Source organism: Mesorhizobium sp. B1-1-6, assembly GCF_006443035.1.
Taxonomy (GTDB): domain Bacteria; phylum Pseudomonadota; class Alphaproteobacteria; order Rhizobiales; family Rhizobiaceae; genus Mesorhizobium.
On sequence record NZ_VFWR01000004.1, the window covers coordinates 1 to 57,485 of the forward strand.

The 57,485-nt window shown below is 64.1% G+C and carries 51 protein-coding genes, 1 pseudogene and 1 riboswitch (1 of these 53 running past the window's edge); of the genes and pseudogenes, 29 read left to right on the plus strand and 23 right to left on the minus strand.

From position 1 onward, the window contains the following. The 15 genes from FJ979_RS32835 to FJ979_RS09255 all read left to right on the plus strand — a co-directional run. The coding region (locus FJ979_RS32835) for a hypothetical protein (protein ID WP_210241465.1) at positions 1-185 on the plus strand (185 nt) is incomplete at its 5' end. 156 nt (positions 186-341) lie between these two features. Beyond that, positions 342-1,379, plus strand: coding sequence for a cell division protein FtsZ (gene ftsZ / locus FJ979_RS09190; protein ID WP_140497755.1), 1,038 nt, complete (start codon positions 342-344; stop codon positions 1,377-1,379). Positions 1,380-1,738: 359 nt separating this feature from the next. Then, positions 1,739-2,713: a sugar-binding transcriptional regulator gene (locus tag FJ979_RS09195; RefSeq protein ID WP_181165158.1), complete on the plus strand. Its 975-nt coding sequence runs from the start codon at positions 1,739-1,741 to the stop codon at positions 2,711-2,713. Positions 2,714-2,758: 45 nt separating this feature from the next. Further along, positions 2,759-4,204, plus strand: coding sequence for an extracellular solute-binding protein (locus tag FJ979_RS09200; RefSeq protein WP_140559298.1), 1,446 nt, complete (start codon positions 2,759-2,761; stop codon positions 4,202-4,204). Between the two features lie 160 nt (positions 4,205-4,364). Next, entirely contained in the window at positions 4,365-5,288 is a 924-nt protein-coding gene (locus FJ979_RS09205; RefSeq protein WP_013896837.1) for a sugar ABC transporter permease, read from the plus strand. Between the two features lie 12 nt (positions 5,289-5,300). Beyond that, entirely contained in the window at positions 5,301-6,158 is an 858-nt protein-coding gene (locus FJ979_RS09210; RefSeq protein ID WP_140497759.1) for a carbohydrate ABC transporter permease, read from the plus strand. A 4-nt stretch (positions 6,159-6,162) separates the two neighbouring features. Beyond that, a complete protein-coding gene (locus FJ979_RS09215; protein WP_140580652.1) occupies positions 6,163-7,281 on the plus strand; it encodes an ABC transporter ATP-binding protein in 1,119 nt (372 codons plus the stop codon). Then, the gene (locus tag FJ979_RS09220; RefSeq protein ID WP_140580654.1) at positions 7,278-8,402 is read left to right on the plus strand and encodes an ABC transporter ATP-binding protein; all 1,125 of its coding nucleotides are present in this window, start codon (positions 7,278-7,280) and stop codon (positions 8,400-8,402) included. Before FJ979_RS09215 ends, FJ979_RS09220 begins: the two co-directional genes overlap by 4 nt. Then, positions 8,402-9,955: an FGGY-family carbohydrate kinase gene (locus FJ979_RS09225; RefSeq protein ID WP_140580655.1), complete on the plus strand. Its 1,554-nt coding sequence runs from the start codon at positions 8,402-8,404 to the stop codon at positions 9,953-9,955. Before FJ979_RS09220 ends, FJ979_RS09225 begins: the two co-directional genes overlap by 1 nt. Before the next feature lie 10 nt (positions 9,956-9,965). Beyond that, positions 9,966-11,006, plus strand: a complete 1,041-nt coding sequence (locus FJ979_RS09230) for a 2-hydroxyacid dehydrogenase (protein WP_140580656.1) — start codon at positions 9,966-9,968, stop codon at positions 11,004-11,006. Between the two features lie 45 nt (positions 11,007-11,051). Then, complete coding sequence (locus FJ979_RS09235) at positions 11,052-12,569, plus strand: glycerol-3-phosphate dehydrogenase (RefSeq protein ID WP_140497769.1); 1,518 nt, start codon at positions 11,052-11,054, stop codon at positions 12,567-12,569. Positions 12,570-12,617: 48 nt separating this feature from the next. Next, positions 12,618-13,559: a TIM barrel protein gene (locus FJ979_RS09240; RefSeq protein WP_140580657.1), complete on the plus strand. Its 942-nt coding sequence runs from the start codon at positions 12,618-12,620 to the stop codon at positions 13,557-13,559. 227 nt (positions 13,560-13,786) lie between these two features. Then, entirely contained in the window at positions 13,787-14,620 is an 834-nt protein-coding gene (locus FJ979_RS09245; RefSeq protein ID WP_181168569.1) for a transporter substrate-binding domain-containing protein, read from the plus strand. A 2-nt stretch (positions 14,621-14,622) separates the two neighbouring features. After that, positions 14,623-15,984 carry a cation:dicarboxylase symporter family transporter gene (locus FJ979_RS09250; protein ID WP_140580659.1) on the plus strand — a complete coding sequence of 454 codons (1,362 nt, stop codon included), beginning with the start codon at positions 14,623-14,625 and terminating at the stop codon, positions 15,982-15,984. Then, positions 15,981-16,772, plus strand: coding sequence for an amino acid racemase (locus FJ979_RS09255; RefSeq protein ID WP_140580660.1), 792 nt, complete (start codon positions 15,981-15,983; stop codon positions 16,770-16,772). Before FJ979_RS09250 ends, FJ979_RS09255 begins: the two co-directional genes overlap by 4 nt. Positions 16,773-16,793: 21 nt before the next feature. Here FJ979_RS09255 and fba read toward each other — a convergent pair whose 3' ends face one another. Continuing rightward, entirely contained in the window at positions 16,794-17,858 is a 1,065-nt protein-coding gene (gene fba / locus FJ979_RS09260; RefSeq protein ID WP_140559305.1) for a class II fructose-bisphosphate aldolase, read from the minus strand. A gap of 263 nt (positions 17,859-18,121) precedes the next feature. On the opposite strand from fba, the gene FJ979_RS09270 reads away from it, so the two are divergent. The 3 genes from FJ979_RS09270 to FJ979_RS09280 are packed head-to-tail and all read left to right on the plus strand — an operon-like array spanning position 18,122 to position 20,147. After that, positions 18,122-18,892 (plus strand): DeoR/GlpR family DNA-binding transcription regulator, encoded by a 771-nt coding sequence (locus FJ979_RS09270; protein ID WP_140580661.1) that lies wholly within the window; start codon positions 18,122-18,124, stop codon positions 18,890-18,892. 18 nt (positions 18,893-18,910) lie between these two features. Beyond that, positions 18,911-19,669: a triose-phosphate isomerase gene (locus FJ979_RS09275; protein WP_140580663.1), complete on the plus strand. Its 759-nt coding sequence runs from the start codon at positions 18,911-18,913 to the stop codon at positions 19,667-19,669. A gap of 34 nt (positions 19,670-19,703) precedes the next feature. After that, positions 19,704-20,147 (plus strand): RpiB/LacA/LacB family sugar-phosphate isomerase, encoded by a 444-nt coding sequence (locus tag FJ979_RS09280; protein ID WP_140497783.1) that lies wholly within the window; start codon positions 19,704-19,706, stop codon positions 20,145-20,147. On the opposite strand, the gene dhaL is transcribed toward FJ979_RS09280, so the two are convergent. The 4 genes from dhaL to FJ979_RS09300 all read right to left on the minus strand — a co-directional run bounded on the left by dhaL (position 20,144) and on the right by FJ979_RS09300 (position 23,877). Continuing rightward, positions 20,144-20,779, minus strand: coding sequence for a dihydroxyacetone kinase subunit DhaL (gene dhaL, locus FJ979_RS09285; protein WP_181170887.1), 636 nt, complete (start codon positions 20,777-20,779; stop codon positions 20,144-20,146). The two genes, FJ979_RS09280 and dhaL, sit on opposite strands and share 4 nt — an antisense overlap. Positions 20,780-20,789: 10 nt before the next feature. Further along, positions 20,790-21,797 (minus strand): dihydroxyacetone kinase subunit DhaK, encoded by a 1,008-nt coding sequence (locus tag FJ979_RS09290; RefSeq protein WP_140580665.1) that lies wholly within the window; start codon positions 21,795-21,797, stop codon positions 20,790-20,792. 77 nt (positions 21,798-21,874) lie between these two features. Further along, positions 21,875-22,348, minus strand: coding sequence for a 6,7-dimethyl-8-ribityllumazine synthase (locus FJ979_RS09295; RefSeq protein ID WP_140497787.1), 474 nt, complete (start codon positions 22,346-22,348; stop codon positions 21,875-21,877). A gap of 76 nt (positions 22,349-22,424) precedes the next feature. After that, a riboswitch (FMN riboswitch) is annotated at positions 22,425-22,627 on the minus strand. Positions 22,628-22,686: 59 nt separating this feature from the next. Next, entirely contained in the window at positions 22,687-23,877 is a 1,191-nt protein-coding gene (locus tag FJ979_RS09300; RefSeq protein WP_140580667.1) for an MFS transporter, read from the minus strand. Between the two features lie 49 nt (positions 23,878-23,926). On the opposite strand from FJ979_RS09300, the gene FJ979_RS09305 reads away from it, so the two are divergent. Beyond that, entirely contained in the window at positions 23,927-24,466 is a 540-nt protein-coding gene (locus FJ979_RS09305) for an Lrp/AsnC family transcriptional regulator (RefSeq protein ID WP_140497789.1), read from the plus strand. Between the two features lie 146 nt (positions 24,467-24,612). Then, the gene (locus tag FJ979_RS09310; protein ID WP_140580668.1) at positions 24,613-25,431 is read left to right on the plus strand and encodes a class I SAM-dependent methyltransferase; all 819 of its coding nucleotides are present in this window, start codon (positions 24,613-24,615) and stop codon (positions 25,429-25,431) included. Here the strand turns inward: FJ979_RS09310 and FJ979_RS09315 are convergent. Then, positions 25,428-26,750: a four-carbon acid sugar kinase family protein gene (locus FJ979_RS09315; RefSeq protein WP_140580670.1), complete on the minus strand. Its 1,323-nt coding sequence runs from the start codon at positions 26,748-26,750 to the stop codon at positions 25,428-25,430. The genes FJ979_RS09310 and FJ979_RS09315 overlap by 4 nt on opposite strands. Before the next feature lie 8 nt (positions 26,751-26,758). Continuing rightward, positions 26,759-28,009, minus strand: coding sequence for a 3-oxo-isoapionate-4-phosphate decarboxylase OiaX (oiaX, locus tag FJ979_RS09320; RefSeq protein ID WP_140564331.1), 1,251 nt, complete (start codon positions 28,007-28,009; stop codon positions 26,759-26,761). A 282-nt stretch (positions 28,010-28,291) separates the two neighbouring features. On the opposite strand from oiaX, the gene FJ979_RS09325 reads away from it, so the two are divergent. Continuing rightward, positions 28,292-29,005: a transcriptional regulator NanR gene (locus FJ979_RS09325; RefSeq protein WP_140514647.1), complete on the plus strand. Its 714-nt coding sequence runs from the start codon at positions 28,292-28,294 to the stop codon at positions 29,003-29,005. Positions 29,006-29,007: 2 nt separating this feature from the next. Here FJ979_RS09325 and FJ979_RS09330 read toward each other — a convergent pair whose 3' ends face one another. The 10 genes from FJ979_RS09330 to FJ979_RS09375 all read right to left on the minus strand — a co-directional run bounded on the left by FJ979_RS09330 (position 29,008) and on the right by FJ979_RS09375 (position 41,981). Then, complete coding sequence (locus FJ979_RS09330) at positions 29,008-30,846, minus strand: hypothetical protein (RefSeq protein ID WP_140580671.1); 1,839 nt, start codon at positions 30,844-30,846, stop codon at positions 29,008-29,010. Then, positions 30,843-31,877 carry a Gfo/Idh/MocA family oxidoreductase gene (locus tag FJ979_RS09335; protein WP_140580673.1) on the minus strand — a complete coding sequence of 345 codons (1,035 nt, stop codon included), beginning with the start codon at positions 31,875-31,877 and terminating at the stop codon, positions 30,843-30,845. The genes FJ979_RS09330 and FJ979_RS09335 overlap by 4 nt, the downstream gene beginning before the upstream one ends. A gap of 2 nt (positions 31,878-31,879) precedes the next feature. After that, on the minus strand, positions 31,880-32,944 hold the full coding sequence (locus FJ979_RS09340; RefSeq protein ID WP_140580674.1) for an ABC transporter permease: 1,065 nt from the start codon (positions 32,942-32,944) through the stop codon (positions 31,880-31,882). Then, entirely contained in the window at positions 32,944-34,491 is a 1,548-nt protein-coding gene (locus tag FJ979_RS09345; protein WP_140580676.1) for a sugar ABC transporter ATP-binding protein, read from the minus strand. Before FJ979_RS09345 ends, FJ979_RS09340 begins: the two co-directional genes overlap by 1 nt. Then, a complete protein-coding gene (locus FJ979_RS09350; RefSeq protein WP_140580677.1) occupies positions 34,488-35,132 on the minus strand; it encodes a DUF2291 family protein in 645 nt (214 codons plus the stop codon). The genes FJ979_RS09345 and FJ979_RS09350 overlap by 4 nt, the downstream gene beginning before the upstream one ends. 77 nt (positions 35,133-35,209) lie before the next feature. Beyond that, positions 35,210-36,151 (minus strand): D-ribose ABC transporter substrate-binding protein, encoded by a 942-nt coding sequence (locus tag FJ979_RS09355; protein WP_140497809.1) that lies wholly within the window; start codon positions 36,149-36,151, stop codon positions 35,210-35,212. A gap of 274 nt (positions 36,152-36,425) precedes the next feature. Next, positions 36,426-37,253 carry a phosphogluconate dehydrogenase C-terminal domain-containing protein gene (locus FJ979_RS09360; RefSeq protein ID WP_140580679.1) on the minus strand — a complete coding sequence of 276 codons (828 nt, stop codon included), beginning with the start codon at positions 37,251-37,253 and terminating at the stop codon, positions 36,426-36,428. A 104-nt stretch (positions 37,254-37,357) separates the two neighbouring features. Next, a complete protein-coding gene (locus FJ979_RS09365) occupies positions 37,358-38,407 on the minus strand; it encodes an ABC transporter permease (protein ID WP_140497813.1) in 1,050 nt (349 codons plus the stop codon). Then, a complete protein-coding gene (locus FJ979_RS09370; RefSeq protein WP_140514658.1) occupies positions 38,404-40,884 on the minus strand; it encodes an ATP-binding cassette domain-containing protein in 2,481 nt (826 codons plus the stop codon). The genes FJ979_RS09365 and FJ979_RS09370 overlap by 4 nt, the downstream gene beginning before the upstream one ends. Before the next feature lie 74 nt (positions 40,885-40,958). Beyond that, on the minus strand, positions 40,959-41,981 hold the full coding sequence (locus tag FJ979_RS09375; protein WP_140580681.1) for an ABC transporter substrate-binding protein: 1,023 nt from the start codon (positions 41,979-41,981) through the stop codon (positions 40,959-40,961). Positions 41,982-42,341: 360 nt separating this feature from the next. Here FJ979_RS09375 and nanR point away from each other — a divergent pair, with 360 nt between their 5' ends. The 4 genes from nanR (at position 42,342) to FJ979_RS09395 (ending at position 46,175) form a co-directional block, all read left to right on the plus strand. Next, positions 42,342-43,055 (plus strand): transcriptional regulator NanR, encoded by a 714-nt coding sequence (nanR, locus tag FJ979_RS09380; RefSeq protein WP_140497819.1) that lies wholly within the window; start codon positions 42,342-42,344, stop codon positions 43,053-43,055. A gap of 104 nt (positions 43,056-43,159) precedes the next feature. Further along, positions 43,160-44,422: a ribulose-bisphosphate carboxylase large subunit family protein gene (locus tag FJ979_RS09385; protein WP_181168567.1), complete on the plus strand. Its 1,263-nt coding sequence runs from the start codon at positions 43,160-43,162 to the stop codon at positions 44,420-44,422. Positions 44,423-44,468: 46 nt separating this feature from the next. Continuing rightward, positions 44,469-45,314 carry a phosphogluconate dehydrogenase C-terminal domain-containing protein gene (locus FJ979_RS09390; RefSeq protein WP_140580684.1) on the plus strand — a complete coding sequence of 282 codons (846 nt, stop codon included), beginning with the start codon at positions 44,469-44,471 and terminating at the stop codon, positions 45,312-45,314. A gap of 60 nt (positions 45,315-45,374) precedes the next feature. Then, positions 45,375-46,175, plus strand: a complete 801-nt coding sequence (locus tag FJ979_RS09395) for a sugar phosphate isomerase/epimerase (protein ID WP_181168566.1) — start codon at positions 45,375-45,377, stop codon at positions 46,173-46,175. A gap of 37 nt (positions 46,176-46,212) precedes the next feature. On the opposite strand, the gene mtnA is transcribed toward FJ979_RS09395, so the two are convergent. Together mtnA and mtnK are read right to left on the minus strand one after the other, a co-directional pair. Then, complete coding sequence (gene mtnA, locus FJ979_RS09400) at positions 46,213-47,307, minus strand: S-methyl-5-thioribose-1-phosphate isomerase (protein WP_140580687.1); 1,095 nt, start codon at positions 47,305-47,307, stop codon at positions 46,213-46,215. Further along, complete coding sequence (gene mtnK / locus FJ979_RS09405) at positions 47,304-48,575, minus strand: S-methyl-5-thioribose kinase (protein ID WP_140580689.1); 1,272 nt, start codon at positions 48,573-48,575, stop codon at positions 47,304-47,306. Before mtnK ends, mtnA begins: the two co-directional genes overlap by 4 nt. Positions 48,576-48,711: 136 nt before the next feature. Here mtnK and FJ979_RS09410 point away from each other — a divergent pair, with 136 nt between their 5' ends. The 3 genes from FJ979_RS09410 (at position 48,712) to FJ979_RS09420 (ending at position 52,403) form a co-directional block, all read left to right on the plus strand. Next, positions 48,712-50,223, plus strand: a complete 1,512-nt coding sequence (locus FJ979_RS09410) for a sugar ABC transporter ATP-binding protein (RefSeq protein WP_140580690.1) — start codon at positions 48,712-48,714, stop codon at positions 50,221-50,223. Positions 50,224-50,315: 92 nt separating this feature from the next. Further along, positions 50,316-51,311 carry an ABC transporter permease gene (locus tag FJ979_RS09415; protein WP_140580692.1) on the plus strand — a complete coding sequence of 332 codons (996 nt, stop codon included), beginning with the start codon at positions 50,316-50,318 and terminating at the stop codon, positions 51,309-51,311. A gap of 39 nt (positions 51,312-51,350) precedes the next feature. After that, the gene (locus tag FJ979_RS09420; protein ID WP_140580694.1) at positions 51,351-52,403 is read left to right on the plus strand and encodes a substrate-binding domain-containing protein; all 1,053 of its coding nucleotides are present in this window, start codon (positions 51,351-51,353) and stop codon (positions 52,401-52,403) included. 74 nt (positions 52,404-52,477) lie between these two features. Here FJ979_RS09420 and FJ979_RS09425 read toward each other — a convergent pair. From FJ979_RS09425 to FJ979_RS09440, 4 genes and pseudogenes are all read right to left on the minus strand, one after another. Then, positions 52,478-52,745 (minus strand): annotated as a pseudogene (locus FJ979_RS09425) (type II toxin-antitoxin system YafQ family toxin). Between the two features lies 1 nt (position 52,746). After that, positions 52,747-53,004, minus strand: a complete 258-nt coding sequence (locus FJ979_RS09430; RefSeq protein ID WP_140497837.1) for a type II toxin-antitoxin system RelB/DinJ family antitoxin — start codon at positions 53,002-53,004, stop codon at positions 52,747-52,749. Positions 53,005-53,088: 84 nt separating this feature from the next. Then, complete coding sequence (locus tag FJ979_RS09435; RefSeq protein WP_140580942.1) at positions 53,089-55,143, minus strand: bifunctional aldolase/short-chain dehydrogenase; 2,055 nt, start codon at positions 55,141-55,143, stop codon at positions 53,089-53,091. Between the two features lie 79 nt (positions 55,144-55,222). Further along, positions 55,223-56,188: a sugar-binding transcriptional regulator gene (locus FJ979_RS09440; protein WP_140497839.1), complete on the minus strand. Its 966-nt coding sequence runs from the start codon at positions 56,186-56,188 to the stop codon at positions 55,223-55,225. A gap of 193 nt (positions 56,189-56,381) precedes the next feature. Here FJ979_RS09440 and FJ979_RS09445 point away from each other — a divergent pair, with 193 nt between their 5' ends. Then, a protein-coding gene (locus tag FJ979_RS09445) for an acyl-CoA synthetase (protein ID WP_140580695.1) crosses the window boundary here: on the plus strand, positions 56,382-57,485 show its 5' portion. 549 nt of this gene lie beyond the right edge of the window; 1,104 of the gene's 1,653 nt are visible here — the first part of the coding sequence; it begins with the start codon at positions 56,382-56,384; its stop codon lies off the right edge, out of view.

Below are 57,485 nucleotides of genomic sequence, written 5' to 3' on the forward strand. Positions count from 1 at the left end.
TGAACCGCTTCGACGCCAAAACAGAAGCGGACAGATCATGTGCTACCAAACCGGACAACTTGATTAGCTACCGACAGGCTCGGCATCGGGCTTGGCGCGCGCAGGGTGAAGCCGGGATGCCGGCATCACTCTCGGGCATGCGTGGCCGTCGTGGGGATATGAAACGTCCCTATCACAAATCTTGACCTTCCCCGCACTTGCACCTCTGGCCGCTCTCTGGCTTTTTGGGACACCCATCCGAGCGGACTGATTCGTCACGCCGCTCTGCGTCGATTGCCGTTTTGCGGTGTGATCGATCTGGCGGGGCGTGAAGCGCGAGCGACTGGCGAAGGAGAAGACGCATGGCCGAGTTCAAGAAGCCCGAGATCTCCGAGATGAGACCCAAGATCACCGTTGTCGGCGTCGGCGGCGGCGGCGGCAACGCCATCAACAACATGATCGCCGAGCAGCTTCAGGGCACCGAATTCATTGCCGCCAACACAGACGCGCAGGCGCTCACCATGTCCAAGGCGACGCGGCTGATCCAACTCGGCGCGCATGTAACCGAAGGGCTGGGCGCCGGATCGCTTCCCGAGATCGGCCGCGCCGCGGCCGAGGAATCGCTGGACGAGATCATGGACCATCTGGCCGGCACCCACATGTGCTTCGTCACCGCCGGAATGGGCGGCGGCACCGGAACCGGCGCCGCGCCGGTCATCGCCCAGGCGGCGCGCAAGGCAGGCATCCTGACGGTCGGCGTCGTCACCAAGCCGTTCACTTTCGAGGGCAGGCGCCGCATGCAGATGGCCGAAGAGGGCATCGAGCGGCTGCGCGAAAGCGCCGACACCGTGATCGTCATCCCCAACCAGAACCTGTTCCGGATCGCCGACGCCAAGACCACATTCGCCGATGCCTTCGTCATCGCCGACCGGGTGCTCTACGCCGGCGTCAGCTGCATCACCGATCTCATCGTCAAGGAAGGCCTGATCAACCTCGACTTCGCCGACGTCAAATCGGTGATGCGCGGCATGGGCCGCGCCATGATGGGAACCGGCGAGGCGTCAGGCGATAGCCGGGCGATGAAGGCGGCGGAAGCCGCCATCGCCAACCCGCTGCTGGACGAAATGTCGATGAAGGGCGCCAAGGGCGTGCTGGTCTCGATTTCCGGCGGCCGCGACATGACCCTGTTCGAGGTCGACGAGGCCGCCACGAGAATCCGTGAAGAGGTCTATGAAGACGCCGACATCATCGTCGGCGCCATCTTCGACAAGAGCATGGAAGGCCGGTTCAGGGTTTCGGTGGTGGCCACCGGCCTCGACCGCGGGCTCGGCGTGGAAGATGCCGATGCCGGCATGGCGCACGACCATTCCATGCCATTCGCGGCGCGGACGTTGCAATAGGCGCTGCTCGCCGGCGGCCTTGGCCGCTTGCCGGGCACCTCGACGTCGCCGGCGCACCACCAAGTTCAGCGTGGACCTGATCACCCGAAAGCGGCTTGCCGAATGGTGCGATCCGCTCACCGGCGAATGCTGGGCGCCGCCGCTTCACCTGGACGGCGGCGATGGTGATCGGGTTCCTGCGCGAAATATAATCGACACCGCTTTCTTTCGCTGCCGCTGTGACCCTGACCGGTGCCACGCCCGGTGTTCGCTCGTCCATTCTCGTTGAAAATCAGCGTTTGCAGGCGCTTGGCGCTTGACTCCGATGCGTCCATGTGAAAAATTTTGCAGAACCTGAAAAAAATATCAGAGGGCGGAACGTGGTTGGATTTGGAAACGGCCTCTTGCGCGATGATGAAACCGGCATGGCGGCACGCGCCGCCTGGCTTCATTACGCTGGCGGCCTGACCCAGTCCGAGGTTGCCAAGCGCCTCGGGCTGACCAGCCTCAAGGCCCACCGCCTCATCACCAAGGCCAATCAGGAAGGGCTGGTGAAGGTCTATATCGACGGCGAAGTCTCGGAATGCGTCGAGCTCGAGGACGAGCTGTCGCGCCGCTACGGCCTCGATTATTGCGAGGTGGTTCCCGATTTCGATTCCGAGGAATTGCCGCTCAAGGCGCTCGGCATCGCCGGCGCGCAATTCCTCAAGCGTGAGATCGAACGCGGCGAGCAGGCGCTGATCGGCGTCGGCCATGGCCGCACGCTCGCCGCCTGCGTGGAATACCTGCCGCGCAGCTCGACAGACAAGATCCGCTTCGTTTCGCTGCTCGGCGGCTTGACGCGGAAGTTCTCGGCCAACCCGCATGACGTCATTCACCGCCTCGCCGAGCGCACCGGCGCCGAAGCCTATGTGATGCCGGTGCCAATGTTCGCCAACACGGTGGACGACCGCGCGGTGTTGCTGGGACAGAAGGGCATCAGCGAGGTTTTCGATCTCGCAAGATCCGCCGACCTTTTGTTTGCCGGCATCGGCACGGCCGAACGCGAAGCCTCGCTCGTCGCCACCGGCATGATCGAGAAGGGCGAGATGGAGGAGATCCGCCGCAATGGCGGCGTCGGCGAATTGCTCGGCCATTTCTTCGACGATGCCGGCAAAGCGGTGGCGACAACCCTTTCCAATCGGGCGCTGGCGCTGGCGCGCGAGGACATCGCCAGCCGCCGGATCGTCGCGGTCGCCGGCGGCAAGGTCAAGGTTCGAGCCGTCAAAGCGGTGCTGGAGGGCCGCTATCTCAAGGGCCTGATAACTGATGAGCGGACAGCGCGATCGCTCGTGGAGGAGACGCCAGTCGGGTAGCCGGCGTCGGTTCAGTTAAAACTACCCTGTGGAGGAGAAGACCAAATGCATGAGAAAGAGAAAGACCTCATTGACGCTTTCCTGCGCGGACAAGTCGACCGTCGTGGGCTGATCAAGGGCCTGGGTGCGATGGGCCTTGCCGCCGGCACGGCCGGTACGCTGCTCAATTTTGGGCAGACCCGGGCGCTGGCCGCCGACTTCGACTGGAAGGCGCACCAGGGCAAGACCATCAAGCTCCTGCTCAACAAGCATCCCTATGCGGATGCGATGATCGCCAACCTCGAAAACTTCAAGCAGTTGACCGGCATGAATGTCGTCTACGACGTGTTCCCGGAAGACGTCTATTTCGACAAGGTCACGGCCGCGTTGTCGGCGAGCTCGCCCGAATACGATGCCTTCATGACCGGCGCCTATATGACCTGGACCTACGGCCCAGCCGGCTGGATCACCGACCTCAATGAATGGATCAAGGATCCGGCCAAGACCAACCCCAACTATGCCTGGGATGACTTCCTGCCCGGGGTCAAGAACTCCTGCGCCTGGAACGGCAAGCCGGGCGGGGCCCTGGGGTCCGAAGACGCCAAGCAATGGTGCATTCCGTGGGGCTTCGAACAAAACAACATCACCTACAACAAGGGGATGTTCGACAAGGCAGGCGTCAAGGTTCCCGGCAATATGGACGAGATGGTGGCCGCGGCCGCCAAGCTCACCAAGGATGTCGGCGGCGGCGTCTACGGCATTGGCGTGCGCGGGTCGCGCTCCTGGGCGACGATCCATCCGGGTTTCCTTTCGGCCTACGCCAATTTCGACCAGAAGGATCTGAACGTGTCGGCCGACGGCAAATTGTCGGCCGCCATGAACACCGCCCAGTCCAAGGCTTTCCACAAGCAATGGGTGCAGATGATCCAGGAAAGCGGTCCGAAGGACTGGTCGACCTACACCTGGTACCAGGTCGGCGCCGATCTCGGCGCCGGCGCCTCGGCGATGATCTTCGACGCCGACATCCTCGGCTACTTCATGAATGGCGGCGACAACAAGATGGCCGGCAAGCTTGCCTTTGCCGCCTTCAAGGCCAACCCGGAGGCCAAGGCGCCAACGCCGAACATCTGGATCTGGTCGCTGTCGATGTCCAACTTCTCCAAGGACAAGGACGCCACGTGGTACTTCATGCAGTGGGCCTCCGGACCCGAGCATGCTCTGTTCGGCGCCACCAAGATGGATTTCGTCAATCCGGTCCGCCAGTCGGTCTGGAAGGATGAGACGTTCCGCGAGAAGCTGAACAAGAGCTATCCCGGTTATGTCGAGATGTTCGACGCCTCGGCGCCGGGCGCCTCGATCAAGTTCACGGCGCAGCCGCTGTTCTTCGATCTCACCACCGAATGGGCGGCGACGCTGCAAAAGATGGTGGCCAAGGAAGTGCCGGTGGACGAGGGTCTCGATAAGCTGGCCGAAAGCATCAACGGCCAGCTCAAGGAAGCCGGCCTCGGCTAGATGTAATGGAGGACCGGCCAGCCTTGGCAGGCCGGTCCTCACCTGACCTTTTCAAGATTGCGACGCGGGGCCGTAAGGTGGCCGCCAATTCGCCCGACCGGCCGCCTTGCTCCCTTGGGCGGCCGGCAGGGCGGAGCGACAGGGACAACGGAGCAGCACGATGACTGCGGTGGTATCGCAAAGGCCCAAGCCCTCGGGCTTCAGGATCAGCAAGAGAGTGCTGCCCTACGTGCTCAGCCTGCCGGCTCTGCTGGTCTGCATCGGCATCCTGATTCCGTTCCTGACCTCGGTCGTCTATTCCTTCCAGCGCTATCGGCTGAGCCAGCCCTGGGCGCGGCAGTTCAACTGGGGCGACAACTACATCTCCTTCTTCACCGATCCGAAGTTCTGGAACACGCTCAAGATCTCGCTGCTCTATGCCGGCACCACGGTGGTGCTGGAACTGCTTCTCGGCCTCGCCATCGCGCTGCTTTTGCAGAAGCGATCGACCCTGAACAACTTCATCTCGATCATGCTGCTGATGCCGCTGATGACGGCGCCGGCACTGGCCGCGCTGATGTGGAAGCTGATGACCAATCCCGGCTTCGGCGTGCTGAGCTATCTTGCCAGCCTCATCGGCTTACAGGACTTCCGCTGGGCCTCGTCGCCGTCGACGGCTTTGTTCACCGTCGTTCTCGTCGATATCTGGGTCTACACGCCCTTCATCATGATCCTGCTGCTTGCCGGCCTGCGCAGCCTGCCGACGCAGCCCTTCGAGGCCGCGGCCCTCGATGGCGTGCCGAGGAGCTTCGTCTTCTTCCGCATCACGCTGCCGATGCTGACGCCGTATATCCTGACGGCGACTTTGTTCCGCCTGCTCGATTCCATCCAGCAGTTCGACATCATCTACGCCATGACGCAAGGAGGACCGGGCGACACGCTGACCGTCTTCCAGGTCGAGGCCTATCTCAACTTCTTCCAGTCGACCAATGTCGGCCGCTCGGCGGCGCTGATGATCATCCTGTGGGCGATCACCTATTTCCTCTCCAACATCTTCATCAAGAACTGGCTCAGGCTGCGCGAGCGCGCCCGTGGCCAGGCATAGGAGGAGGCAGCCATGGAACACACCTCCTTGCTTGAACGCACCCTGCGCGGCGCGGCACTCACGCTGGTCGTGATCTTCTTCATGTTCCCGATCGTCTGGATCCTGATGATGTCGTTCCAGACCAACGAGACCATCCTGCGCATTCCGCCGCAGCTGGTCTTCGAGCCGACGCTTGCCAACTACACAGCGCTGATCACCGGCAAGCTGACGACCGCCGCCGGCACGCTCGACATCGCCTTCATGCGCAACCTGTGGAATTCGGTGTTCCTGTCGGTGACCTCGGTGGCGGTCTCGCTGCTGCTCGGCGTCCCGGCGGCCTACGCCTTCGCGCGGCACAAGTTCCGCGGCTCGGAGGACATCGCCTTCACGCTGCTGTCGTTCAGGTTCGCGCCGGCCCTGCTGGTGCTGTTGCCGCTCACGCTCTATTTCCAGAAGCTCGGGCTGGCCAACACCTATATCGGGCTGATCTGGGTCTACCAGCTGATCTGCCTGCCGCTGATCCTGTGGATCGTGCGCGGCTATTTCGAGGATATTCCGGCCGACATCGAATATGCCTATCGCATCGGCGGCCATTCCTGGTTTGCCACCTTCCGCAAGATCGCGCTGCCGCTCGCCGGCCCCGGCATCGCCGCTGCCGGCCTGCTTGCCTTCATCTTCGCCTGGAACAATTTCGTCTTCGCGCTGGTGCTGGCCTCGGCCGACAAGCAGCCGGTGACGGTCGGCGCGCTCGCCTTCATCACCTCCTCGGGCATCCAGTACGGCCAGATCTCGGCGGCCATCGTCCTGTCGATCACGCCGACGCTGGCGCTCGCCCTCTATGCACAGCGCTATCTGGTCGAAGGCCTGTCGCTCGGCGCGGTGAAGGGGTAGTTCCATGGCCAGCCTCGAACTCAGAAACCTCGTCAAGCGCTACAAGAGCCAGACCGTGCTCGACAATCTTTCGCTGACCGTCGCTGACGGTGAGACGCTGGTCCTGTTCGGACCCTCCGGCGCCGGCAAGACGGTGCTGCTGCGCCTCGTCGCCGGCGTCATCGACCCCGACGAAGGCAAGATCCTCATCGGCGGCGAGGACATGACCGACGTCGACGCCGAATTCCGTGGCGTCGGCATGGCGTTCCAGAATTTCGCGCTGTTTCCGCATATGAGCGCGTTCGACAACATCGCGACGCCGCTGGAGGCCAAGCGGTCGTCGCAGGGCGCGATCAAGGCCGGCGTCGAGAGCGTCGCCAAGCTGTTGAAGATCGCCCATGTGCTCTCCCACAAGCCGCGCGCTCTTTCCAACGGCCAGAAGCAGCGCACCGCGCTTGCCCGTGCGCTGGTCGGCTCGCCGCCGCTGCTGCTGCTCGACGATCCCTTGCGCAATGTCGACGCCAAGCTGCGTTTTGAGATGCGGCTCGAACTGCCGCGACTGCTTGCCGACCGCGGCGCCACCGTCGTTTACGTCACCCAGGATTATAAGGAAGCCATGGCGCTCGGCGACCGCATCGCGGTCATGTCGCAAGGCGTCGTCAGCCAGCTCGGCACGCCCGAACAGATCTATCGCGAGCCGGCAAATGTCGAGATCGCGCGGCTGTTCGGCGACCCGACCATCAACCTGCTCGACGTCAAGCCGGCGCTTGGCGCCAAGGGAATCCATGTCGCCCTGTCGAATGTGCAGGTCCATCTCGGCGGGGCTCCCGAGACCGCGGTCGGCCGCGACTGCATCATCGGGCTCAGGCCGGAAGCACTGCATTTCGTCGGAGAAAATGAACCCGGCGCCATTCCGGTGACGGTCGAGGCCGAAACCCCGCTCAACGAAAAGATCGTCACGCTGGTGCGCACGTTGCGCGGCCGCGAGATCCTGGTTTCGCGGCCGGCCGGAACACCGGGCCGCAGCGAAGGCAAGGCCCACATTGCCGTCGACGGCAAGAGCGCCCTGTTGTTCGATCGCGCCGGCGGCGAGCGCATCGGCTCGAAGAATGTCGTCAGTTTGCGCAACGGAGAAGCCGCATGAGCGCGAGCGCACTCACCATTTCCGGCGTCGACAAATTCTATGGCCCGATCGACCGGGGCGTCCACGCCGTCAAGAAGCTGACGATGGAGATCGGCAAGGGCGAGATCGTGGCGCTGCTCGGTTCGTCCGGCTGCGGCAAGACTTCGACCTTGCGCATGATCGCCGGCTTCGAGGAGGTGTCGCGCGGCGCGATCGCGGTCGCCGGCCGCCAGGTGCACACGCTGCCGCCGGTCAGGCGCAACGTGGCGATGGCCTTCGAGGGCTATTCGCTCTACCCGCCGCTGACGGTGCGCGAGAACATGGCCTTCGCGCTCAAGGCGGCCCGGCTGCCCAGAAGCGAGGTTGAGGCCAGGGTCGCCAGCATCGCCAAGCTGCTCGAGATCGAGGATATATTGGAGCGTTACCCAAGCTCTATCTCCGGCGGCCAGCAGCAGCGCGCCAGCCTGGGCCGGGCGCTGATCCGCGACGCCGATTTGCACCTGCTCGACGAGCCGATGGGGCAGCTCGAACCGCAGCTTCGCGCCGTGCTGCGCGGCCGCATCAAGCATTTCATCAAGGAGCGCGGCTTGACCGCGATCCTGGTCACCCACGACCAGACCGAGGCCAATGCGCTTGCCGACCGCATCGCGGTGATGGAAGGCGGCGTGCTGCAGCAATTCGATACGCCGGACAGGATCAAGGAGCGTCCGGCGAACCTGTTCACCGGCACCTTCGTCGGCGAGCCGCCGATGAATGTCTTCGAGGCCTATGTTGGAACCGCCGCCGGCCGCATCAATCTCAAGCTGCCCGACGGATTGTCGCTCGACTACGACAAGGACGCCTTCAGCGCTCCCGTCCGCGACCAGCTGCTCAGCCGCGAGCGGGTCGTCATCGGCATCAGGCCTTACGCGGTGCGGCGCTCGAAGGAGGGTGTTCCCGCCAGGGTCTCGGCCAACCAGTGGCTTGGCGACCAGACCCATATCGCGGCCGATTTCGCCGGCGGCTCGCTGGTCCTGGTCGAGCACGACCGCACTCGGCTGGATCTTGGCGCGCCGATCAATGTCAGCATCGACCCGAAGAACCTGCATGTCTTCGACCAGGCGAGCGGCGAGGCCATCTCGCACGGCATGGAGCTCGCCTGATGCGTGATCTCTTGATCGGTATCGACGCCGGTACTTCCGTCATCAAGTCCATCGCCTTCGACACGAAAGGCCGGCAGATCGCCGCCGCGGCAACGCCGAACCATTACGAGACGCTGCCGGGCGGCGGCGCCGAACAGGATCTTGCGCGCACATGGGTGGATGCGGCGGCGACCTTGCGCCAGCTCGCCGAGAAAGTGCCCGATCTCGCCGGCCGGACCATCGCCATCGCGGTGACCGGGCAGGGCGACGGCACCTGGCTGATCGACGGCAAGGGCGAGCCGGTGGCGAAGGGCTGGCTCTGGCTCGACGCGCGCGCCGCCGGCGTCGTCGAGGAGATCCGCGCGCGGCCCGAGGACCGGCTGCGCTTCGAAAAGACCGGCAGCGGGCTCGCCGCCTGCCAGCAGGGCTCACAGTTCGTGTTCATGAAGCGCAACATGCCTGAAATGCTCGACAAGGCGGCGACGGCGTTTCATTGCAAGGACTGGCTCTATTTCAAGCTGACCGGCGAGCGCGCCACCGACCCCTCCGAGGGAACCTTCACCTTTGGCGATTTCCGCACCCGCGACTATAGCGAGGATGTGCTCGAGGTGCTCGGCGTCGCCGACCTCAGGCATTTGCTACCGCCGGTCACAGACGGCACCAGGCACAGCGCCGGTCTGTCGCAGGCGGCGGCCGCCGCCACCGGCATGCTTGCCGGCACGCCGGTCGTGCTCGGCTATGTCGACGTCGTCTGCACCGCGCTTGGCGCCGGCCTGCTCGACCGCGAACGCAAGCCCGGCTGCACAATCATCGGCTCCACCGGCATGCATATGCGGCTGGCCGAGACGCCGGACGACGTGCAGCTCAACGAGGCCGCGACCGGTTATACCATGGCCATGCCGGCGCCCGGCGTGTTCGCGCAGATGCAGTCCAACATGGCGGCGACGCTCAACATCGACTGGGTGCTTGGGCTTGCCTCCGGCATCCTCGCCTCGCAAGGCATCACCCGCAGCAATGGCGAAATGATTGCGCTCGTCGATGCCTGGATCGCGGCCTCGCAGCCCGCCTCACTGCTCTACCAGCCCTATGTGTCGGAGGCCGGCGAGAGGGGGCCGTTCGTCGATGCCAATGCGAGAGCCGGCTTCGTCGGCATTTCCTCGCGCCACGGCTATGCCGACCTGGTGCGCGCTGTCTTCGAGGGATTGGCCTTCGCCGCGCGCGATTGCTACGCCGCCATGGGGCCATTGCCGCGCGAGATCCGGCTGACCGGCGGCGCCGCCCGAAGCCCGGCGCTGCGCAAGATCCTCGGAGCCGCCGTCGGCGCAGACATCCGCACCAGCCAGCGCGAGGAGGCCGGGGCGGCCGGCGCGGCGATGATAGCCGCGGTCTGCGTCGGCCTGTACAAGTCGATGGACGAATGCGTCGCGGAATGGGTGACGCCGCTGCTTGGCGAGGCGGAGCCGAGCGACCGGAACCTCGCCGCGATCTACGACAGGATGACCCCGTCCTACATGTTGGCGCACAAGGCGCTGCGGCCGGTCTGGCGCGCGATGGCTTCAGTGCAGGCAAATTGAGAAGTCGAGTATGCCCAGGAAAATAGCGATCATTGGCGACAACTTCATGCTTCCGGAGGTGTTTCGCGCCAAAATCGAGAAGGTCGCGAGCGGTGACCTCGATGTCAGGACATTGCAGACGGCCTGGCCCGACGAGCCGATGGAATTCGGCGATCCGGCGCTCGGCCTCGACAAGGTCAAGGAGTATTTCGGCCGTCCCGACGAGGTCGTCGAGTTCATCGGCGACGCCGAGATCCTCGTCACCCAGCTCGCGCCGCTGTCGGAAGGCATGATGCGGCGCCTGCCGGCGCTGAAGCTCGTCGCGGTTTCGCGCGGCGGCCCGATCAACATCGACATGGAAGCGGCCCGCACACATGGCATCACTGTCGTCAATGTGCCCGGCCGCAACGCGACCGCCGTGGCCGAATTCACCATCGGCGCGATATTGGCCGAAACACGGCTGATCCGGGTCGGCCACGAAGCGCTGCGCAGGGGCGAATGGCGCGGCGATCTCTACCGCGCCGACCGCACCGGCCGCGAGCTTAGCGAGATGACGGTAGGCGTCGTCGGTTACGGCAATATCGGAACAAAGGTAGTCAGGCTGCTGCGCGCTTTCGGCTGCCACGTTCTGGTCAGCGACCCCTATGTGCAGTTGAGCGCAGAGGACCGCAACGCCGGCGTCGAACTGGTCGCGCTTGACGATCTCCTATCCCGCTCCGACGTGGTCACGCTGCATTCGCGGGTGACGCCGGAGACGCGCGGCCTGATCGGCAAGGACACCATCGCGCGGATGAAACCCGGCGTGATCTTCGTCAACACGGCGCGCGGGCCGCTGGTCGACTATGACGCACTCTATGAGGCGCTTGTTTCAGGCCAGATCGCCAGCGCCATGCTGGAGACGTTCGCGGTCGAGCCTGTGCCGTCGGACTGGCCCTTGCTGCAGCTTCCCAACGTGACGCTGACGCCGCATATCGCCGGCGCCTCGGTGCGCACCGTGACCTATGCGGCCGAGCAGGCCGCCGAGGAAGTGCGCCGCTATATCGCCGGGCTGCCTCCGGTCAATCCGTGCTGAGGCGGCAGCCATGGTGTGTAAATCCGGCAGCGAGATCGTGACGAGATGAGCGGCGGACCCGAAATCGTCGACCTTTTCGTCATCGGCGGCGGCGTCAACGGCGCCGGCATAGCCCGCGATGCGGCAGGCCGCGGCCTCTCCGTCATCCTGTGCGAAAAGGACGATCTGGCGGAAGGCACCAGTTCGCGATCGGGCAAGCTCGTCCATGGCGGCCTGCGCTACCTCGAATATTACGAGTTCCGCCTGGTGCGCGAGGCGCTGATCGAGCGCGAGGTACTCCTGGAATCGGCGCCGCACATCATCTGGCCGATGCGCTTCGTGCTGCCGCACAGTCCTGACGACCGGCCGGCCTGGCTGGTGCGGCTCGGCCTGTTCCTCTACGACCATCTCGGCGGCCGCAAGCGGCTGCCGGCCACCCGCACGCTCGACCTGCGCACCGCGCCCGAGGGCGCGCCGATCAAGGACGAGTTCAAGCGCGGTTTCGAATATTCCGATTGCTGGGTCGACGACGCCCGTCTCGTGCTGATCAATGCGCTGGATGCGCGCGAGCGCGGAGCGAAGATCTTCACCCGAACCGCCTGCACCGCCGCACGCCGGGAAGGCGGCCTCTGGTCGGTGGAGATGCGCGACGGCAAGACCGGCGTGAAAACCACCGTGCGGGCGCGGGCGCTGGTCAATGCCGCCGGCCCTTGGGTCAACGACATCATCAACCGCGTTGCTGGCCAGAACTCGACGCGCAATGTCCGCCTGGTCAAGGGCAGCCATATCGTCGTGCCCAAATTCTGGGAGGGCCGCCAAGCTTACCTCATTCAGAACAGCGACAAGCGGGTGATCTTCATCAATCCTTATCAGGGCGATCTCGCCTTGATCGGCACCACCGACATTCCCTATGACGGCCGACCCGAGGACGTGGCGGCGGATGAGAGCGAGATCGAATACCTGATCAGGGTGGTCAACCGCTATTTCAAGCGCGGCCTCGCGCGCGGCGATGTCGTCTATTCGTTCTCCGGCGTCAGGCCGCTCTATGACGACAATGCCGACAACCCGAGCGCCGTGACCCGCGACTATATTTTCGAACTCGACGCGCCGGATGCTGAGGCGCCGCTGCTGTCCGTCTTCGGCGGCAAGATCACCACCTTCCGCAAGCTCGCCGAGCATGCGCTGGACAGGATCGCTCCGTTCTTCCCCCGGATGGGCAAGCCCTGGACGGCGAAGGCCCATCTGCCTGGCGGCGACATCGCCAATGCCGATTTCGAACAGTTTCTAGGCGATCTCGGGCGGGAGTATCCATGGATGCCTGCATCGCTGCTCAAGCACTACGGCCGGCTCTACGGCACCAGGACACGTCTTCTGGTCGGCGCGGCCCGTTCGCTCGCGGAACTCGGGCGATGCTTCGGCAAGGATTTCTTCGAGCGCGAGGCCAGTTACCTGTTCGAGCAGGAATGGGCTGAGACACCGGCCGACATTCTCGAACGGCGCACCAAGCACGGCCTGCATCTTTCCGCCGAGGAGAGATCGGCTTTCGAACACTGGTGCGCGAGCCGGCTGGCGAGGGCAGGGTGATGGCAATCATCGCCAATGTAGCGCGACAGGGCTGAGAGGATCGCGATCGTGGCATTCACGCTCTCCCTCAACACCAATCCGCTGGTCAACCGCTTTGCCGAGCCTGACGACCTGGTCGATACCATCGCCTACGACATCGGCATCAGGGACATTCAGCTCACGCATGAATTCGTCAATCCGGGCTGGCCAGCGGCGACGATCGTGAAATTCGTCCGCCTGTTTCGTGGCGCACTCTCCCGCACGGGCGTGCGCGTGACCTCGGGCATGACCGGTCCTTACGGCCGGCTCAACCATTTCGGCCATCCAGACGCGGACGTGCGCCGCTACTATGTCGGCTGGTTCAAGACCTTTGCCGACATCTCGGCCGAGCTTGGCGCCGGCGGCATGGGTACCCAATTCGCGATCTTCACCCATCGCGATTATGATGATCCCGCGCGCCGCGCGCGCCTGTTCGACATTGCACTGGAATGCTGGCGCGATGTCGCCGAACACGCCCGCGCGGCCGGGCTTAACTACCTGTTCTGGGAGCCGATGTCGGTCGGCCGCGAGTTCGGCCACACGATCGAGAATTGCAGGCTGCTGCAGAATGCGATCGACGCGGCCGGGATGGCCATTCCGCTGGAGATGATGGTCGACATCGACCATGGCGACGTCACCTCCAGCAACCCGGCCGATATCGATCCCTATGCCTGGGCCGAGATTTTCCCCAGGAAGTCGCCGATCATCCACATCAAGCAATCGTCGATGAACAAGGGTGGCCATTGGCCGTTCACCGCGGCTCACAACAGGGACGGCCGCATCACGCCTGAAAAGCTGCTGGAGACGGTGCGGCGCGGCGGCGGCACCGACAACGAGATCTGCCTCGAACTGTCGTTTCGCGAGCGCGAACCGGTCGACCACCAGGTGGTCGCCATGATCCGCGAATCGGTCGACTACTGGGCGCCCTTTATCGACACGGGCAGGCCTGACCTGCTGCCGAAAAACGGGTAGAGGTCGGAGTGGGGAGCCGATGCCACTCGCGCTGTTGACGTCCAACCGGTTGGCCCGCCAGCGAAGCAACCAGATGACATATTAGATAATGCGAGTATTGCGGCAGCCTGCGCTGCTGATTGCTATAAAAGTACAATGCGAAAGATACTTTTGTTTAACTTCGCCATGCATACTGCGAATTGGTCCGATTTGTTTGTCCGGCTTCCCTCGCGAACTAGAGAATCCGCATGTCGGTTACACGTCGTACGCTGCTCACGGCCGGAAGCGTCGGCTTGCTGGTCGCGCAAGCTCGGGCGGCCAATACTCCAGGACAGCAGGCGGAGATCGCTCCCGTCGTCGGCGACAATGCGCTGCGCATTGCAATGCCGGCCTTTGCCTCCGATCCATTCTTCCCGGCCGATGGATCGGGGAACAGCGGCATAGACATGGAACTGGCCCGCGGCATAGCAGCGGAGCTCGGCGTCGAGCCGGTGTTCGACCGATCCGCCGCAACGTTCGACGGCATGGTGAAACAGCTGACTTCCGGCCAGGCGGACATAGCCATCGGCAAGCTCAGCCGAACCCTTCGCCGTGGCCGCTCAATCCTCTATTCCCGGCCCTATGCCATGCTGCACCAAGGCCTCATCGCCAATCGCCTCAACCTGGCGCGCATCGCGCAAGGCAAACCACCCGAGCAGATCATCCGCGATTTCTCGGGCGATCTCGGCGTGATCGAGGGCTCTTCATTCGCAACCTATGCCGCGACGACCTTCCCGCATGCACAAGTTCATCGTTTTGCAGGCTGGGACATGGTTGTCGATGCGATCCGCGATGGGACGATCGACATGGCGTATCGCGACGATTTCGAGATCAAGAAGCTGATGGTCGACGATCCGTCGATGACGGTCGCCGCGCGCTCGATCACGCTGACCGACAAGGTAGACACGATCGCAATCGGTGTGCGACCGGACAATCCGCATCTCGCGGCGTTTATCGACCTTTACCTCGATCTCGCGCGCGGTCAGCAGGTTCTCAACACTGACGAGATCATCGCGCGCTACCGGTTGGGGAGCAAAGCCTGACGATGGCCGTCACGGAAGCAGCCGGACCCTTGGCTTTCGATTGGCGCCTGGCGGCGAGGCACATATTGCGCTCGCCCGCGACGACGATTGCGATGATCGGGGCGGGAATCCTTTGCGGCCTCTATTATCCAGCATTTGCCCATGCGATCAGCCCGGTGGCGCAGCTCTACCTGAATTTCCTCAAGATGGTCGTCCTGCCCTACCTGGTCTCGTCGGTCATCTTCTCGATCATGTCGATGGTTCAGGATCCCAACTCGGTCCGTTACCTTGGCCGGGTGGGTATGGCGGTGCTGGTCGTGTCGTTCCTGAGCGTATTGGTGAGTGGCACCTACTCGCTTGTCCTTCAGCCGGGCCAGATCGAGAATCCTCAATCGCGCATCGAGCTTGGCGAGTTCATCAATTCGCAGGGCAGTGTATCCACCGATCTCGCATTCCCCTACCAACCACCACCCAATGAGGGATCCGACACCGGGCATTCGATACTGCTCGATCTTGTACCGAACAACGTCTTCAGCGCGCTGGCCTCCGGTCAAACCATCCAGGTCCTGCTGTTCTGCCTGCTTTTCGGGCTCGCGATGGGCAAGATTCCCCAGCCTTCGTCCATGAGCCTGTCTCAGGCGCTGAACGCGGTTTACCGGGCCTGCACGGTCCTTACCAACTGGTTCATCTGGGGATTGCCGTTTGCAACCTTCATCCTGATCGCGGATCAGACCGCGTCGACCGGAACCAAGCCGCTCACGCTGATGGGCGGTTATCTGCTGGTGATGGGTCTTTCCTGCCTCACATTCATCGCCGGCGCATTTGGCGTTATCGCCATCCGCTCTCGGCGAAGCTACTGGGCCACGATCAAGACCTGTCAGCCCCTTCTCATGGTAGCCATCACCACGCGCTCTACCGTCGCCTCGCTTCCGTGGGTCATCAACCTGCTGAGCGAGCGTCTGCGGTTCAGCCTCGTGGTCGTCGAACTGCTCGTGCCGCTGCAGGCGGCATTGCTGCGGACAGGCCCGGCGCTGCTTTACACGTCTGGTGTTCTTTTCATCGCTCAGCTCTACGGCCGTCCGCTGGCAATCCCCGACCTCCTGCTCGTCGGCATCACCTCGGCGCTTCTCGCGCTCACGACCGGCGGCATGGGCAGCCTGCTCATCCTGTCCCAGATGTCGATCGTCTGTGGCTACCTGAAGATTCCCTTCGAGGCGGCGTTCGCCCTGTTCGTCGCGGTCGACGCGGCCGTCGACACGTTCATGACGCTGTCTAGCGTCTGCACCGTTGCGGCGAGCACCGCAATGATCGCGCCCAGCCACAGGGAGACAACGCAGTCTGTCGAAGCGGCGTCGGAACAGCTCGAAGCCGAGCCCGCTCGATGATCGACCATGGCATCAGCCTCCAGCTCGGCGTCATTGGCGGCCTCGGGCCGTTGGCATCGGCTGACTTCTACTTCAAGCTGACCCGAATGACCCAGGCGTTCCGGGACAATGAGCATGTGCCCGCCGTCATCCTCAGCGTGCCACAGCTGCCTGACAGGACCGAGGCGATCCTTGCCGGCCATGACGGTCCGCTGGCGTCTTTGAAAGCCGCGGTCTCGACGCTCAATGCGCTCGGCGTTGCCTGTATCGCAATGCCGTGCAACACCGCCCATCATTGGTATGAGCAGCTGGCGGCGAGCTCGCAGGCGCGGATCATCCATATCGCCGACGCGGTCGTAGCTGAAACCCATCGTAGCCTGGGCCGAGGCAAGGTTACGATCCTCGCCACGCAGGGCACGCTGGTCTCCGGCTTCTATCGGGACAGGATGTCGGCGGCGGGATTTGAGCTCTGCTTTCCCGCTGTCACGGAATTCCAGGGTCGCGTCGATAGAGCGATCGGCCTCGTCAAGGCCGGTTCGATCGCGGAGGCGGCGAGCGAAACCGAGCGCGCGCTTGAAATCGCGCGATCGGCCGGCACCGACACGGCCATTCTCGGCTGCACCGAACTATCGGTGGTGGCCGCCAGCCTCAAGCCTACGAACGGATTGGTCGTCATCGACAGCAATGCAGCCCTGGCGCGAGCCTGTTTGACACGGTTGGGCTTCGCCGCGCAGGACGTTCCGCGACCTCGGCCGGTGTTCTCATCCCGCAAAGAGCTGGAGCGGTTCGGCGGTTCTATCCAACACTGAACCGCTCCGGGAATTGGTCGTTTAGCCGAATTTCGGATCGAGGCTGCCCGCTTTGTAACGCTTGGCCATTTCCGAGACCGGCAGCGGCTTGATCTTCGGCGCGTTGCCGGCGGTGCCGAACTGCTCGAAACGCTCCTTGCACAGCTTCCTCATCGCCGCCATCGCCGGCGTCAGATATTTGCGCGGGTCGAATTCCGAGGGATTTTCCGTCAGCACCTTGCGGATCGCGCCGGTCAGCGCCATGCGGTTGTCGGTGTCGATGTTGATCTTGCGCACGCCATGCTTGATTCCGCGCTGGATCTCTTCCACCGGCACGCCCCAGGTCGGCTTCATCTGCCCGCCATATTTGTTGATGATCTCCTGCAGATCCTCCGGCACCGAGGACGAACCATGCATGACCAAGTGCATGTTCGGCAGGCGGCGGTGGATTTCCTCGATGACGTTCATCGCCAGCACCGCGCCGTCCGGCTTGCGCGAGAATTTATAGGCGCCGTGGCTGGTGCCCATGGCAACCGCCAGCGCGTCGACATGGGTGTCGCGCACGAACTGCTCGGCCTGCACCGGATCGGTGAGCAATTGGTCGTGGCTGATCGCGCCTTCGATGCCGTGGCCGTCCTCCTGCTCGCCGCCGCCGCTCTCCAGCGAGCCCAGCACGCCGATCTCGCCTTCGACCGAAACGCCGCCCCAATGCGCCATATCGACGACGCGCTTGGTGATGCCCGAATTATAGGCGTAGTCGGCCGGCGACTTGCCGTCCTCCTTGAGTGATCCATCCATCATCACCGAGGTGAAACCATGCTGGATCGCGGTGACGCAGGTAGCCTCGTTGTTGCCGTGGTCGAGGTGCATGCAGACCGGGATGTCGGGATGGATCTCGACCAGCGCATCGATCAGCTTGGCCAGCACCACGTCATTGGCATAGGCACGCGCACCGCGGCTTGCCTGCAGGATGACCGGCGACTTGGTCTCCTCCGCAGCCTCCATGATGGCGAGGCCCTGTTCCATGTTGTTCATGTTGAAGGCCGGCACGCCATAGCCGTATTCGGCGGCGTGATCGAGCAATTGTCTCAGTGTGATGCGAGCCAACGAATAGTCTCCCGTATCTGGTTTCTAACCTGTGCTTGCTGGCTGTCCGCGCATCGTCCAGCCCACCGATGCTTCTGGCCGGATTTCCGCGCAACCGCAACCGTCAGACACCGTCCCGGCAGCAATTCTTGTTACAGGGCCGTGATGAAAGCCACGGGAATATCCCAGGAAAATATCTCATTATAACAAAAATCATGATAGTTTCAGGAAGAAATATGTTATCTTGTCGAGGAGCCAGCGCCGGTTGGCGGATAATGGCAGCAATGAAGAGCGATAGCAGACGTCAAGGCATCATGGACTTTCTGATGGACGTCGGCGCGGCGAGCGTCGACGATCTTGCCTCACGCTTTGGCGTCTCCAGGATGACGGTGCATCGTGATCTCGACGACCTTGAGGAGAGCGGTTTCCTGCGCAAGGTGCGTGGCGGCGCTTCGATCCAGCCGAGCGGTCTCTTCGAAAGCGATTTTCGCTACCGGCAGAAGCAGGCGACAGGGGAAAAGCAGCGCCTTGCGGCGGCCGCCGTGGCGATGATCGAACCCGGCCAGACTGTCATCATCGACGACGGCTCGACGGCTGGCGGCATCGCACGGCATCTCGCCGATTTCAGGCCGCTGACGGTGATCTCCAACAATCTGGCCGTCATCCAGGACCTGGCCGGCGCCGGGGGCATCGACCTGATTGCGCTCGGCGGCCAGTATAGCAAGAAGTTCCACGGCTTCTTCGGACTGCTTGCCGAGGCTTCGCTGAGATCGCTGCGCGCGGACGTCGCCTTCCTGTCGTCATCGGCTATCCACGGCGCCTCCGCTTTCCACCAGGACCAGGAGGTGGTGCAGATCAAGCGGCTGATGATGGAAGCAGCGACCCGCAAATACCTTCTGGTCGATCACGGCAAGTTCGGCCGCACGGCGCTGCATTTCCTGACCGAACTCGAGGCGTTCGATGCCGTCTTCACCGGTCGCGCGCCTGAGCCCGGAATGCGCGCCGCACTGGATGCCGCCGGCGTTTCGCTGACGGTGGTCGCCAACAAGGATTGAGGATCAAGGAGCGCAGGCGTGGTTTATTGGGTCGGTACAAGCTGGAAGATGAACAAGACGCTCGCCGAGGCGCTGGATTTCGCCGGGGCATTGGCCGGCTTCGTGCCAGGCTTCGACGAGCGCATCCAGCCTTTCGTCATCCCGCCGTTCACGGCGGTGCGCGAGGTCAAGCAGGCGCTGTCGTCGACGCGGGTCAAGGTCGGTGCCCAGAACATGCACTGGGCCGATGCCGGGGCCTGGACCGGCGAGATCTCGCCGCTGATGCTGAGCGACTGCGGTCTCGACATGGTCGAACTCGGCCACAGCGAACGGCGCGAGCATTTCGGCGAGACCGATCGCACCGTCGGCCTGAAGACGGCGGCCGCCGTCAAGCACGGACTGATACCGCTGATCTGCGTCGGCGAGACGCTGGCGGAGCGCGAAAACGGCAAGGCGGATGCGGTGTTGACCGGCCAGGTCGAGGGTGCGCTGGTGTTCCTCGAAGGCGAGGCGAAGGCGGCAAAAATCCTGTTTGCCTATGAGCCGGTCTGGGCGATCGGCGACAAGGGTATTCCGGCCAGCTCCGCCTATGCCGAAAAACAGCAGGCGCTGATCAAGAAAGTGGCCGGCGGCCTGCTGCCGTCCATCCCGCCGGTGCTCTATGGCGGCAGCGTCAATCCCGGCAACGCGGCCGAGCTGATCGGCCAGCCCAGCATCGATGGCCTCTTTATCGGCCGCTCGGCCTGGCAGGCGGAGGGCTACATCGACATCCTCAGGCGCGCCTCGGCGGCGATCTGAACGAACGAAATCTCATTCAAGAAAGGACACGACCATGAAAATAGCCATTGGAGCCGACAGCGCCGGCAAGCCGTTGCTTGATGTCATCGCCGCGCATCTCGCGACAAAATCCGGCCTCACCGTCAGCGACCTCAGCCAGGCCGGCTTTTATGCCGACCTGTCACAAAAGCTCGCCCAGACGATCATCGACGGCGAGAACGACCGCGGCATCCTGTTCTGCGGCACCGGCATCGGCGTCTCGATCTCGGCCAACAAGGTGCCTGGCATCCGGGCGGCACTCACCCACGACACCTATTCCGCGGAGCGCGCCGCCAAATCCAACAACGCGCAGATCATCACCATGGGCGCCCGCGTCATCGGCCCGGAACTCGCCAAGGCGATCGTCGATACCTGGTTGGCCTCGGAGTTCGACGAGAAGGGACCGTCGGCCGGCAATGTCCAGGCGATCAACAAGCTCGATGAAGCGAAGCAGGCCTAAGCCAGGTTGTCGCGCAAAGCCTCGATGACGGTCACGGCCGAGGCGGCGCCGGGGTCGATATGGCCGAGCGAGCGTTCGCCGAGCCGCGAGGAGCGGCCCTTGACGGCGATCATGTCCTTGGTCGCCTCGGCCCCCAGGCGCGCCGCGTCCACTGCCGCGTCGAGGCTTTCGGCAAGACCTTTTCCCGCCGCATTGCTGGCGCCGGCCGCTTCCGCCGCCGGCAACCAGGCGTCGATCATCGTCTTCTCGCCGATCTCGGCCTTGCCGCGATCGCGGATGCCTTGCGCCATCGCCTGGAACAGCGCGACGACATCCGCATCAGCTAGCGTGGTCTTGCCCTTGACGGCAGCGGCGGCGCGCATGAAGGCGGTGGCATAGAGCGGGCCAGACGACGCACCGACCGCGTTGAGGAACGATTTAGCCGCCATGTTGAGAAGCGCGGTCGGCTCGGTCGCCGTCAGGTCGAGTGGCGCCAGCGCGTCGCGCACCGCGTTGAAGCCGAGCGCCATGGCGATGCCGTGATCGGCGTCGCCGATGACGCCGTCGAGCTGGCAGAGCCGGTCCTTGTCGGCTTCGATCGCCACCGCGATCGCATCGAACATTCTCTTCAGGTCAGCGCTATCGATGCTCACGGGTCACTCCTCAGCCGGCGCGGAACATGGCGCAGTCGCACGGATGGTCGAGCATGGTCTGCAACTCGCCATCGAGATGGAACAGCGTCACCGAGGCGCCGGCCATTTCGAGCGACGTGCAGTAATTGCCGACCCAGGTCGCATGGATGGAAACGCCGATGTCGTCGAGACGCTGCTTGACGCGACGGTTCATGATGTAGAGCTCCATCAACGGTGTCGAGCCCAGCGAATTGACCAGCACCGCAACCTTGTCGCCACGCGAAGGCGCCATCTCGGCAAGGATATTGTCCAGCATCTCGTCGCTGATCTCGTCGGCGGTCCCGAGCTTGCCGCGCGCGATGCCCGGCTCGCCATGGATGCCCATGCCGATCTCCATCTCGTCGGCGCCGATCTCGAAATTCGGCCGCCGGGTCTGCGGCAGCGAGCAGGGCGACAGCGCCACGCCCATGGTGAAGGTATGGTCGTTGGCCTTGCGCGCCATGCGCTCGCATTCGTCGAAGGAGAGCATACGATCACAGGCCGCGCCGGCCGCTTTGAAGACGAAGAAATTGCCGGCGACGCCGCGGCGCTTCTGCCGCTGGTCGCGCGGTGCCGAGGCGACATCGTCGGTGGTCAGCACCGTGCGCACCTCGATATCGTCCATGGCGGCCATTTCGGCCGCCATGTCGAAATTCATCACGTCCCCGGCATAGTTGCCGTACGTGAACAGGACGCCGGCGCCGCCGTTCGCCGCCTTGGCGCATTCAAGGATGGGATCGGGTGGCGGCGAGGCAAAGACATTGCCGATCGCCGCCGCGTCCGCCAGGCCCTTGCCGACAAAACCGAGAAAGGTCGGCTCATGGCCCGAGCCGCCGCCGACGACGAGCCCGACCTTGCCGGGACGCGGTCCGTTGCGGGCGATGATCGAGCGCGGGCTGCCGTCCGCGCTCCTGAGATGGCTGGGATGCGCGGCCAGAATCCCCTCTAGCATCTCGTCGACGGCACGGTTGCCGTCATTGATGATCTTCTTGGTCTGCACCGGCATCCTCCCGAACTCGGCATTTTCCCGAGATACTACAGGCTGTTACCGCGATTTCCACCCCGCTCTCGGCTGTTTCAGGCGGCGATGTGCCTTCGCGCCGCCAGAATCTGGAGGCATGCGCCGGCCGCTTCCTTGCCCTTTACCTGGAAGTGCTCGAGGAAGAAGCGGTGGTGCTCGGAGCTGTCGTGGTAATTGTGCGGCGTCAGTACCGCCGAAAGCACCGGCACGCCGGTCGTCAACTGCACATTCATCATGCCGTCGATGACCGCGCCGGCGACGAATTCGTGCCGGTAGATGCCGCCATTGACGACGAAGGCAGCGCCGAGGATCGCGGCGTAGCGACCCGTCTCGGCCAATGTCTTGGCGTGCAGCGGGATCTCGTAGGCGCCGGGCACGTCGAAGATTTCGACGGCAAAGCGGCCGTCGCCCAGTGCAGCAAGCTCCGCCTCGAAGGCAGCGACACACTGGTCGACGATATCCGCGTGCCAGCGCGCCCTGACAACGGCAACGCGGGTCGTTTCATAGTCTTTGTGGGAATGCTGATTCATGGGTCCATCCTTCCGTTTCGAACCAGAATCAGGACGCACGATACGAAAACCGGCCGCCGGGGCGGTCCGTCTTCCGTTTCGTTCTCTTCCATCCGGACTGTAACCGTCGGCTCCGGAATCACACCGGATCTGCTGACCCTTCCGGTTTTGCCGGAAAGCGCTCGCGGGCTTGGGTCCCGCGCATGACCCCGAAAACCGGACCGGTTTTCGGAAAGAAATCATGCGCAATCAGGAGTCCTTACCGCCGGTGGGGACTTTCACCCCGCCCTGAGAACATTAACGGCTTTGTATGGAAGGGCAGGGGCGCCGCTGTCAACCGCGCGCGGGCTGGTGGCCCATCACGTCCTGTGTGGCTGGCGCGTGCGCCAGGCGGCGGCCGAAGCCGCGACCAGCATCAGCAACGCCGCCACCATTGCCGATGCGGCAAAGCCGAAATCCGAATATAGCGGCCCGAAGCCGGTGGTGCCGACAAAGACCGCCAGATATGTCACCGCGCTGTTCAGGCCCATGATCGTGCCGCGCCGTGACGGATCGAGCGCCGACAGGCGCATCACCAGCACGTTCAATCCGAAATGATTGGCGAGACCCCAGGCCGCCACCATGGCGAGCGTCATGCCATAGCTGTTGCTTGTTGCGGCGATCGCGACATAGACGATGGCGACGAGCAGGTAAGCGAAGGGCATGACGCGGCGAGCCCCCAGACGATCGATGATGCCGTCGAAGAGCGCCGCCGTGCCGAACCCGGCGCCATAGGCGAGTGCGGCCAGGCCGTTGGCGCTGACCGGCTGGCCCAGCCCGCTGTGCAGATGGTCGCCAAGATAGCCATAGACACCGTAGAAGGCGGTCATGAAAGCGCCGCAGGCGATCAGAAGCGGCACGATGCCGGGAATGCCGAGCGCCTCGAGCGGCGCTGGAGCCGGGCCGGCCTTTCTGACATCCGGGAGTGACGATGCGGTAAGGCTGCCAAGCGCCAGCGCCGCCAGCAGCGCCACGGCGGCGAAGACGGCCCGCCAGTGCACGAGATCGGCAAGCACCGCCGACAGCGAAACGCCGGCCACCATGCTGAGCGTCCATCCGGTCAGCACAACGCCGATCGTTCCGCTTTCCCGTCCAGGTGGGGCAATCGCCGCGGAACTGGCATAGATTGCCGGCATGGCGACGCCGGCGGCGATGCCGGTGAGAAGCTGCGCAGCGACCAGCGCCATCACCGTCGGCGCCACCGCGCTTGCGACAAGCGCCAACGTCAGCAACAGCAAGGCCGCCTGAAGCATCCGGCGCGCGCCGACCCGGTCGATGTAGCGTGCCAGGAACAGGGCGCTCGCCGAGGTGCCGAGGCCGAAGGCGGCGGCCGCCATCATAACGACAGGCACGCTGGTCGCGAACGACACGGCCACGGCGGGAGCAATTGGACCCAGCACCAGGGAGTTCGAGCCGATGACGGCGATGCATCCGGTCAAGAGATAGGCCAGTGCCGGGATGGGCGGCCGGGCATTCGCACCCAGGGTTGCTGCTTGATCGCTGTTCGACATATATTCATAATGGCCGTATTTTATTCGGCTACAATCGGGAATTTCCACTATGGACGAAGAAACAAATGGCATTCCGCAGAACAGGCCGGCGCCCCGCGATCTCGACGCGATCGACAGAAAGATATTAGGCGTTCTCGTCGACGACGCCACGGTCAGCTATGCTGAGCTTGGCGATCGTGTCGGCCTCTCGCCGCCCGCCGCGCATGAGCGCGTCAAGCGCCTTCGGCGCAGCGGCGCCATTCGCGGCACGGCTGCCATCATCGACCCCAAGGCGGTCAAGAAGCCGCTGCTGGCATTCGTGCATATCGACACCAAGGGCTGGGGCAAGACGCCGGAGCTGATGGCGGTTTCGCAATATCCGGAGGTCGAGGAGATCCACACGGTTGCGGGCGACACCTGCATGCTGCTGAAGGTCCGCACGGAGGACACGCGGGCGCTCGAAGGCCTGCTGTCGCGCCTCTACGAGACACCCGGCGTCACCTCGACGCGCAGCTACGTGGTGCTGTCGACCTATCTCGAGCGGCCGGTGCAGCCCGGCGTCACGACGCAGTGGCCGGCGCCCAGGCACATGGCCGAGCCCCTGTACTAAGGCCTGATGCCGATAGCGAAGCGGTTTTCGGACGACGTCATGCTCTATCTCTTTGATTTGGAGCTGGACTGGTCGTCTCCGCCGAAAACGGCGCAAAACAAGCAATGATATGCTAATCTCCCGAGCCTCTAGGCAGAGGGCGGGTGATGGCAACGCTGGAAACGGACAAGGTATTCGCTGGCTCCATACCGGAAAACTACGACCGCTATATGGTGCCGTTGATTTTCGAGCCGTTCGCTGCGGATCTTGTAGCGCGAGCAGCGTCCCTGTCGCCCGCCGCGGTTTTGGAGACGGCCGCCGGCACCGGGGTCGTTACCCGAGCATTGGCGCCGAAATTGTCTCCCGGCGCAAGCTATACCGTAACCGACCTCAACCAGCCGATGCTCGACTACGCCGCTTCGCGACAACCTCCCGACGGTCGCATCACATGGCGTCGGGCGGACGCCTTGGCGCTGCCGTTTGAAGATGCGGCCTTCGACCTCGTCTGCTGTCAGTTCGGTGCGATGTTCTTTCCCGACCGGCCATCTGCCTACCGCGAAGCCAGGCGTGTCCTGAGGCCGGGCGGACATTTCCTGTTCAGCGTATGGGATCGCATCGAGGAGAACGTCTTTGCCGATGATGTGACGAATGCTCTCGCAAGGATCTTCCCCGACGATCCGCCGCGCTTTCTGGCACGCACACCCCATGGCTACCACGACAAGGCAGTGATCCGTCACGAGCTGGAGGATGCTGGGTTCTCCGGTGTAATGATCGAGACGAGAGCCGAACAAAGCCGTGCATCCTCGCCGCGCCTTCCCGCCGTCGCTTATTGCCAGGGAACTGTGCTTCGCACCGAAATCGAGGCCCGGGAGGCTGGGAAGCTGCAAGCCGCGACCGACTACGCCGCATCCGCGATTGCAGACAGACATGGCAGCGGCGCGGTGGCCGCCAAAATTCAGGCTCACGTCATCATGGCAACGGCTTAGCTTCCCAGCCGGATCGTCTCGAAATAGGCGTCGGTGCCGACCTGGCCGCCCTTGAGCGCGATTTCGAGTCCATCGATTGCGCCGCCGCCATGGGCGACACAGAGCGGTGATCCCGGCGATTGTGGCAACGGCATGCGCACGGTCAGCGCGTCGATGGCCAATTGTCCGAGCGCGTGACTGGAAGTGTCGCCACCCGCGATCACCGCGCGCTTGAGTTTCTGTTCCACGATCAGCCGGCGCAGGATTGTTCCCAGCGCTCGCCCGAGCGTGTTTCGCGCGCCTTCGATCCGGTCGATCTCGGCGCCACGGTCGGCCTGTGGGCCAAGCGCGGTGTAGAGGATGACGCTGCGGCCCTTGGCCAGGCTCGCCAGCCCGGCCGCGACCGCGCGCTCGATTGCCTCCTTGGCGCCCTCCGTGACCAGTTGCATGGCATCCATCTCGACGCCGTCGAAACCGTGGGCAAGGGCGTGGCGGATCTGCTTTTCGGTGGTCGGCGACACGCTGCCCGAGACCACCGCGAGGCGGTCTACCGGTCCCGGCGGCGCGAACGACGCCTGCCCGGAGGCAATGCCTTTGCCGGCCCATTCGGCAAGCAAGGCATATTCGACGCCCGAGGATCCGACGACGAAGCCATGGCCTTGGTCATGGATGCGCCAGATCTGTTCGCCGACGCGTCTCTGTGTCTGGCGGCTTTCGACATCAAACAGGATGACCGCCCTGTTTTGCACGGCCTGGTCGACCGTTTGCGCGAGATCGTCGGTCTGCAATGCAGCCAGGTCGACAAGGCCGGAGCTGAGACTGGTCTGGCGCGAGAGATGCACGAGCAGGTCTGCTTCGTTCATCGGCGTCACCGGATGCCTGCTCATCACCGGATGCCTGTCGATGCGGAAATACTCGCCGCGGAACGCCGCGAAAAGATTGCCGAAGGCCGTGTAGCGCTTGAGCTGCGGCGCGCCGACGACCATCGGCACGCTACTCTGGCCGAAGATGCGCCGGCCGATCTCGATGGCGCGGCCGATATTGCCGACCGTCGGGCTGGAATCGAAGGTCGAACAGATCTTGTAATGGCAGATCGCCGCTTCGAGGCTCTTCAGCCATTCGAAGGCGGGCGCCAGATTCTGCTCCATCCATTGCGGCGTTTCGCTTCGGCTGGTGCCGGCCAGTCCGACGGCGCGGCAATGGAAAAATCGCGCCAGCAGGCGCTCATCGGGCCGACGCATGAACAGCACCGTCGGCACGCCGCCGAGCTCGAGCGCCTCCATGACATCCGTCGAGCCGGTGAGGTCGTCGCCATAATAGCTCAGGAGCAGGTTCTGCATGGCTTCGCTCAGGCCGCCTTGCCGTCGCTGAATTTCTCGATCGAGCGTGCCAGCTCGGCATGGTCGCGCGCGAATTCGTCGAGGGCAATGCCCTCGACCGCGGCCTGCCACGCTTGCAGCACCGCGCGCACCCCGGCGCCGGGCCCGTCCGGATGGCTGACGATGCCGCCGCCGCAGAGATAGAGGAGATCGACCGTGCGGCCGGTGCGCTCATAGGTCTCGGGCGCCTGGCCGCCCCATTGGCCGGAGCAGGCCACGGGCAGCGCGCAATCGTATGATGAAAACAGCGGCGTGGTCACCGCTTCGAAAGAGCGGATGAAAGAATCGTCCGGCTCCCAGTATTTCGAGCCGATACCGTTGATCTGGAACTGGTCGACGCCGAGCAGCCGCCAGAATTGCTGCCATACCTTGAAATCCATGCCGAGGCCGGGATGGCGGGTGAGAATGTCCCAGCCATTGCGGTGCGCATGCAGCGCCAGCCCGGAGCGCTTCCTGAGGAAAGCCATGCCGCCGAATCCGATGGAGTTGATGTTGACGAGCGCGCAATTGCCGCCGGCTTCCAGCACCAGATCGTGGTTGCGCATCATCTCGTCGGGATCGGCATGCGAGATTCCGAAGGCGTACATTACTTTCTTGCCGGTCTTTTGCTCGTGGTCACGGATCAGCGGCATGATCGCCTTCACCCGCTCAGCGAGCGGCGAATAGGCCGGGCTCATCAGCTTCTCGTCGTCCTTGATGAAATCGACGCCGGCTTCGATCAGTTCGCCCACCATCGCGGCTGTCTCGTGCGGCCTGAGGCCAAGCGCCGGCTTGACGATGGTGCCGATGATGGGACGGCCCTCGACCCCGGTCAGCCTGCGGCTGCCGGCAACGCCGAATTGCGGGCCGGGATGGGCGCCCCGGTATTGTTCCGGCAGCTTCATGTCGATGACCCGGATACCGGACAGGCCCCTGATCGAATAGGTGCCGCTGATGGCGATCGTCATCAACGCCGACAGGTCGGTGCCGATGGCGTCGAACGGGAAGCCGATATCGACATCGGCGCGCCGGAAGGGGCCATTCCCGGATCCGGGAAGCGACGGCTGCTCGGCATCGGGCAGGGGCCTGATCGCCAGCACACGAGCCGCCACACGCGCCTTTAATTCCTCGGTCTCGCCGGGCAGTGGGACGAAGGTGCCGGTCGACTGGTCGCTCGCGATCTTGGCCGCCAGCGCTTCGATGCTGCCAGAGGTTTCGATGCGATAGGTAAGCGTGATCATGGTCTGTCGGCCGCTCGAAAAGGGTTCGAAAAAAGTTTTGTCGCGCAGGAAATCTGGTATAATGAGTACCTAAGTATTGCAAGCAATATCCCGACTTCGGCAAGAGGGCCGGCTTCGGCAATTCCGGGAAATGAGCGGCGTTTTTCGTTCGGAATGCCTGGAACAAACAGCTGGCGCGGCTTGGCGATTGCATGAAATCGCGGGACCGCTCCAGGCGCAGGCATTCCGGTAATCCTGCCTGGAATGCTAAACAGGAACCGGGCCAGGGAGTGATTCGTCACGATGAACCGTTCGGAGCCGATCGTCCGGCGCAAACTTTCCGACGAAGTCTTTGCAAGGCTGAAGCGGCTGATCACCAGCGGCGAGCTGCAGCCGGGCGACGACATGCCGTCCGAACGCGAGTTGATGGAGCGCTTCGAGGTCGGCCGGCCGGCGATCCGCGAGGCCATGCAGGCGCTGAGCAATATGGGACTGGTCGCCATCTCGCATGGCGAGCGCGCCAAGGTGCTGCAACTAACCGCCAAATCGATCATCAAGCAGGTCGACGGCGCGGCCAAGATCATCCTGTCTTCATCCAGGGACACGCTGGAGCACCTGAAGACGGCGCGCATCTTCTTCGAGCGCGGCATGGTCAGGGAAGCCGCGGAAAAGGCGACCGCCGAGGATGTGCAGCGGCTCAGGGCAACGGTGGCCGAGCAGCGCGCCGCGCGCGGTGATTCCGAAGCCTTCATCTCCGCCGACATGAAGTTCCACACCCAGATATCGGCGATATCGGGCAATCCGATCTATGTCGCCGTCAGCGAAGCCACGCTCGGCTGGCTGAAGGAATACCACACCGAGATGCTGATCTGGACCGGCAAGGAACAATACACGCTTACCGAGCATGAGGAGATCATCGACCGCATTGAGCACCGTGATGCCGACGGCGCCGAAAAGGCGATGATCAAGCATCTCGAACGCTCGCGTGCGCTCTATGTGATGAATTCCGATAAGTAGCTCTAGCCAACCCGGACAATGGCGTAGGGCGACATCGTAAGATGGCCCTGACCCAGTGCCGAAACATCAACCGGGACGTCGTTCGCCGTCAGGTTCGCCAGCCAGACGGCAATGTCGCCCGAGGCGGCGCGACCGGCCAGCGCCGCAACACGCGTCTCGTCGCTTGTTTTCGCGGCAACATGCGCGAGCCCAGCCAGTTCGCAAAGCCCTTGGACGGCCCGGAAAATCGGCCGCGGCGATCCCTCGGCGACAGGTTCGCCGGATGCGGCCAGCACGCCGAATGGTCCGGTGATGCTGGACAGTGTCAGCATCTCCAGCCCGGCCGGCGCGACGCGCGCGGCATAGCCAATGGTCCAGGCGGCGGCAAACTGCGCGGCATGGCGGGGATCACGGTTCGCCATGGCAATGCGTTGGCCGGCAAAATTGTCCTTGGTCGCACCGCCATAGGGGTTCTGTCGCATGGCAATGGTCGACGGGCCGATCCGGTAAGGCTTGTCGCCGAAGATCGCCCGGGTCGACCGGGTGATGAAGGGCAGCGCCTCCAGCGATTGCATGACGCTGAGATCGTCGGCGGCGTGAACGATCGGACAGGTGCAGTGCGTGACGAAATCGAGTTGGTCGGCGGGCACGCGCTTACGGTTGAGCTCGGTGAAATAGCTGAATATGCCGCCGCCGAGGCGGATCCCGGGAAAGGCGCGCCGCGCCGCGGCATAGATTTCTTCCAGCGGCGGGCATGCCGGCCAGGCGCTGCCCGGCGGCGTCGACTGGCGGTCGACCGAAGGCGAGACGGCAACCGCATCGAGCCGCAGGCCGACCCGGCGCACCATATCGGCGACATCGGAGAATTCGGCATCGAGGTCGCCCGTGCAGGCCACCACGCATTCGAGCGTGGTCGAGGCGGGATGCGCCGCGGCGAGCCGGGCATGGGCGCGCAGCGCGTCCAGGCCGTGGCCGCGCGTCGGATCGAAGTGGAACAGGAGTTGCTGCGGACCGAGCCTTGCGAGCATCGGCAGTTCGGCCAGCGTTGCCTCTACGTCCTCGGGATAGACGATCACGCCGACATCGGGCAGCCTCGGCCCGGTCTCGCCGAGTTCGATGCGGACCGGTTCGGCACTCGCGGTCGCGGCGGGCATCCCGGCGCCGCCGGTGAGGCGCAGGCTCACCGTCTGGCGCAGCGGTTCGCCGGCCGGCAGCACATAGGGCCACGGCAAGGCCAGCGGCCGCACATAGGTCTTGTAGGAGGCGTCCGACCAGTTGCGCTGGTCCTCCATTTCGAAAGTATCGCCTTCCATCCTGCATTCGGCGCTGACGCCGGGACGCACTGCATGGGTGATGGCACGCAGGTCCTTGAAGGGCTGCCATGGGTCGATCAGATCAGGCAGTTCCGTGTCCACCACCCTGCCATCGGTGTGCTCCACCGTCACCGGGCTGCCGGCGAGGCCGGCGATCGGATGCAGGATGCAGAAGCCGCAGCGGTTGGTCTCGAAATCGCTCTCCGGCAGCGTTGTCACATCGAAGACCAGCCTGCCGTCGGCGGAGCCTTCGATCGTCGCGTGGAAGCGCAGGCTGCTGCCGCCCGGGCCGGTGCAATTCGCCTCATAGCTTACCGAGAAACGGTCGACCTTCTGGTCGATGGTCAGGTCCGTCAGCTCCGGCTCATAAGTGCCCCAGTCGCGGTCGCGTACGATATAGGCGATGGCGCGCAGCACTTCGGTGCCGGCATGCCGGATTGTGCGCAGATTGCCATTGACCAGCTCGGCACTCAGCGCGCCCGCCTGCAGCAGGATCGGTGCCGCTTCGGCCGCCCGTGTGCCGTAAAGATCGAACACGTCGGCCGTCATTGCAGCAAGGCTTCGATCTGCACCGGTTCGCGGCTCGCAGCACCCGCATAGGCGGCCTCGACCAGGGCGAATGTCTTCAGATTGTCGGCGCCCGAGGTCGCCGGCTCCTTGCCGCCGACAAGGCAGTCGACCCAGTGCCGCTGGATGGCCAGCACGCTTTCCTGGATGTTGTGCCATGGCCGCGAGGCCCAGGGCAGGAGCGGCGGCGAGACATCGCTCACTCTGGTTCCGCTCTTGCCGGTGACGGTCAGCCGGTAGCCCTGCGCCAGCCGGATCGTGCCGTCGACGCCGTCGAGCTCGATAAGTGTTTCCGGGAACGGCTCGGTGGCAAGCTTGGTCGCATAGCTGCAATCGACAACCGACGTGGCGCCGCCGGCATGATCCATGAGCATCGTCGCCACATCCTCGCCGGCGATCGCGGGGTTGATGCGTGTGGTCCGCGCGGTCAGGCTCGTGACGTCGCCGAGCAGGAAGCGGGCGATGTCGAGGATGTGGATGCCGAGGTCCTCGATGATGAAGCGTTTTCCGGTCGCCAGATAGGGCTGGCCGGAAAACACGTCATAGCCGGAGCGGAAGGAGATGCGGCCGAAGAACGGCGTGCCGATCTCGCCCTTGTCGAGCAGGGCGCGCACCGCCTGGATCGGCGACTGCCAGCGGAAGTTCTCATGCACCATAAGCGGCACGCCGGCCTTGGCACAGGCCGCGACCATCGCCTTGGCATCGCCAAGCGTCGGCGCGAACGGCTTCTGGCAGATGACGGGAACACCATGCGCGGCCGCCATCTCGACCAGCGGTCGATGGCTGCCGACAGTGGTGGCGATGTCGACGAAGTCGAGCGTCTCGGCGGTGAAAAGTTCCGCCGCATCGGTGTAGCGCCGCGCCACGCCGAACTGGTCGCCGACGATCCGCAACCGCTCCGGATCGCGGTCGCAGATGGCGACGATCGAGGCGCCCTCTATGTCGCGCCAGGCATGCATCTGGTTGACGGCGAAGAAGCCGCAACCGATCAGCGCTCCACGCAACTCCGCCATGCTCAGCCCGCCTTTGCCATCTGCATCAGGGTAACGCGCTGCTGCAGCCGGCGCTGCGCCTGGTCGACGACGACGGCGACGATGATGACGAGGCCCTTGATCACCATCTGCCAGAACGAGCTCACGCCCATCATCACCAGCCCGTCCGAAAGGATGCCGATGACGAAGGCGCCGACGATGGTGCCGCCGATCGTGCCGCGGCCGCCCGACATCGAAGTGCCGCCAAGCACCGCCGCGGCGATGGCGTTGAGCTCAAAGCTCTCGCCCGTCGCCGGATGCGAGGCCATCAGCTCCGACGAGATGATCAGCCCGACGATTGCCGCGCAGAAGCCGGAGAACATGTAGACGAACATCTTGACCATGTTGACGCGCACGCCCGAGATGCGCGCGGCGCGCTCATTGCCGCCGACGGCGAAGATGTGGCGGCCAAGCGGCGTGTAGCGGGCGAGATAGGCCGCCCCCAGCGCCACCACGATCAGGATCCAGATCGAGACCGGCAGGCCGAGCAGCCGGCCGGCACCCAGGAAGCCGAAGCCGGTGGTGCCGAGTTCCGGCTTGCCGACGAGATTGGGGAAAGTGCGGCCGTCGGAGGAAAGCAGCGCGAAGCCGCGCGCCACATAGAGCACGCCGAGCGTGGCGATGAAGGGCGCGACGTTGAGCCTGGTGATCAGCAGCCCGTTGACGGCGCCGATCAGCATGCCGACCGCGAGCGTGATCAAGGCGATCTCGACGACATTGAAATAGATGGTGTAGCCGATCTGCAGGTCGATGCCGTTGAGCACGAGGTAGCCGGCCACCATGCCGCACAGGCCGACGATCGAGCCAACCGAAAGGTCGATGCCGCCGGTGATGATGACGAAGGTCATGCCCATGGCGAGAAAGGCATTGAGCGCCACGTGCTTGGCCATCAGGATCAGATTGGCGGCCGACAGGAAGTTCGGCGCGGCGATCGAGAAGAACACCAGCACAGCGATCAGCGCAATGAAGGTTCTGAGCTTCATCAGCGTCAGCAGCGCCGAGCCGCTGGAGGCGGAGGAAGCGGCCGCCCTGGCCGGAATGTCAGTCATCAGCGTTGCTCCCCATGTGCGGCCGGTCCGTGGCCCAGCGCGGACGCGGCGACGATCGCCGCCTCCGTCGCTTCGGCGCGGTCGAACATGCCGGTCAATCTGCCATTGCTCATCACCGCGATGCGGTCGGACAGCGCCATCACCTCATCGAGGTCCGAGGTGGCGAACAGGATGCCCAGCCCGTCGCGCGAAAGCTTGCGCATGGTGCGGAAGACATCGGCCTTGGCGCCGACATCGATGCCGCGGCTGGGCTCGTCCATCAGAAGCACTTTCGGTCCGGTGAGCAGCGCCTTGCCGATCACCACCTTCTGCTGGTTGCCGCCCGACAGCGACGAGACCTCCTGCGCCGGGTCGGCGACCTTGATTGCGAGTTCCCGCACCATCTGCATCACGGCCTGCCGCTCGGCGCCGCCTCGGATGTGAAACAGGCGCACGAAGCGCGACAGGCTCGCCATCGTCAGGTTGCTGGCGACCGACAGGATCGACACCAGGCCCTCGCGCTGGCGGTCCTCGGGGATCAAGGCCAGCCCTCGCTGGATGCGGCGCGTCGTGTCGCGATCCTTCACCTGCTTTCCGGCGATGAAGATCCTGCCGCTGGCATGGCCGTGACGGCCCATGATGCAGTCGAACAGCTCGCTGCGCCCCGCGCCCATCAGCCCGTATATGCCGAGAATCTCGCCGGCGCGCAGCGACAGCGAGACGTGGTCGACCGCCAGCCCGCCGGTGACGCGTGGCAGGCAGATCTCCTCGGCGCGGAAGATTTCCGCGCCCGGCACATGGCCGTCGGCCTTGGCGAAGTCCTTGGCGTCCGAGCCGATCATCTGCCGCACGATCCACTGCGTATCGACGTTTTTCATCTGCTCCTGGCCGGTGATGCGGCCGTCGCGCAGCACGGTGATGTAGTCGCCGATGCGGATCAGTTCCTCCAGCCGGTGGGAGATGTAGACGATGGCGACGCCGCGCGCCTTGAGGTCGGCGATCACCTTGAACAGGATCTCGACTTCGGCGGCGCTCAGCGCCGAGGTCGGCTCGTCCATGATGAGGATCTTGGCGTCGAGCGAAACCGCCTTGGCGATCTCGACCAGTTGCTGCTGGCCGATGCGCAGATCCTCGACCAGCATGTCGGGCCGGATGCCGGCTTCCAGCCGCTCCAGGAATTCACCGGCCCGGCGCTCCTGTTCCTTGCGGTCGATCTTGCGGAAGCGGTTGGTGATCTCGCGCGTGGCGAAGATATTCTCGGCGACCGAAAGGTTGCCGAACAGGTTCAGCTCCTGGAACACCATGCCGATGCCGCGGTCGACCGCATCTCCCGACGACGAGAAAGAGACCTCTTCGCCTTCGAGCAGGATGCGCCCTACGGTCGGCTGCTCGACGCCGGCGATGATCTTCATCAGCGTCGACTTGCCGGCGCCGTTTTCCCCGACCAGCACGTTGACCGCGCCCTTGCGCACTTCGAAATTCGCCTGCTTGACCGCGACCGTGCCGGCATAGACTTTCGAGACATCCTCCAGCTTGAGGATGACGTCATGGCCATTCGCCTGGCTCATGGCTTCGGCCCGATCTCGGCCTCCGCCGGCGTCACCAGCGGCAGGTCCTGGCCGTCTTCGATCGTATAGGCGCCGAGCACCTTGGCGGTGCGGCCTTCCAGCGCCTCGCGCGGCAGCTTGGCGAGCACCGTCTTGGCGGCATGGGAATTGAAAGCCTTGCCGAACTGCGCGAAGTCGATCTGGTTGGTGAAATCGTTGAACTGGACGAAGTCGAGGCTGTCGCGCAGCGCCGTGCCGCGCATCGCCGGCCCGATCTGAACGCGCGCGTCCGCCTTGCCGTCACCGTCGGCGTCGACATCGATGGTGGCCGCGCGCGACTGCGTGTTTGCCGCGACGATCTTGCCCTCGACGCGCACGGCGAACGTCCATGGCGAATTCGCCTGCTTCTTCGGATTGCCGTATTTGGCGCCGGCCGCGGCCGGATCGGTCTTCGCCAGCGCATGGACCTCGGCGAACGGTCCAGCCTTCTGCTGCAGATAGGGAATGACTTTCGCCGCCCAGATGTCCTCGACTATCTTGTCAGGGTTGAAGGCGGAGGCATTGCCGTCGCCTTGCGCCGATGGCGTTGGAAGGATCTTGCAGGCGCTGAGCGCGATGCCGGCGGTCAGGGCAAGGATCGGCCAACTCGGCTTTTTCTGCATGGCGGTCAAGGGCATCCTGTTGAAAAGGAGCGAGGGACGAACCTCGGTTCGCCCCCCGCTGTTCGCGTTGCGCCGGCTCAGTTCTTGAGCGCGAAGGTTTCCAGCTTGGCGGCATTGTCGCCATTGATGAGCACGCAGTCCATCAGCTGCTTTTCCTTCTCGGGCGACTTCTTGTTCTTGATGAAGTCGTTGGCCTGTTCGACCGCCATCTGCGCCTGTGCGTAGGCAGGCTGCAGCACCGTCGCCTTGATGCCGCCCGAGGTGATGGAATCGCGCACGTCGTTCGATCCGTCGAAGCCAACGACGATGACGTCCTTGCGGCCGGCCGCGGCAAGCGCCGCATAGGCGCCCATCGCCATCGTGTCGTTGCCGGAGATGACGCCCTTGATGTCAGGATTGGCCTGCAGGATCGATTCCATCTTGGAATAGGCCTCGGTCTGGCTCCAATTGGCCGATTGCTGCGCGACCATCTTCAGGTCCGGATAGTCGTCGATGACGTCGTGATAGCCCTTTGAGCGGATGCCGGCATTGGTGTCGGATTCCTTGCCGACCAGCTCCACGAAATTACCCTTCTCGCCCATCAGCTTGACGAATTCCTGCGCACCGAGCTGGGCGCCCTGGTAGTTGTTGGAGACGATCTGAGCCACCGCGACGCCGGTGGCGTTGATCTCGCGGTCGATGAGGAAGGAGGGGACGCCGGCGTCCTTGGCCTTCTGTACGGCGGCGACGGTGGCGTCGGCGCCGGCATTGTCGAGGATGATCGCCTTTGCGCCGCGGCCGATCGCAGTGTCGATCAGCTCGGACTGCTTGTTGGCGTCGTCGTCATGGACCAGCACCAGCGCCTCGTAGCCCAATTCCTTGGCCTTGGCTTCGGCGCCGACGGCTTCCGCCTTGAAGAACGGATTGTCGTGCGATGGGGTGATGATGGCGATGAGATCCGCCGCGTAGGCGGGCATCGCCGTGCCGAGTGCCAGCACGCCTGCGAAGGCAGCAAGCGTCATTCTGCGTGTCAGTTTCATGAAGTCCTCCCGTTGAAACCCATGCCTCGATCGTTTCGAGGCCTCTATCTACGATTGAATTCGTCAGGCAGGGCCGGCAGCGCGCCGCCCGGATTTCAGAGCCGATCGCCGGCTGTCATCCGAACTGCTCCTCGCTCCGCTCCCGCCGTCCTCCACTCGCATCAACTTCAAACTTCCAACGAAGCATGACCGATCCGAGTCCGGGAACAGCTAAAGCTAACTGGTATAATGAGTCAACCACTAATTCAGGTGATCTGTATCTAAGCGGCGGCCCTCAGGTAATCCGCTGGATGCTGGCTGCGATCTCTTCCGGTTCGAAGACCCGCTTCCAGTCGTCGCGCATCAGCACCGGCTTGCCGAATTCGATGGCCTTGTTGCAGGCGTCGGAGAACACGCCTTTGGTTTCGCCGAAGATTACGGCGCCGAGCACATTCATGTGGCCGAGCAGGAAATCGAGGGCCGCCTGCTGGTCGACGCCCCGCGCCACGACCTCGTCGACAGCTTCCTTCATGACCACCAGCAGCGAGGCGCACACGGTCTCAGAAAGGCCGGGCTCGAGCAGCGCCATCTGCTCGACGGAAACGCGGTGCGAGCGCATCACCGGCGCCCAGATAATCTTGGCGATGGCCTCGCCCTTGGCGTAGTCCGCTTCCGGTCCCTGCATCAGTGCGCTGACCATGTGCTGCTTGGCCTTGACGCCGCCGAAATAATCCTTCTTGGCCGCCATGTCGGTTTCGTCGTTGAAGATCGGCGGATGGCAGGGGTGGGTGACGAAGTAGGTCAGGTCGGGACGATCAGGCAAATGGCCCGCAAACGGCGCCGCGGCATCGAGAACGATCACCATCGTGCCCGGCACAAGCTTGCTTTCGATGCGTGCCGCAACCTTGCCGATATGGGTGTCCGGAACCGCCAGGATCACCACCTCGGCGCCTTCCAGCGCCTCGTCGGCACTGACCGTATCGAAGCCCAGCCCGGTCTTCAGCCGCTCGCGCCCGGCCTCGCTGACCTCGACATGGCGGATCGTATAGGGCGAGCCGCGGAAATTGGTCGAAAGGCGATAGCCCATTTTGCCGCCGGCACCGAACAGCGCGATCGTCGTCATCTAGCCTTGCTCCTAAATATTGAACGATGGTCTCGCCAATCGTCACCTTATATACTGGTATGATCACTCTACCATCTTGGCAAGAGAAATCACTCCCTGCTTTGTCACTGCGGCCTGATTGCCGCAGCGCCCGCCTTAGGTTTCGCCGTGGCGTCGCCGGCTGCGCTCTCGAGGGCGGCGGGGTCGATGGCGGCGCGCCGCGACAGCACCTGCCGGCCGGCCAGCGCCAGAACGAAAATGACCACGATGCCCTGGACGATGTCCTGCGCGCCGGGCGGCAGGCCGATGATCTGCATGGTGGTGACGATGAGGATCAAAAGGATGCTGGCGAACAATGTGCCGAGCGCCGTCGCGGAGCCGCCGAAGATCAGCGTTCCGCCCAGTACCACCGCGGCGATGGATTGCAGGAGATAGGGCTGGCCCATTTCAAGGAAAGCGCCGCCGATATAGGCGCCCAGCAGCAGCCCGTTGAGCGAAGCCAGCACCGAGGAGATGATGAAGGCCGAGGCGATGACCCGGTTGTTGCGGATCGCTGCCAGCCGCGCCGCCGCGCGGTTCTGGCCGACTGCCGAGAGCAGTTGCCCGTAAACGGTATAGCGTAGCACGAACGACGTTGCGGCGACGCCCAGGATGGCGATGACTGCCATGATCGGCACGCCCGCGACGCGGCCCGTCGCCAGCGTCTTCAACAGCGGACTGACGGCGAAGCCCGATATCGCGCGGTTCGACAGCAGCGTTGCGGTTGCCAGCACATAGCCCGTCGCCAGCGTGGCGATGATGGCCGGTATGTTCAGCCCGACGACGAGCAGCGCGTTGAGAGCGCCGACCGCAAGGCCGAGCAGGATCGCGGCGCCGACGCCGACGGCGAGGTTGGCGTCCTGGCCCTTGATGGTCAGCAGCGCCACGAAGGCGCTGAGCGTGATCACCGAGGCCACGGAAAGGTCGATATTGCCGCGCCCGGTGGTGACGACGAACATCTGGCCGATGCCGACGACCGTTAGGAACGAGGCCGACAGAACGATGCCCGACAGGCTGGAGAGGCTGAAGCGGTTGGTGACGATGGACAGCACCAGCCAGAGCAGCAGCACCCCGATCGCCGACCAGATCCAGCGGTTTTTCTGCGCCCAAGGGCTGAAGGCGGCAAGCGCATTCATTGTTCGCTCCTGCGGTCCGCGGTCAGGCTGCGCAAGGTCAGCAGGGCGATGAGGATCAATCCCTGCGTCGCCGCATTGAAGTCGCTGCTCACGCTCAGCGTGCCGAGCAGGGCGCCGATCAACGCCAGCGTGACCGCGCCGGCGACGGCGCCGACCGGCGAGATGACGCCGCCCAGCAGCGAACAGCCGCCCATCACCACGGCGGCGACGCTGAGCAGGGTGAATGAATTGCCGGAATTGATGTCGCTCGCCGTATTGATCGCCGTCAGCGACAGGCCGGCGGCGGCGGCGAACAGCCCGGCGACGAGGTAGCGCACCAGCGCGTAGCGCGTCGGCGACCAGCCGGAACGGATCATCGCGGTCGGATTGTTGCCGAAACCGCGCAGCACCACGCCGAGCGGCAGCCGGTCGATCACGAACACCACGATTGCCACCGCGGCGATGAGGATGATCGAGGTTGGCACGAAGCCGAGCGACCAGTTGAACATTGCCGACAGCCATTCGGGGCTGGCGCCGCCCGGCGTCGGCTGCAGCGCATAGCCTATCCCGACCCAGATGAAGGACGCGCCCAGCGTGACGACGATGGCCGGGATCTTGCGCGCCTGGATCAGGCCGCCGAGGCCGGCATAGGCGGCGATCGCCGCAGCCAGCGCCAGCGCGCCGAGCCACGGCTGGTCGTAGAGCAGCGTGGCGCTGAGCACGCTGACGAGCCCCGCGAACGCGCCGACGCCGAGGTCGATCTCGCTGCCGCCGACGATGAACATCTGCGCCGCGGTCACCAGTACCAGCGACAGCGCCGGCATCAGCAAGAGGTCGAGCCCGAAAATGGAGGCGACCGCCGGATTGGCCGAGATCATCACCGCCAGCACGGCGGCGAGGCCGATGAAGGGGGCAGCATTCACCAGCCTGCGGGCAAGCCCGGCGCCGGCAGCGCCGCTGCGTCCCGCACTGGCGGCTTTGTCCGTCTGCTGGGCAAAGGACGCTCCAACGACGGCTGATTCCGTGATCGCCTCGCCGGCCAGTTCCTTGACGATGCAGCCGCCTGAAAACACCAGCACGCGGTCGCAGGCCAGGAGTTCGGCATCTTCGGTCGTGTGCCAGATGAGCGTGCGCCCGCCTCGCGCAATGTCGTTGCAGAGGCGGTAGAAGTCCTGCTTGGTGGCGATGTCGACGCCGCGTGTCGGGTCGTCGAGCAGGACGATCGGCGTGTCGGCGACGAGCGCCCGGGCGACGAGCGCCTTCTGCTGGTTGCCGCCGCTGAGCTCCAATATGTTGGATCCGAAGCGGGTTTCGTCGAGCCGCAGCCGGCCGGCGGCATCCGCCGCTGCCGCGCGGTTGGCGCGGTCCGAGACCAGGCCCAGCGCCGGGCGGCGTGCCAGGGCGCCGATGCTGATGTTCCCAAGCACGCTCCACAAGGGGAACACGCCTTCCTTCTGGCGGTCGCCCGCGATGAAACCGGCTTCACCGTTCCTGGCGACGGCCGCATCCGTTCCGGAATCGGGCTTGAAGATTGCGTGCAGCAACTCCTTCTGGCCGCTGCCTTCGAGGCCTGCCAATCCGATGATTTCACCGCGGCCGATCTCGATGTCGCGGCCGAGTTCGGCCGTCAGGAACCCGGACAATCGCACCAGCGCTTCGCGGCTGCCGGTGGTGGCGGTACCATGCTGGTGGATCGAGTTGGCGTCGCCCCCCATGAGCTGCACCAGCCTGCCGATCGACGTCTCGGCCACATCGCCGCGCCAGGCGGTGCGTCCATTGCGCAGCACGACCACCTGGGTGGCGATGTCGATGATTTCCTGAAGCTTGTGGCTGATGAAGATGAAGGCGAGGCCGGATTTGGCCCGCTCGCGGATGAAGGCCCGCAACTGTCTCGAGCGATCGAGATCGAGCGAGGAGGTCGGTTCGTCAAGAACGATCAGCTTGACACCGGGGGTCGCGGCGGCGCGCGCAATCTCGACCATTTGCCGTTCGGCGATGGAGAGGTGGCCGACTTCGGCATTCACATCGATGCCGTTTGCGGGGAAGACGGCGTCCAGCGCCGAGCGGGCGCGCGCCCTGTAGAGTGCCCGCCAGCCCGGCCGGTTGGCGGCATCCGCCGGAATTTCCAGGAAGAAGTTTTCGGCCACCGAGAGGTTGGCGCACAGCGACAATTCCTGGTGCACCATGCGGATGCCGCGGCGCTGTGCTTCCGCCGTGTCGTAGCCGGCGAAGCCGATATTCTGGCCGGCAAACGAAATCGAGCCCAGGGTCGGCCACATCGCCCCGCACAGGATGCGCATCAGCGTCGATTTGCCGGCGCCGTTGCCGCCGACCAGCCCGATGATCTCGCCGGTGGAGACGGCGAGGTCGATCTCTGCATTCGCCAGCGTCGGTCCGAAGCTCTTGGTGATCCCGGAAAGCGAAACAACGCTCTGCCGGGTCGGATCGGCGAGCACCGCGGCGGCTGCGCCTTCCGGGGCTACGGCGAGATGGGACATTCGTCCTCCGTTTCTTCACGGGCAGGGACCGGGCGCGGCCGTTCCGCGGCGCCCGGTCCCTGGCATTGCCAACCTTACTTGCTCAGCAGGTTCTGCTTGACCCAGTCGAGCGAATAGCTGGGGCTGATGATCTGGCCGCCAGGCAGCTTTGCATATTCCTTGAGGTTGCCGGCATCGACGGTGGCCACCGGCATGATCATCATCTTGGGTGCCTTGGCGCCCTTGAGCAGCGACAGGCCGAGCCAGAACGCGGCGCCGCCAATACCGGGCGTGGTGTTCATCGAGACCGTCTGGTAGCCGTTCTTGGCGTTCTCCTCGGCCCACCATTTGACGAAGTCGGTGCCGCCGCCGCCTTCGATGATCGGCATCTTGCCGGCATAGTCGCCGCCATACTGGACGAACGCCTGGGCGATGCCGACATCGTCGCTGCCGCCTTGTGCGAGCACGGCGTCGACATGCGGCAGGGAGGGCAGCACGTTGGCGATGGCCGCCTGTGCGACCGACGCGGTCGCCTGGCCATAGACCGTGGCGACAACCTTCATATCGGGATATTTGGCCAGCACCGACTGTTGCGCGTTGAACATGTCGTTGTCGGGCGCCGAACCCTTGACGCCGCGCACCTGGATGACGTTGCCCTTGCCGCCGATCATCTTGAAGACGGCCTCGGCCTGGGCTGCCTTGTAGCCCTTGAAGTCGAAGTTGAGCTGGTAGTTGCAGGGCGCCGAGGCGACCGAATCGAACGAAACGACGATGATGCCGGCCTTGCAGGCTTTTTCGATGATCCCGTTGACCGCGGTTTCCGACGCGGCATCGACGGCGAGCACGTCGACCTTCTTGAGGATCAGCTCGGCGATCTGGCTGTTCTGCTGCGCCACCGAGCCGTCGCCGTTCATGACGATGTAGTCGGCAATCTGGCCGGCCGCCTTGGCTTCCTTGGCCGAGGCTTCGAAAGCCTCCACCATCTGGTGCCGCCAGGTGTTGCCGTAATAGGCGTTGGCGAGCGCGATCACCGGCGCATCCGGTGACGCCATTGCCGGCACAGCCGAGACGCTGACCAGCGCGGCGCCGGCAAGCGCCGCCACGGTTGAAAACTTCATGATATTTTCCTCCCAAAAAACACCGGCCGATACGTCGGCCTTCTGCCATTCCGTTACGACGTCCTCCGAAAGACGCCATACCAGCTACATGTTATACCAGCATACCAAATAGGCAAGCGGGCACCGGAACCTCGATTGCCGAAACCTCCTTCGATTTAAGGACGAGACGAAGCTCGGCCGTCAGCTTCGTTCTTCCTTGGCCAAACGGAGCCGGCCTGCTCCAGCAACTGGTGACCAGTCCAAAGTCGGCCGTAGACGGACGTTAGGTCATCATATATGTAATGTCAATCGATGGCGCGACCCTTGTCTGCCGACGCGACTCGGGATCGATTGTTCCGCGAACACCCCAGGGAGGGACAGATGGAGCCGGTCCAGAAAAAGAAATTGTATGTGGAGGTGCTTGACCGGCTGATGGCGGCAATCTCGACGTCCGAATTCCCGCCCGGCTCTCAATTGCCGTCGGAAAAGGAACTAATGACGATGATCGGCGTCGGCCGGCCCTCGATCAGGGAAGCGATGCTGTCGCTGCAGCAGATGGGACTTATCAGGATCTCGCACGGAGAACGTGCCCGCGTCATCAATCCGACGCCTGATGTCATCGTCGATCAGGTCTCCGCGGCGATGGTCATGATGCTGGCGACGAACTCTCGCGGGCTCGAAGAACTCAAGGAAGTCAGGCTCTTGCTGGAAACCGGCCTGGTTCGGATAGCCACGCGGCGCGCCACGGCCAAGAGTCTGGAACGCCTCGCGGAGACCTTGCGTCATTTGCGCGAGGCAAAGGGCGACCAGGCCCGGTTCGTGGCGGCCGACATGGAGTTCCACGCCGTCATTGCGGAGATGAGCGGCAATTCGATGATAGCGGCGGTGGCGAAGGGAATGCTCGAATGGCTGTCCCGTTTCAAGCGGGATCTGGTGGCGATGAAAGGCGCCGAGCGGCTGACGGTCGAGGAGCATGAGCGGATCTACAAGGCAATCGCCGGCGGCGATCCGGAAGGCGCGAGCGCGGCAATGGCCGACCACATTGGCCGCGCCAACGAGCTCTATTCGAAACTGGCCGGCGGCGGCGCCGGCTGAGCGGCCGCCGAAATTTTTTGCCCGGGAAAACTCATATGATGACATGATTTCTTTTTGGTGCTAACGGTCACTCCGTGAACGTCATTCCAGTCGGGAAGCCTGCATTGTCCGGTCGCCTCCGCGCCACCTATCTGATCGAAACCCGCTACCCGCTGGAGGTTGCCGCGGCTGCGATGGCGGGCGAACAATCAAGCGGGACTTTCCGCGCCATACCCGGAGAAACGCCGGAGCTGCTGCGCAGGTTCGGAGCCCGCGTCGAATTCATCAGCGATGTTGCCGAGGTCGACAGCGAGGCGTTGCCGTTCTCGCGCTCGCCAAAAAATGCGACCGTGAGGCCGCACCGGGCCAAGGTGGGCCTTTCCTGGAACATCGAGAATACGGGGACAGTGCTGGCTTCGGTCTGGTCGACGGTTCTCGGCAATCTGTTCGAGCTGCATCATTTCTCGGCCATGCGTCTCCTCGACGTTACCTTTCCCGATGCCTTCGCGGATGCCTATCCAGGGCCGGCCTTCGCCGTCGAGGGAACGCGTCGCCTGACAAGCGTCGAAGGGCGCCCGCTGATCGGCACCATCGTCAAGCCGAGCGTTGGTCTTACCCCGCAGGAGACGGCAGCCCTGGCCGACACGCTGATTGCCGCGGGTCTTGATTTTATCAAGGACGACGAATTGATGGGAGACCCTCCGCATTCGCCGTTCGAACACCGGTTCGAAGCGGTCATGGCGGTGATAGACAGGCACGCCGACAGGACCGGGCGCAAGGTCATGTATGCGGCCAACATTTCCGGTGACATCGACGCCATGCGTCGCCGGCTGGATCTGATCGAGCGCCGTGGCGGGACCTGCGCCATGCTGGTCCTGAATTCCGTCGGCCTGTCCGCCGTCATCGAGATGCGTCGCCACTCCGCCGTTGCGCTGCACGGCCATCGGGCCGGCTGGGGCCTCTTCAGCCGCTCTCCCGATCTCGGCATGAGCTATCTCGCCTATCAGAAATTCTGGCGCCTGGCGGGCATCGACCACATGCACGTCAACGGGTTGTCCAACAAGTTCTGCGAGCCGGACGAATCGGTGATGGCGTCGGCCCATGGCTGTCTCACCCCGATGTTCGAGCGGGCTGGCCGTCCCGATACGGTCATGCCGGTGTTTTCGTCTGGACAGACCGCTGTGCAAGCAGCCGAGACCTATACGAGGCTCGGCTCGGACGATTTCATCTATTGCTGCGGCGGCGGGATCATGGCGCATCCAGGCGGGCCGGCCGCCGGCGTTCGAAGCCTGCATGATGCTTTCGAAGCCGCGGCGGCAGGGGTTCCCGCACGCGACTATGCCGCCACGCATCCGGAGCTCGAAGCCGCGCTGCAAGCGTTCGGCTGAATCTGCGCCATCGGCGCGCCATCAAGGCAAATGGGAGAGAAAGCAAATGACGACATCCGTGGCGGTGCTTGGGGCCGGAGGGAAGATGGGCTTCCGCGTGACACGCAAGTTGATCGAAGCGGGCTACGATGTCCGCGCCGTGGAGATCGGCGAGGCCGGCCGCAAGCGGCTGGGAGAGGCCGATATCGGCGCCGTCGCCATGGACGAGGGCATTCCCGGCGCCAAGGTCCTGGTAATGGCCCTGCCGGACAATGTCATCGGCCAGGTGGCGCGGCAGATCTCGCCGATGCTTGCCGCGGGCACCATGATCCTCATTCTGGATGCGGCAGCGCCCTATGCCGGCGACTTGCCCGGGGATCGGCCGGATCTCACCTATTTTGTCGGCCATCCCTGCCACCCCCCGCTGTTCGGCGACGAGACGGAATGGGCCGCGCGTCGCGATTACCATGGCGGCATCGCCAGGCAATCGATCGTCTGTGCCCTGATGCAAGGTCCGGAAGAGCACTATGCGCTTGGCGAGGAAGTGTGCAGGGCCATGTGGTCGCCGATCATCGACAGCCATCGCGTCACGGTCGAACAACTGGCGATCCTGGAGCCGGGCCTGTCCGAAATGGTGGCCATGCCCTTCGTCGACACCATGGTCGAGGCTGTCGAGGAGTGCGAACGCAAATATGGCATTCCCAGGAAGGCGGCGCTGGACTTCCTGATAGGTCATCTGAACGTCGAGATCGCCATGTGGTTCGGCTTCTCTCCGAAAGTGCCGTCCGATGCGGCGCTGAGGCTGATGCGATTCGCCAAAGGCGTCGTGGTCCGGGACGACTGGCGCGAAGCGCTCACACCGGCCAAGGTGAAGGAAGCTTCGGAATTGATCGTCTACGGCAAGGGAGCCTGAGCCCTGCCTTCGCCGGCCCGGATCATATCGGTATCGACCGCGCTCTTCGATGGCTATTCCATGGAATTGGCCATCGAGGAGATTGCGGCGGCCGGCGCCCTCCATGTCGAGCCGGCCTTCATTCGCGGCTATGTCGATTTCGATGAAGGCATGTTTGCGGCTGCGCACGCCGCGAAGCTGCGCCAGGCAGCGGAACATGCCGGGCTGGGGATCAATGCCGTGTCGGCTCATCTCGACCTGTCGGGGGCCGATGCCGTCGACGCCTTGTCCCGCCGCATCGGCTTTGCCGCCGGTCTTGGCGCGTCCTTCCTGATTACCAATGCCGGCCCGGCGAGAAACAGCGCGGCGATCCGCAAAACGATTGACGCCCTCCTGCCGAGGCTGGAGGAAGCCGGCATCGTCCTGGCGCTTGAAAACCCCGGACATGGCCAAGGCGATCTGCTCGGCAGCGCCCGGTTGGGGGCAGGCTTCATCCGTGACATCGGATCGCGGCACGTGCGCCTGAACCAAGACGCCGGAAATGTCTTTACCTACAGCAACGAGACGGTGCAGCCGGCGCAAGATATCGCTGATGCCATCGATGCGGTTGGGCATGCTCATCTGAAGGATGTCGTCAGCACCGAGGAGGGGTGGGCGTTTTGCGCCATCGGTGACGGCTCGATCGGCTACGAACCGTATTGGGCAGCGCTTCCCGCGACGCTGCCGGTCAGCATCGAACTGCCATTGCGGCTGCAGCGCCCGCAGCATCGTGATCCCCAACGGCGGAGCGCGCCGGTGGATATCGCCACCATTCGGAGCGCGCTGCGGCGTTCACTGGATTTCGTCAATTCGCTGGAGATCGCAAAGAGCAGCACCTTCTGAACAGCGAAAGGTGGTTCCTTGCCTTTGCGAGAGTCGGCTATCCACGCTCCGGGAACATCGCCTTCAGCCCTTCACGCGAGGCCTTGGCGACGCCGCGTTCGGTGATCAGGCCGGTGACCAGCCGCGCCGGCGTCACGTCGAAGGCGGGGTTTGCCGCGGGCGTCGCTTCCGGCGAGACGCGCACCTGGGCGATCTCGCCGCTCGCGGTCTTGCCCCACACCAGCGAAACCTCGTCGCCGGAGCGTTCCTCGATCGGGATTTCGGCAAGTCCGTCGCCCACCGTCCAGTCGATGGTCGGCGAAGGCAGCGCAACGTAAAACGGCACGTCATTGTCTGCGGCGGCGAGTGCCTTCAAATAGGTGCCGATCTTGTTGCAGACGTCGCCGTCGGCCGTCGTGCGGTCGGTGCCGACGATGACCATGTCGATTGCGCCGCGCTGCATCAGATGGCCGCCGGCATTGTCGACGATCAGCGTATGCGGCACGCCGTGGCCGGCCATCTCCCAAGCCGTCAACTGGGCGCCCTGGTTGCGCGGCCGCGTCTCGTCGACATAGACATGGACCGGAATGCCGGCCTCCGTTGCCAGGTAGATCGGCGCGGTGGCCGTGCCGTAGTCGACGGTGGCCAGCCAGCCGGCGTTGCAATGGGTCAGGATGTTGACGGTTTCGCCCGGCTTTTTGCGCGCCGCGATGTCCTTGATGATGGCGAGGCCGTTCTCGCCGATGGCGCGGTTGAGCCCGACATCCTCGTCGGCGATCTCGCTGGCGCGCCGATAGGCGGCTGCAGCGCGTTGTTCCGTCGGCAGCGGCCGCAGGAAGCGTCGCATCTCATCCAGCGCCCAGCGCAGATTGATCGCCGTGGGACGCGTCTCGTGGAGCGTCTCCCAGACGGCGTCGAGCGCGGCATCCGCCGGATCGTCCGCCATCTGCATGGCGACGCCATAGGCAGCGGTGACACCGATCAGCGGCGCGCCGCGCACCCACATGTCGCGGATGGCGGTGGCGATGCCGTTAACGGTGTCGACCTTCACGACACGGAAGTCATGCGGCAGCCAGCGCTGGTCGATGATCTCCACCGAGCGCCCATCGTCGCTCAGCCAGATGGTGCGATAGTGGCGCTCGCCGACGTTCAAATGCGGTTCTCCTGTTCGATTAGCGCGGCCAGGTTGTTGACCTCGTCGATGCTGTGAATATGACGCCTGTTGACGGCGATGTGGCGGCCGAACTCCAGCGCCTTCGCTTCACATGTGGCGCGCAGGTCTTCGTCGGCAATGGTCTCGAAATCGGCATTGTGGGCGAGGCCGAGGATGCGCCGGTGCACCTCGATGCCGGCAAAGCCGAGGAGGTCGTCCCAGATCTGGTGCAGCACATGGTCGAGCGCCTGCTCGGCGCCGAGCCTGTCGCCCTGATCCTCGAACAGGCTCTTTTGATAAAGCATGCCGTTGCGCTCCGTGCGCCACAGATGCGAGAATTCGGTGCGGAACACCGACCACGTCTGCGCCGTGACATCGAGCAGATAAGCGCGCATGGCGTCGCGCTTGCCGCTCTGCTCATGGCCCCGCTGCGAGAAGAAGGCCATCCAGAAATTGGCGAGCAGCATGCCGACGTCGAAGGCCATCGGCCCGTAGAAGGCGAATTCAGGGTCGATCATCCTGGTCTCTGTATCCGTGACCATGATCGAGCCGGAATGCAGGTCGCCATGCAGCAATGTCTCTGCATTGGCGGCGAAAAGATGCTTCAGGCGCTGCGCTTCCACCTTGAGGTCGCGGTCGGCGCGCAACTCGGCGACCGATGCGTCGAGCTGCGGCGAAGTGTGGCGGTTTAGCTTGGCGTCGAAATAGGGGTCGGAGAACACCAGGTTCTCGGTGATGTCGCACAGCTCGACATTGTCGGCGAACAGCGCCAGATCCGCCTTGCGTTCCTTGGTCACCATCGAGAAGTCGGAGCCGCGGAACAGGGTGCGGGCCATGAACAGCCCGATATCCCTGGCGATGTTCGGCAATTGCCGGCCCTCGATCAGCGCCCGCCGCAAAATGATGTGCGGCGACAGATACTCCATGATGATCAGCGCCTGGGTCTCGTCGAAATGGTAGATGGCCGGCACCGAGCCCGGCGCGCGCGCCTCCTGCCGTGTCAGCGCGTGATATTCGAAGAAGGAACGCTTCAGCGGCAGCGGCCAGCTGTCGCCGACCAGCCGGACATACGGCAGGGCCTGCTTGACGACAGCCGCGCCCTTGCCGCCCTCGACGATGAAGACGAGATTAAGATTGCCGTCGCCGACCTCGCGCACTTTCCAGCGGCTGGTGTCCTCGCCGATGCGCCCGGTGAGCGCCTCGTTAGTGCCGAGCCGCGTGGCGAGCGTCTCCACCGACAGTGCTTCGAACGGCGTCTTCCCGGTCATCCTCACCTCTCCTGCTCGTTCCCCCCATAATAGCGGAGCCACGGCGGCGGGGCCAAGCTAGGTAGCGCTCTGGCAATTGTCAATCGTGTTGACAATTGCCGATGTAGCCCATAGCGTCACGGGCAGGGAGGAACGCATGGTCGGCAATGCCGTGTTCCGCGTAGAGGGACTGAGGAAATCCTTTGGCCGCAACGAGGTGCTTGGCGGCGTCTCGCTCGAACTCCATGCCGGTGAAGTGACCGTCCTGATGGGCGCCAACGGCGCCGGCAAATCCACCCTCGTCAAGATCGTCAGCGGCGTCTACGAGCGCGACGGCGGCACCATGACCCTGGCCGGCCAGGACTTTGCGCCGGGAAGACCGGCGGAAGCGATCCGCGCTGGCGTCGTCACCGTTCACCAGAACATCAATGACGGGGTCGTCGCCGACCTTGACGTGGCCACCAACCTGACATTGGACAGGCTGAGCGGCAGTGGCGCCCCGGTGCTCTTCAACCCGGTCCGTGTGCGTCGCGAGGCCAAGGCGGTTGCCGACCGCATGGACCTGGCGATCGACTTGAAGGCGCGCGTCAGCGATCTCTCGCTGGCCGATCGCCAGATGGTGGCGATTGCCCGCGCGCTGGCACATCAGCCGAAAGTGCTGATCCTCGACGAACCGACCTCATCGCTATCGAGCGCCGAAGCCGATCGGCTTTTTGCGCTGGTCGACAGGCTGCGCGCGCAAGGCGTGGCGATCCTCTATATCTCGCACCGCATGTCCGACATAAGGCGGCTTGCCGACCGCATCGTCTCGATGCGCGACGGCGCCGTGTCCGGCGTCTTCGACAAGAAGCCGCTCGACTACGAAGGCGCGGTCAATGCCATGCTCGGCCGCAAGATCCACCTCGACCAGATCGTCGTCAGGCATTCGGCCCGGGCGGTGCTGACCGTCGAGGGCCTGCGTATCGCCCAGGGCGCCAGGCCGATATCGCTGACGCTTGGCGACGGCGAGGTCGTTGCCGTCACCGGGCTGGTCGGCGTCGGCAAGACAGCACTTGCCGAGACGCTGTTCGGCGTGCGCAGGCCGCTCGCCGGCACCATGACGATGAACGGCAAACCCTACGCGCCGCGCTCGGCCGGCGATGCGATCGCCGCCGGCGTCTTCCTCGTCGCCAAGGATCGCGCCACTAGCGGCATCGTCGGCGGCTTCAACATCGAGCGCAATGTCAGCCTGCCGTTTCTGAGAAGGATGTCGAACCTGGGCGTGCTCAAGCGCCGCCTGGAACGCGCCACGGCGCGCCGGCAGATCCAGGAATTGGGCATCGTCTGCCGCTCCGAGAAGGACGAAATGTCGGCATTGTCCGGCGGCAACCAGCAGAAGGTGATGGTCGCCCGCTGGATGGCGCAGGATGCAAGCCTGTTCATTCTCGATGAGCCGTTTCAGGGCGTCGACATCTCTGCGAGGCGCGACATCGCCGCCAAGCTGAGGGCAAGCGCCAATGGCCGCGCGACGCTTTTGTTCGTCACCGAACTCGACGAGGCGCTGGAGACGGCCGACCGTATCCTGGTGATGTCGGAGCAGACCATCGTCGGCGAACATCGCAACGCGGACATCGATCTCGATCGCCTGCTGGCCGAGGTGGCCGGCGGGCTGCCGCACCGCGCGGCTTGACCTGCTGGAATTGAAGAGCTGACGATGACAATTGGAATGGAGAGCATGGGTTCGAGTTGGGTAAAAACGGCAGCGGCGCGCGGGGGCGCTGAATGACGCAGCGCAACCACGCCATCCGCTACGGTTTCATCGTCCTGTTGTTCGGGCTCGTCGCTTATTTCGCGATTGCCGCCGACGGTTTCATTTCGCCGCAAAGCGCGGTCTTCATCTTCCAGTCGGTCGCTATCACCGGCGTGCTGGCGCTTGGCGTCACCGCCACGCTGGTCGTTGGCGGCTTCGACCTGTCGATCGGCTCGGTCGCCACGTCAGCCATGATGGCTGCGGCCTATGTGATGGTGGTGCTGGAGCAGAACGCTGTCGTCGCGGTCATCGTCTGCCTGCTGATCGGCGTTATTGTTGGGCTCATCAATGGTTGGCTGATCGTCTATATGCGCGTGCCGGACCTGCTGGCGACGCTCGGCATGATGTTCCTGCTGGTCGGCCTGCAGCGCATCCCGACCGAAGGCCGCTCGATCGCCACCGGCATGACCATGCCCGATGGCTCGGTCGCCAACGGCAAATTCGGCGAGGCGTTCCTGGCGCTCGGCCGCCACCGCTTCGACTTCTTCATTCCCAATCTCGTTCCGGTCTCGGTCGTCGTCCTGGCGGTGCTCGCGGTGCTGATCTGGTTCTTCCTCGAATACACCCGCTTCGGCCGCATGATGTATGCAGTCGGCTCCAATGAGCGCGCCGCCGAACTCGCCGGCGCGCCTGTCAAGGCATACAAAATCTGGGCCTATATCATTTCAGGAGTTTTTGCCTCGATCGGCGGTATTTTGCTCGCCGCGCGGCTTGGACGCGGCGACATCGCCTCGGGTAATAATCTTCTGCTCGACGCTGTCGCCGCGGCGCTCATCGGCTACGCGGTGCTCGGCGCCGCCAAGCCGAACGCGTTCGGCACGGCTGTCGGTGCGGTCTTCGTCGGCGTCCTGCTGCAGGGCCTGACGATGATGAACGCGCCATACTACACGCAGGATTTCATCAAGGGCGCCGTTCTGGTCGTCGCCCTTGTCTTCACCTTCGCTCTTTCCGGCAGGGGCAGGACATAGATTTCGACCGGTTGCATTTCAACAAGTGGAGGAAACGACGTGAACATCACAAGAAGACTTTTAGGCAAGGCAGCGCTCGGGCTCGCCGGCGCGGCGTTGCTGGTGCAAGGGACGGCCCTGGCTGCCGATCGCCCGGCGCCGTTCGACAAGCCAGGCGTCAAGATCGCGCTGGTGCGCTATCTCTCGACCGGTGACTTCTTCCAGGCCTATCTGTCCGGCGTCGAGGCGCAGGCCAAGGCCCTCGGCGTCGACCTGCGCGTGCTCGACAGCCGCCAGGACGCCGCCCTCCAGGCCGACATGGTCGACCAGGCCATCGCGCTCGGCGTGCAAGGCATCATCATCCAGCACGGCCTGACGGAATCGATGAAGGACGCCGCCCAGCGCGCGGTCGACGCCGGCATCAAGGTGGTCGCTTTCGACGTCAATGTCGAAAACCCCAAGATCCCGCAGATCGAGCAGTCAGACCGCGACCTTGCGCGCCTCGCGCTCGAGCAGGCCGTCAAGGACAATGGCGAGAGCTGGAAGGCCGGCTATGTCTATGTCGCGGGCATCGCCCCGCTCGACCGACGCAACGAAACCTGGGTCGACGTGAAGAAGAAATATTCGGGCATCAACGAAGTCGCCATGTTCGGCACATTGGACAACCCGATCGCCAACTCGGTCGCCAACCAGGCGCGCTCAGTGCTGACCGCCCATCCCGACATCAAGGTGATGTTCGCTCCCTATGACGAGTTCGCCAAGGGTGTGAAGATCGCCGTCGACGAGGCAGGCCTGAACAAGGACATCAAGATCTATTCGGCCGACATTTCGACCTCGGACATTGCGGCGATGCGGGAGCCCGACAGCGCCTGGGCGGCAACCGCCGCGACCAACCCGGCCGTCGTGGGCCAGGTCTCGGTGCGTGCGCTGGCGCAACTGCTGGCCGGCGAAGACCCCGGCCACAACGTCGTCGTGCCGCCGACGCTGATCACCCAGAGGGACCTTCTCGACAAGGACATCAAGAACATGGAGGACCTGTCGGCCAAGCTGCCGCAGTTCGCCCATGCCGATGTCGCCATGCCCGCCTGGATGCCGAACCCGAACGCGAAGTAGGCCAATCGATATTGCAATTCGCTCACACTTGGAACAGCCGCTTGCAGCAACTGCAGGCGGCTTTTTTGCTGTCTTCATTCGTTGAACAGATCGGAGTAGGAGCCGGTGCGGGCAAGCCGCAGCTCATCGTCGGCAATGCGGTAGATCAAGAGCCAATCCGGTTCTACATGCGCATCCCGATAGTCTTTCCAGTCGCCTTTTAGAGGGGTGATCCTTATAACGCGCCGGCAGTCCGGCGATGAGCAGGCCCAACAACTCGCGCAATTTAGCGAGGTCTTTGCCACGCTTCTCCATGCGCTTAACGTCCCTGCGGAATTGCCCGGAGTGAACGGGCGTCGGCATGTCAGATGCCCAAATCCTTGAACAATTCGTCGGCTGACGCGAAACGCTTGCCTTTGCCTTTTTCCAATTCGGCCATGGCCTTTTGGGTGGTTGCGTTCGGCACCTTCACCGGAAAGGGAAATTCCTTGTCGGCGGCGACGCGGACCAGCAGCAGCCGAATGGCGTCGGAGACCGACAGTCCCATTGCCGCCAGGGCTTCGGTAGCCTGGTCCTTTGTCGCGGCATCAATTCGAGCGCGGACAACCGTGTCCGTAGCCATGTTGCGACTCCCTACTGTTGAGCCACAATGTAGCTACAAACGGGTGTTCTTGCAAGCCTGCCGTCTGCGCTGTGCGTGACGGTGCTACCGCAGCGCCGCCGCGATATTGCCGCCGTCGACCGTCGTTACGTCGGCGGTTGTGCGGTCGGCCAGCGCGTGGTGCAGGAAAGCCTGCGCCACGTCCTGCGCCGTCACCTCCTGGCCGAGCAGATTGCCGGACATGTACTCTTTTTCCGAGACACCGCGTGCGCCCGATCGGCTGGCGATCATGGCGTCGGTCAACAGCCCGGAGCGGATGCGGTCGGCATTGACGGCGTTGGAACGGATGCCATGCGCGCCGTAATCCAGTGCATATTGCCGGGACAGGAACAGCGTCGCCGCCTTCGGCACGCCGTAGGCGCCGAAGTTCGGACCCGGATTGACCGCCTGCTTAGAGGTGTTGAACAGCAGTGCGCCGCCGGTACCCTGTTCGAGCATGATGCGCACCGCGTTCTGCGCCACCGACTGGTGGGCGAAGAAATTGAGCTCGAAGCTCTTGCGCAGCAGCGCGTCGTCAAGTTCGCCGATCCGGCCTTCCCAGGCAGCACCGGCATTGGACACCACTATGTCGACGCCGCCATACACGGCGACCGCCCTGTCGAAGGCTGCACGCACTTGGTCCGGATCGGTGATATCGGCGGCGACGCCGATCGAATTGTTGCCGGCCTTCTTCGCGGCATCAGCGGCTTTTTCGCCATCGAGATCGACGACCACCGCATGCGCGCCATTGTCCGCAAACAGCTTGGCGGTCGCCGCACCGATCGCACCGGCACCGCCAGTGATCAGCACGACCTGGCCGGTCAGCGGCTTCGGCTTGTTGGAGGCGAGTTTGGCCTGTTCCAGCGACCAGTATTCGAGCGGGAACAGGTCGGCCTTGGAAAGCGGATGAAAACGGCCGACCGCCTCGGCGCCACGCACGGCCTCGATCCACATTTCGCCGACATCGGAAGCGATCCTGGCATCCTTCAGCGTGCGGCCATGGCCGAACATGCCGAGCCCTGGCACCAGCGTCAGCCGCGGCATCGGGTCGAGCATGGTGCGTTTGACGTCGTCGAGCGCGTCATTGGTCTCGAAATAGGCGCGGTATTCCTTGGCGAAGGCGTCGACATGGCTCTTGATGACGGCCTTGTAGTCGCCGGCCTTGTCCGCATCTGGCGCCGGCACCGCCATCGGCCCGGTCTTGATGCGGATCGACAGGTCCGGCGTCGACACGCCGCGCGCGGCGTAGTCGGCGATCTCGGCCGAATTGATGAAATCGACGATCGCATCCGAGGTGCGGAAATCGCTGATCATGCGGTCGAAGCGGCCTTCGCCGCGTGCCACCGCCACGGCGCCGCGCAACATAGGAGCGATGGAAGCCGGCGTCGCGAGCTTCGCCGGAAGCGCGGCCTTTGCCGCCTTGGGCTTGGCATGCTTGGCTACATACTCCTCGGCGACATTCACATAGTGGATCATCCGGTCGTAGGCCTGCTTGGCGTCGTCGCCGAAGGTGAAGATGCCGTGCTTGTCGAGGATCAGTCCTTCCACATCAGGGTCGGCATCGAAGACGTCGGCCGCCGCCTTGGCGAGGTCGAAGCCCGGCATGATGTAGGGCACGTAGCCCATCTTGGTCCCGAACACCGTCTTCACCAGCGGCTTGCTGTCTTCCTGGTCGACGATCGCCAGGATGGCGGTCGAGTGCGTGTGGTCGACGAATTTGTGCGGCAGGAAGGCATGCAGCAATGTCTCGACCGAAGGATTGGGCGAGGACGGATCGATGAGGTTCGCCCGCTGCAGCGCGACCATGTCCTCGTCGGAGAGCTTGTCCAGCGCGCGCGCCTTGATGAGCGCGCCCATCTTCACCGCCGGCAGGCCCTGCGGCTCGATGACGGCCATGTCCCAGCCGCTGCCCTTGACGCACAGCACGTCCCATTCGTCGCCGACGAGGTCGGTCGCCTTGGTCTTGCAGGAGGTGTTGCCGCCGCCATGCAGCACCAGTCGCGGTTCGCCGCCCAGCAGGCGCGTCGTGTAGACGCGCAGCGCGAGATCGCGTCCGACGCCTTTCTTTGCATAGTCGGCAACCATCTTCTCCGCGTCGCCGTCATTCCACAGGTTCTTCATTAGCTTCGTCCAGTTGCTGTCATAGTGGTGAAACAGGAATGCCACGACGCCTTGATGACGGCCGCGGCAGGAATGGTCTCTAGGATACCTTTTTGCCTGGCGCTCCGGCATGATCCAGAAGCCGCTGCGCCATATCGGCGCCGACCACCAGATGTGTGCAAAGACCGCCGGCGATCGCCGCGAGCAGGGGTTCGAACTTGCTGTTCTCCTGCACCACCATCAGCCGCTTCTGAATGGCGCGCAGCGAGGAAAGCTCCGCCGAGATCACCCGCCGGTTGTAGCCGCAGTCGAGCACCTTGCCCTCGGCATCGATGATCTGCCCGGCAATGACGCCGGCCGCGCCCGCCTTGCGCAGGTCGGCCATTTCGTCTGATGTCAGCGCGCCGCATTTGACCAGATGGCTGTCGGCATCGACGGCGCCGACCGAATACAGCGCCAGATCGCATTCGTGGATGCTCGACAGCTGTTCGCGGATTACAGGCTCGGCCCGCAGGCCGCGCGCCAGCTCTTCGGTGGTCAGCACGAGCGGCGCGTAGAAATTGATGCCCTTGGCGTTGAGCCGCCGGGCGATCTCCATCGTGCACTGGTCGGGACGATAGGAATAGGGCGCGCCGAGATTGCCGCAGAGCTGCACCACGGTGACATCCTGGAGATCGGCGTAGGACATGATGTCGGCGATCATGTAGACGGTGCGTCCCCAGGCGACGCCGATGCGGTCGCCTTTTTTCACCAGTTCGAGAAAGACGCTCGCCGCCAGCACCGCGATGTCGGTGGCGGGATCGGCGATATGGCCGTTTTCCGGCGCGATCCAGACCGCGTCGAGACCGAGTGCATCCTCGAGCTTGCGCGCCATGACGTCGTCGGTGAAAAGCTGGGTCGAGGTCGAGATGTTGACGATGCCGGTCTCGCGCGCCTTGCGCAGATACATGGCAACCGAGGCGCGGGAAATGTTAAGCTGGCTCGCCACCTGGTCCTGGCGCAGGCCATGCGCATAATAGAGCCAGGCGGCCTTGTGGATAAGTTGTTCTGCCGGTCGGATTGCCATGCCTTCTCCTCGGCTGACATTAGTCACGGCTCTCGACAAAAGTCAAACCGCGCGGAGGTACGCGATGCCTTTACGCGCGGCAAATCTAGATCATCATTGCGCCAGACGCGCTTTGTCGTGGCATCGTTGCTGGTGACGCGGCCCCAGCCTGTGGTTAGAACATGTCGGCAAAGGGACATACGGGGAGGACACGATGGGCAACCCTTACGAACAGGATCTCGACAGGAACGCTGCCAACCACCAGCCGCTGACGCCGCTCACTTATCTGGAGCGGGCCGCCAAGACCTATCCCGATCATGTCGCCATCATCCATGGCCGGCAGCGCGTGACGTATCGCGATTTCTGGCGGCGTTCGCTGCAGCTCGCCTTGGCGCTCTCCAGGCGCGGCATAGGCAAGGGCGACACGGTGACGGTGATGCTGTCGAACACGCCGCCGATGCTGGAGGCGCATTTCGGCGTGCCAATGGCCAAGGCGGTGCTGCATTCGCTCAACACTCGCCTCGACGCCGCCGTGATCGCTTTCCAGCTCGACCATGCCGGGACCAGAGTGCTTATCGTCGATCGCGAATTCTCCGAAGTGGTTCGGCAAGCGCTTGACCTGGCCAAGGTGAAGCCCCTGGTCATCGACTATGACGATCCCGACTACGCCGCGGACGCTCCCTATCCGAAGGGCGGTCGCATCGGCACTCTCGACTACGAGGCCTTCGTCGCCGAGGGCGAGGGCAATTTTGCCTGGTCGATGCCTGACGACGAGTGGGACGCCATTTCGCTCAACTACACCTCGGGCACGACAGGCAACCCGAAAGGCGTCGTTTACCATCATCGGGGTGCTGCCCTGATGGCCTACGCCAACACCGTCCATGCCGGCATGGCCAAGCATGCGGTCTATCTGTGGACGCTGCCGATGTTCCACTGCAATGGCTGGTGCTTTCCGTGGACCTTGGCCGTCCAGGCCGGCACCCATGTCTGTCTGCGCTGGGTTCGGCCGAAGCAGATCTACGACGCCATCGCCGACCATGACGTCACCCATCTGTGCGGCGCGCCGATCGTTATGTCGGTGCTGATCAACGCCAGGGATGAGGACAAGCGCCAGTTCCCGCAAGCCGTCACCTTCAACACGGCCGCCGCGCCGCCGCCGGAAGCGGTGCTCACCGGCATGGCCGATGCCGGCTTCGCCGTCACGCATCTCTATGGTCTGACCGAGACCTACGGCCCGGCGGTGGTGAACGAATGGCACAATGAGTGGGATCATCTGGAGAAGGGGCAGAGGGCCACGAGGAAGGCCAGGCAAGGCGTC

Bases quoted from the DNA above. Each gene is read 5' to 3' on its own strand.
- FJ979_RS09375 (WP_140580681.1), bottom strand. From the start codon at position 41,981: ATGAAGTTTTCAACCGTGGCGGCGCTTGCCGGCGCCGCGCTGGTCAGC.
- FJ979_RS09250 (WP_140580659.1), top strand. From the start codon at position 14,623: ATGGCCGTCACGGAAGCAGCCGGACCCTTGGCTTTCGATTGGCGCCTG.
- FJ979_RS09325 (WP_140514647.1), top strand. From the start codon at position 28,292: ATGAACCGTTCGGAGCCGATCGTCCGGCGCAAACTTTCCGACGAAGTC.
- FJ979_RS09365 (WP_140497813.1), bottom strand. From the start codon at position 38,407: ATGAATGCGCTTGCCGCCTTCAGCCCTTGGGCGCAGAAAAACCGCTGG.
- FJ979_RS09310 (WP_140580668.1), top strand. From the start codon at position 24,613: ATGGCAACGCTGGAAACGGACAAGGTATTCGCTGGCTCCATACCGGAA.
- FJ979_RS09395 (WP_181168566.1), top strand. From the start codon at position 45,375: ATGGAATTGGCCATCGAGGAGATTGCGGCGGCCGGCGCCCTCCATGTC.
- FJ979_RS09305 (WP_140497789.1), top strand. From the start codon at position 23,927: ATGGACGAAGAAACAAATGGCATTCCGCAGAACAGGCCGGCGCCCCGC.
- FJ979_RS09230 (WP_140580656.1), top strand. From the start codon at position 9,966: ATGCCCAGGAAAATAGCGATCATTGGCGACAACTTCATGCTTCCGGAG.
- FJ979_RS09370 (WP_140514658.1), bottom strand. From the start codon at position 40,884: ATGTCCCATCTCGCCGTAGCCCCGGAAGGCGCAGCCGCCGCGGTGCTC.
- FJ979_RS09210 (WP_140497759.1), top strand. From the start codon at position 5,301: ATGGAACACACCTCCTTGCTTGAACGCACCCTGCGCGGCGCGGCACTC.
- FJ979_RS09270 (WP_140580661.1), top strand. From the start codon at position 18,122: ATGAAGAGCGATAGCAGACGTCAAGGCATCATGGACTTTCTGATGGAC.
- ftsZ (WP_140497755.1), top strand. From the start codon at position 342: ATGGCCGAGTTCAAGAAGCCCGAGATCTCCGAGATGAGACCCAAGATC.
- FJ979_RS09335 (WP_140580673.1), bottom strand. From the start codon at position 31,877: ATGGCGGAGTTGCGTGGAGCGCTGATCGGTTGCGGCTTCTTCGCCGTC.
- FJ979_RS09355 (WP_140497809.1), bottom strand. From the start codon at position 36,151: ATGAAACTGACACGCAGAATGACGCTTGCTGCCTTCGCAGGCGTGCTG.
- FJ979_RS09200 (WP_140559298.1), top strand. From the start codon at position 2,759: ATGCATGAGAAAGAGAAAGACCTCATTGACGCTTTCCTGCGCGGACAA.
- FJ979_RS09350 (WP_140580677.1), bottom strand. From the start codon at position 35,132: ATGCAGAAAAAGCCGAGTTGGCCGATCCTTGCCCTGACCGCCGGCATC.
- FJ979_RS09360 (WP_140580679.1), bottom strand. From the start codon at position 37,253: ATGACGACGATCGCGCTGTTCGGTGCCGGCGGCAAAATGGGCTATCGC.
- FJ979_RS09235 (WP_140497769.1), top strand. From the start codon at position 11,052: ATGAGCGGCGGACCCGAAATCGTCGACCTTTTCGTCATCGGCGGCGGC.
- FJ979_RS09220 (WP_140580654.1), top strand. From the start codon at position 7,278: ATGAGCGCGAGCGCACTCACCATTTCCGGCGTCGACAAATTCTATGGC.
- FJ979_RS09340 (WP_140580674.1), bottom strand. From the start codon at position 32,944: ATGACTGACATTCCGGCCAGGGCGGCCGCTTCCTCCGCCTCCAGCGGC.
- FJ979_RS09390 (WP_140580684.1), top strand. From the start codon at position 44,469: ATGACGACATCCGTGGCGGTGCTTGGGGCCGGAGGGAAGATGGGCTTC.
- FJ979_RS09415 (WP_140580692.1), top strand. From the start codon at position 50,316: ATGACGCAGCGCAACCACGCCATCCGCTACGGTTTCATCGTCCTGTTG.
- FJ979_RS09300 (WP_140580667.1), bottom strand. From the start codon at position 23,877: ATGTCGAACAGCGATCAAGCAGCAACCCTGGGTGCGAATGCCCGGCCG.
- FJ979_RS09245 (WP_181168569.1), top strand. From the start codon at position 13,787: ATGTCGGTTACACGTCGTACGCTGCTCACGGCCGGAAGCGTCGGCTTG.
- FJ979_RS09435 (WP_140580942.1), bottom strand. From the start codon at position 55,143: ATGAAGAACCTGTGGAATGACGGCGACGCGGAGAAGATGGTTGCCGAC.
- FJ979_RS09440 (WP_140497839.1), bottom strand. From the start codon at position 56,188: ATGGCAATCCGACCGGCAGAACAACTTATCCACAAGGCCGCCTGGCTC.
- FJ979_RS09215 (WP_140580652.1), top strand. From the start codon at position 6,163: ATGGCCAGCCTCGAACTCAGAAACCTCGTCAAGCGCTACAAGAGCCAG.
- FJ979_RS09295 (WP_140497787.1), bottom strand. From the start codon at position 22,348: ATGAATCAGCATTCCCACAAAGACTATGAAACGACCCGCGTTGCCGTT.
- FJ979_RS09330 (WP_140580671.1), bottom strand. From the start codon at position 30,846: ATGACGGCCGACGTGTTCGATCTTTACGGCACACGGGCGGCCGAAGCG.
- FJ979_RS09430 (WP_140497837.1), bottom strand. From the start codon at position 53,004: ATGGCTACGGACACGGTTGTCCGCGCTCGAATTGATGCCGCGACAAAG.
- FJ979_RS09225 (WP_140580655.1), top strand. From the start codon at position 8,402: ATGCGTGATCTCTTGATCGGTATCGACGCCGGTACTTCCGTCATCAAG.
- FJ979_RS09255 (WP_140580660.1), top strand. From the start codon at position 15,981: ATGATCGACCATGGCATCAGCCTCCAGCTCGGCGTCATTGGCGGCCTC.
- FJ979_RS09410 (WP_140580690.1), top strand. From the start codon at position 48,712: ATGGTCGGCAATGCCGTGTTCCGCGTAGAGGGACTGAGGAAATCCTTT.
- oiaX (WP_140564331.1), bottom strand. From the start codon at position 28,009: ATGATCACGCTTACCTATCGCATCGAAACCTCTGGCAGCATCGAAGCG.
- FJ979_RS09205 (WP_013896837.1), top strand. From the start codon at position 4,365: ATGACTGCGGTGGTATCGCAAAGGCCCAAGCCCTCGGGCTTCAGGATC.
- FJ979_RS09345 (WP_140580676.1), bottom strand. From the start codon at position 34,491: ATGAGCCAGGCGAATGGCCATGACGTCATCCTCAAGCTGGAGGATGTC.
- nanR (WP_140497819.1), top strand. From the start codon at position 42,342: ATGGAGCCGGTCCAGAAAAAGAAATTGTATGTGGAGGTGCTTGACCGG.
- mtnK (WP_140580689.1), bottom strand. From the start codon at position 48,575: ATGACCGGGAAGACGCCGTTCGAAGCACTGTCGGTGGAGACGCTCGCC.
- FJ979_RS09280 (WP_140497783.1), top strand. From the start codon at position 19,704: ATGAAAATAGCCATTGGAGCCGACAGCGCCGGCAAGCCGTTGCTTGAT.
- FJ979_RS09315 (WP_140580670.1), bottom strand. From the start codon at position 26,750: ATGCAGAACCTGCTCCTGAGCTATTATGGCGACGACCTCACCGGCTCG.